At 58.5% G+C, this 54,690-nt stretch carries 65 protein-coding genes and 1 tRNA gene (1 of these 66 only partly in view); 47 read left to right on the forward strand and 19 right to left on the reverse strand.

What is annotated here, in order from left to right; all coding sequences use genetic code 11:
- Window positions 1–17 precede the first annotated feature (17 nt).
- On the forward strand, window positions 18–1,043 hold the full coding sequence (locus TNEU_RS09730) for a hypothetical protein (RefSeq protein ID WP_012351258.1): 1,026 nt from the start codon (window positions 18–20) through the stop codon (window positions 1,041–1,043).
- 387 nt (window positions 1,044–1,430) lie between these two features.
- Here TNEU_RS09730 and ilvD read toward each other — a convergent pair whose 3' ends face one another.
- On the reverse strand, window positions 1,431–3,116 hold the full coding sequence (gene ilvD, locus TNEU_RS09735) for a dihydroxy-acid dehydratase (protein ID WP_012351259.1): 1,686 nt from the start codon (window positions 3,114–3,116) through the stop codon (window positions 1,431–1,433).
- A 28-nt stretch (window positions 3,117–3,144) separates the two neighbouring features.
- On the reverse strand, window positions 3,145–4,188 hold the full coding sequence (locus TNEU_RS09740) for a radical SAM protein (protein ID WP_012351260.1): 1,044 nt from the start codon (window positions 4,186–4,188) through the stop codon (window positions 3,145–3,147).
- A 118-nt stretch (window positions 4,189–4,306) separates the two neighbouring features.
- Between TNEU_RS09740 and TNEU_RS09745 the strand changes: the two genes are divergently transcribed.
- Genes TNEU_RS09745 through TNEU_RS09755 form a run of 3 tightly spaced genes read left to right on the forward strand, consistent with a single transcriptional unit; the run spans window position 4,307 to window position 7,263 of the window.
- On the forward strand, window positions 4,307–6,151 hold the full coding sequence (locus tag TNEU_RS09745; protein WP_148682448.1) for an aldehyde ferredoxin oxidoreductase family protein: 1,845 nt from the start codon (window positions 4,307–4,309) through the stop codon (window positions 6,149–6,151).
- Between the two features lie 45 nt (window positions 6,152–6,196).
- Window positions 6,197–6,922 carry an NAD(+)/NADH kinase gene (locus tag TNEU_RS09750; protein WP_187146723.1) on the forward strand — a complete coding sequence of 242 codons (726 nt, stop codon included), beginning with the start codon at window positions 6,197–6,199 and terminating at the stop codon, window positions 6,920–6,922.
- Window positions 6,919–7,263 carry a PIN domain-containing protein gene (locus TNEU_RS09755; RefSeq protein WP_012351263.1) on the forward strand — a complete coding sequence of 115 codons (345 nt, stop codon included), beginning with the start codon at window positions 6,919–6,921 and terminating at the stop codon, window positions 7,261–7,263. Before TNEU_RS09750 ends, TNEU_RS09755 begins: the two co-directional genes overlap by 4 nt.
- On the opposite strand, the gene TNEU_RS09760 is transcribed toward TNEU_RS09755, so the two are convergent.
- Entirely contained in the window at window positions 7,242–7,931 is a 690-nt protein-coding gene (locus tag TNEU_RS09760) for a diacylglycerol/polyprenol kinase family protein (RefSeq protein WP_012351264.1), read from the reverse strand. The genes TNEU_RS09755 and TNEU_RS09760 overlap by 22 nt on opposite strands.
- An 18-nt stretch (window positions 7,932–7,949) precedes the next feature.
- The gene (locus tag TNEU_RS09765; protein WP_012351265.1) at window positions 7,950–8,408 is read right to left on the reverse strand and encodes a DUF371 domain-containing protein; all 459 of its coding nucleotides are present in this window, start codon (window positions 8,406–8,408) and stop codon (window positions 7,950–7,952) included.
- Window positions 8,409–8,555: 147 nt separating this feature from the next.
- Here TNEU_RS09765 and TNEU_RS09770 point away from each other — a divergent pair, with 147 nt between their 5' ends.
- Complete coding sequence (locus TNEU_RS09770; RefSeq protein WP_012351266.1) at window positions 8,556–9,674, forward strand: tyrosine--tRNA ligase; 1,119 nt, start codon at window positions 8,556–8,558, stop codon at window positions 9,672–9,674.
- On the opposite strand, the gene TNEU_RS09775 is transcribed toward TNEU_RS09770, so the two are convergent.
- Window positions 9,639–10,715, reverse strand: a complete 1,077-nt coding sequence (locus TNEU_RS09775; RefSeq protein ID WP_012351267.1) for a geranylgeranyl reductase family protein — start codon at window positions 10,713–10,715, stop codon at window positions 9,639–9,641. The genes TNEU_RS09770 and TNEU_RS09775 overlap by 36 nt on opposite strands.
- A gap of 72 nt (window positions 10,716–10,787) precedes the next feature.
- Between TNEU_RS09775 and TNEU_RS09780 the strand changes: the two genes are divergently transcribed.
- Window positions 10,788–12,209, forward strand: coding sequence for an HD domain-containing protein (locus tag TNEU_RS09780; RefSeq protein WP_012351268.1), 1,422 nt, complete (start codon window positions 10,788–10,790; stop codon window positions 12,207–12,209).
- Here TNEU_RS09780 and TNEU_RS09785 read toward each other — a convergent pair.
- On the reverse strand, window positions 12,201–12,530 hold the full coding sequence (locus TNEU_RS09785) for a hypothetical protein (RefSeq protein ID WP_012351269.1): 330 nt from the start codon (window positions 12,528–12,530) through the stop codon (window positions 12,201–12,203). The two genes, TNEU_RS09780 and TNEU_RS09785, sit on opposite strands and share 9 nt — an antisense overlap.
- Window positions 12,531–12,590: 60 nt before the next feature.
- Here TNEU_RS09785 and TNEU_RS09790 point away from each other — a divergent pair, with 60 nt between their 5' ends.
- Window positions 12,591–13,427, forward strand: coding sequence for an RsmD family RNA methyltransferase (locus TNEU_RS09790; protein ID WP_012351270.1), 837 nt, complete (start codon window positions 12,591–12,593; stop codon window positions 13,425–13,427).
- Here TNEU_RS09790 and TNEU_RS09795 read toward each other — a convergent pair.
- Window positions 13,424–14,464 carry a M24 family metallopeptidase gene (locus TNEU_RS09795; RefSeq protein ID WP_012351271.1) on the reverse strand — a complete coding sequence of 347 codons (1,041 nt, stop codon included), beginning with the start codon at window positions 14,462–14,464 and terminating at the stop codon, window positions 13,424–13,426. The two genes, TNEU_RS09790 and TNEU_RS09795, sit on opposite strands and share 4 nt — an antisense overlap.
- Before the next feature lie 20 nt (window positions 14,465–14,484).
- Entirely contained in the window at window positions 14,485–14,859 is a 375-nt protein-coding gene (locus tag TNEU_RS09800; protein ID WP_012351272.1) for an ASCH domain-containing protein, read from the reverse strand.
- Window positions 14,860–14,901: 42 nt separating this feature from the next.
- On the opposite strand from TNEU_RS09800, the gene TNEU_RS09805 reads away from it, so the two are divergent.
- Window positions 14,902–15,393, forward strand: a complete 492-nt coding sequence (locus TNEU_RS09805) for a hypothetical protein (RefSeq protein WP_012351273.1) — start codon at window positions 14,902–14,904, stop codon at window positions 15,391–15,393.
- A complete protein-coding gene (locus tag TNEU_RS09810) occupies window positions 15,387–15,737 on the forward strand; it encodes a helix-turn-helix transcriptional regulator (protein ID WP_012351274.1) in 351 nt (116 codons plus the stop codon). Before TNEU_RS09805 ends, TNEU_RS09810 begins: the two co-directional genes overlap by 7 nt.
- On the opposite strand, the gene TNEU_RS09815 is transcribed toward TNEU_RS09810, so the two are convergent.
- Window positions 15,712–16,131 (reverse strand): hypothetical protein, encoded by a 420-nt coding sequence (locus TNEU_RS09815; RefSeq protein ID WP_148682450.1) that lies wholly within the window; start codon window positions 16,129–16,131, stop codon window positions 15,712–15,714. The two genes, TNEU_RS09810 and TNEU_RS09815, sit on opposite strands and share 26 nt — an antisense overlap.
- Before the next feature lie 40 nt (window positions 16,132–16,171).
- Between TNEU_RS09815 and TNEU_RS10350 the strand changes: the two genes are divergently transcribed.
- The gene (locus TNEU_RS10350) at window positions 16,172–16,345 is read left to right on the forward strand and encodes a hypothetical protein (RefSeq protein ID WP_187146724.1); all 174 of its coding nucleotides are present in this window, start codon (window positions 16,172–16,174) and stop codon (window positions 16,343–16,345) included.
- Window positions 16,342–16,839, forward strand: coding sequence for a hypothetical protein (locus TNEU_RS09820; RefSeq protein ID WP_012351276.1), 498 nt, complete (start codon window positions 16,342–16,344; stop codon window positions 16,837–16,839). Before TNEU_RS10350 ends, TNEU_RS09820 begins: the two co-directional genes overlap by 4 nt.
- Here the strand turns inward: TNEU_RS09820 and TNEU_RS09825 are convergent.
- Window positions 16,818–17,390, reverse strand: a complete 573-nt coding sequence (locus tag TNEU_RS09825; RefSeq protein ID WP_012351277.1) for a hypothetical protein — start codon at window positions 17,388–17,390, stop codon at window positions 16,818–16,820. The two genes, TNEU_RS09820 and TNEU_RS09825, sit on opposite strands and share 22 nt — an antisense overlap.
- Before the next feature lie 31 nt (window positions 17,391–17,421).
- Between TNEU_RS09825 and TNEU_RS09830 the strand changes: the two genes are divergently transcribed.
- A complete protein-coding gene (locus TNEU_RS09830) occupies window positions 17,422–18,300 on the forward strand; it encodes an ATP-grasp domain-containing protein (protein ID WP_012351278.1) in 879 nt (292 codons plus the stop codon).
- A 28-nt stretch (window positions 18,301–18,328) separates the two neighbouring features.
- Entirely contained in the window at window positions 18,329–18,523 is a 195-nt protein-coding gene (locus TNEU_RS09835; RefSeq protein WP_012351279.1) for a hypothetical protein, read from the forward strand.
- Here TNEU_RS09835 and TNEU_RS10355 read toward each other — a convergent pair.
- A complete protein-coding gene (locus TNEU_RS10355) occupies window positions 18,513–18,674 on the reverse strand; it encodes a hypothetical protein (protein ID WP_012351280.1) in 162 nt (53 codons plus the stop codon). The two genes, TNEU_RS09835 and TNEU_RS10355, sit on opposite strands and share 11 nt — an antisense overlap.
- 44 nt (window positions 18,675–18,718) lie before the next feature.
- On the reverse strand, window positions 18,719–19,390 hold the full coding sequence (locus TNEU_RS09840; RefSeq protein ID WP_148682451.1) for an Atg14 domain-containing protein: 672 nt from the start codon (window positions 19,388–19,390) through the stop codon (window positions 18,719–18,721).
- A gap of 58 nt (window positions 19,391–19,448) precedes the next feature.
- On the opposite strand from TNEU_RS09840, the gene TNEU_RS09845 reads away from it, so the two are divergent.
- From TNEU_RS09845 to TNEU_RS09860, 4 genes are read left to right on the forward strand one after another with little or no spacing between them, the layout of a single operon-like run.
- Complete coding sequence (locus TNEU_RS09845; RefSeq protein WP_012351282.1) at window positions 19,449–20,021, forward strand: uracil-DNA glycosylase; 573 nt, start codon at window positions 19,449–19,451, stop codon at window positions 20,019–20,021.
- A gap of 21 nt (window positions 20,022–20,042) precedes the next feature.
- Window positions 20,043–20,930 (forward strand): hypothetical protein, encoded by an 888-nt coding sequence (locus tag TNEU_RS09850; RefSeq protein WP_012351283.1) that lies wholly within the window; start codon window positions 20,043–20,045, stop codon window positions 20,928–20,930.
- Window positions 20,927–22,537, forward strand: coding sequence for a DUF2070 family protein (locus TNEU_RS09855; RefSeq protein ID WP_012351284.1), 1,611 nt, complete (start codon window positions 20,927–20,929; stop codon window positions 22,535–22,537). Before TNEU_RS09850 ends, TNEU_RS09855 begins: the two co-directional genes overlap by 4 nt.
- 29 nt (window positions 22,538–22,566) lie before the next feature.
- Window positions 22,567–23,031 carry a DUF2153 family protein gene (locus tag TNEU_RS09860; protein WP_012351285.1) on the forward strand — a complete coding sequence of 155 codons (465 nt, stop codon included), beginning with the start codon at window positions 22,567–22,569 and terminating at the stop codon, window positions 23,029–23,031.
- Here the strand turns inward: TNEU_RS09860 and TNEU_RS09865 are convergent.
- Window positions 23,028–23,849, reverse strand: a complete 822-nt coding sequence (locus TNEU_RS09865; RefSeq protein ID WP_012351286.1) for a class I SAM-dependent methyltransferase — start codon at window positions 23,847–23,849, stop codon at window positions 23,028–23,030. The two genes, TNEU_RS09860 and TNEU_RS09865, sit on opposite strands and share 4 nt — an antisense overlap.
- Before the next feature lie 129 nt (window positions 23,850–23,978).
- Here TNEU_RS09865 and radA point away from each other — a divergent pair, with 129 nt between their 5' ends.
- Entirely contained in the window at window positions 23,979–24,971 is a 993-nt protein-coding gene (gene radA / locus TNEU_RS09870; RefSeq protein WP_012351287.1) for a DNA repair and recombination protein RadA, read from the forward strand.
- On the opposite strand, the gene TNEU_RS09875 is transcribed toward radA, so the two are convergent.
- Window positions 24,946–25,548 (reverse strand): hypothetical protein, encoded by a 603-nt coding sequence (locus TNEU_RS09875; RefSeq protein ID WP_012351288.1) that lies wholly within the window; start codon window positions 25,546–25,548, stop codon window positions 24,946–24,948. The genes radA and TNEU_RS09875 overlap by 26 nt on opposite strands.
- 48 nt (window positions 25,549–25,596) lie before the next feature.
- Here TNEU_RS09875 and TNEU_RS09880 point away from each other — a divergent pair, with 48 nt between their 5' ends.
- Window positions 25,597–27,192, forward strand: a complete 1,596-nt coding sequence (locus tag TNEU_RS09880; RefSeq protein ID WP_012351289.1) for a B12-binding domain-containing radical SAM protein — start codon at window positions 25,597–25,599, stop codon at window positions 27,190–27,192.
- Here the strand turns inward: TNEU_RS09880 and TNEU_RS09885 are convergent.
- Entirely contained in the window at window positions 27,189–27,623 is a 435-nt protein-coding gene (locus TNEU_RS09885; protein ID WP_012351290.1) for a hypothetical protein, read from the reverse strand. The genes TNEU_RS09880 and TNEU_RS09885 overlap by 4 nt on opposite strands.
- 46 nt (window positions 27,624–27,669) lie before the next feature.
- On the opposite strand from TNEU_RS09885, the gene TNEU_RS09890 reads away from it, so the two are divergent.
- From TNEU_RS09890 to TNEU_RS09980, 19 genes are all read left to right on the forward strand, one after another.
- Window positions 27,670–27,984 (forward strand): C2H2-type zinc finger protein, encoded by a 315-nt coding sequence (locus tag TNEU_RS09890; RefSeq protein ID WP_012351291.1) that lies wholly within the window; start codon window positions 27,670–27,672, stop codon window positions 27,982–27,984.
- A complete protein-coding gene (locus TNEU_RS09895) occupies window positions 27,984–28,478 on the forward strand; it encodes a CDP-2,3-bis-(O-geranylgeranyl)-sn-glycerol synthase (RefSeq protein WP_012351292.1) in 495 nt (164 codons plus the stop codon). The genes TNEU_RS09890 and TNEU_RS09895 overlap by 1 nt, the downstream gene beginning before the upstream one ends.
- A 30-nt stretch (window positions 28,479–28,508) precedes the next feature.
- Window positions 28,509–28,799, forward strand: coding sequence for a V-type ATP synthase subunit F (locus TNEU_RS09900; RefSeq protein WP_012351293.1), 291 nt, complete (start codon window positions 28,509–28,511; stop codon window positions 28,797–28,799).
- A gap of 28 nt (window positions 28,800–28,827) precedes the next feature.
- On the forward strand, window positions 28,828–29,400 hold the full coding sequence (locus tag TNEU_RS09905; RefSeq protein WP_012351294.1) for a V-type ATP synthase subunit E: 573 nt from the start codon (window positions 28,828–28,830) through the stop codon (window positions 29,398–29,400).
- Window positions 29,390–31,174, forward strand: a complete 1,785-nt coding sequence (locus TNEU_RS09910) for a V-type ATP synthase subunit A (protein ID WP_012351295.1) — start codon at window positions 29,390–29,392, stop codon at window positions 31,172–31,174. The genes TNEU_RS09905 and TNEU_RS09910 overlap by 11 nt, the downstream gene beginning before the upstream one ends.
- A gap of 28 nt (window positions 31,175–31,202) precedes the next feature.
- Complete coding sequence (locus TNEU_RS09915) at window positions 31,203–31,430, forward strand: DNA-directed RNA polymerase subunit H (RefSeq protein WP_012351296.1); 228 nt, start codon at window positions 31,203–31,205, stop codon at window positions 31,428–31,430.
- A 97-nt stretch (window positions 31,431–31,527) separates the two neighbouring features.
- Entirely contained in the window at window positions 31,528–34,911 is a 3,384-nt protein-coding gene (locus TNEU_RS09920; RefSeq protein WP_012351297.1) for a DNA-directed RNA polymerase subunit B, read from the forward strand.
- 170 nt (window positions 34,912–35,081) lie between these two features.
- Window positions 35,082–37,736 carry a DNA-directed RNA polymerase subunit A' gene (rpoA1, locus tag TNEU_RS09925; protein WP_012351298.1) on the forward strand — a complete coding sequence of 885 codons (2,655 nt, stop codon included), beginning with the start codon at window positions 35,082–35,084 and terminating at the stop codon, window positions 37,734–37,736.
- A complete protein-coding gene (rpoA2, locus tag TNEU_RS09930; RefSeq protein ID WP_012351299.1) occupies window positions 37,733–38,872 on the forward strand; it encodes a DNA-directed RNA polymerase subunit A'' in 1,140 nt (379 codons plus the stop codon). Before rpoA1 ends, rpoA2 begins: the two co-directional genes overlap by 4 nt.
- Before the next feature lie 37 nt (window positions 38,873–38,909).
- Window positions 38,910–39,215 (forward strand): 50S ribosomal protein L30e, encoded by a 306-nt coding sequence (locus tag TNEU_RS09935; protein ID WP_012351300.1) that lies wholly within the window; start codon window positions 38,910–38,912, stop codon window positions 39,213–39,215.
- Entirely contained in the window at window positions 39,208–39,642 is a 435-nt protein-coding gene (locus TNEU_RS09940) for a NusA-like transcription termination signal-binding factor (RefSeq protein WP_012351301.1), read from the forward strand. Before TNEU_RS09935 ends, TNEU_RS09940 begins: the two co-directional genes overlap by 8 nt.
- 39 nt (window positions 39,643–39,681) lie before the next feature.
- On the forward strand, window positions 39,682–40,125 hold the full coding sequence (locus TNEU_RS09945; RefSeq protein WP_012351302.1) for a 30S ribosomal protein S12: 444 nt from the start codon (window positions 39,682–39,684) through the stop codon (window positions 40,123–40,125).
- The gene (locus tag TNEU_RS09950) at window positions 40,125–40,913 is read left to right on the forward strand and encodes a DNA-directed RNA polymerase subunit D (protein ID WP_012351303.1); all 789 of its coding nucleotides are present in this window, start codon (window positions 40,125–40,127) and stop codon (window positions 40,911–40,913) included. The genes TNEU_RS09945 and TNEU_RS09950 overlap by 1 nt, the downstream gene beginning before the upstream one ends.
- A gap of 25 nt (window positions 40,914–40,938) precedes the next feature.
- The gene (locus TNEU_RS09955; RefSeq protein WP_012351304.1) at window positions 40,939–41,307 is read left to right on the forward strand and encodes a 50S ribosomal protein L18e; all 369 of its coding nucleotides are present in this window, start codon (window positions 40,939–40,941) and stop codon (window positions 41,305–41,307) included.
- Entirely contained in the window at window positions 41,304–41,852 is a 549-nt protein-coding gene (locus TNEU_RS09960) for a 50S ribosomal protein L13 (protein WP_012351305.1), read from the forward strand. Before TNEU_RS09955 ends, TNEU_RS09960 begins: the two co-directional genes overlap by 4 nt.
- Window positions 41,853–41,858: 6 nt before the next feature.
- Complete coding sequence (locus tag TNEU_RS09965) at window positions 41,859–42,299, forward strand: 30S ribosomal protein S9 (protein ID WP_012351306.1); 441 nt, start codon at window positions 41,859–41,861, stop codon at window positions 42,297–42,299.
- Window positions 42,296–42,496 carry a DNA-directed RNA polymerase subunit N gene (locus tag TNEU_RS09970; protein ID WP_012351307.1) on the forward strand — a complete coding sequence of 67 codons (201 nt, stop codon included), beginning with the start codon at window positions 42,296–42,298 and terminating at the stop codon, window positions 42,494–42,496. The genes TNEU_RS09965 and TNEU_RS09970 overlap by 4 nt, the downstream gene beginning before the upstream one ends.
- Window positions 42,497–42,537: 41 nt before the next feature.
- Complete coding sequence (locus TNEU_RS09975) at window positions 42,538–42,798, forward strand: U6 snRNA-associated Sm-like protein LSm6 (protein ID WP_012351308.1); 261 nt, start codon at window positions 42,538–42,540, stop codon at window positions 42,796–42,798.
- On the forward strand, window positions 42,795–44,003 hold the full coding sequence (locus TNEU_RS09980) for a methionine adenosyltransferase (RefSeq protein WP_012351309.1): 1,209 nt from the start codon (window positions 42,795–42,797) through the stop codon (window positions 44,001–44,003). Before TNEU_RS09975 ends, TNEU_RS09980 begins: the two co-directional genes overlap by 4 nt.
- Window positions 44,004–44,219: 216 nt before the next feature.
- Here the strand turns inward: TNEU_RS09980 and TNEU_RS09985 are convergent, their stop codons facing one another.
- Together TNEU_RS09985 and TNEU_RS09990 are read right to left on the reverse strand one after the other, a co-directional pair.
- Window positions 44,220–45,974, reverse strand: coding sequence for a DUF460 domain-containing protein (locus TNEU_RS09985; protein WP_012351310.1), 1,755 nt, complete (start codon window positions 45,972–45,974; stop codon window positions 44,220–44,222).
- Window positions 45,975–45,977: 3 nt separating this feature from the next.
- Window positions 45,978–46,898: an RIO1 family regulatory kinase/ATPase domain-containing protein gene (locus TNEU_RS09990; protein ID WP_012351311.1), complete on the reverse strand. Its 921-nt coding sequence runs from the start codon at window positions 46,896–46,898 to the stop codon at window positions 45,978–45,980.
- Window positions 46,899–46,926: 28 nt separating this feature from the next.
- Between TNEU_RS09990 and TNEU_RS09995 the strand changes: the two genes are divergently transcribed.
- The 3 genes from TNEU_RS09995 (at window position 46,927) to TNEU_RS10005 (ending at window position 48,945) form a co-directional block, all read left to right on the forward strand.
- On the forward strand, window positions 46,927–47,427 hold the full coding sequence (locus tag TNEU_RS09995; RefSeq protein WP_012351312.1) for a UPF0179 family protein: 501 nt from the start codon (window positions 46,927–46,929) through the stop codon (window positions 47,425–47,427).
- 151 nt (window positions 47,428–47,578) lie between these two features.
- Complete coding sequence (locus TNEU_RS10000; protein WP_012351313.1) at window positions 47,579–48,259, forward strand: DUF357 domain-containing protein; 681 nt, start codon at window positions 47,579–47,581, stop codon at window positions 48,257–48,259.
- Window positions 48,250–48,945 (forward strand): endonuclease V, encoded by a 696-nt coding sequence (locus tag TNEU_RS10005; protein WP_012351314.1) that lies wholly within the window; start codon window positions 48,250–48,252, stop codon window positions 48,943–48,945. The genes TNEU_RS10000 and TNEU_RS10005 overlap by 10 nt, the downstream gene beginning before the upstream one ends.
- On the opposite strand, the gene TNEU_RS10010 is transcribed toward TNEU_RS10005, so the two are convergent.
- Window positions 48,924–49,025, reverse strand: a tRNA-Ser gene (locus tag TNEU_RS10010). The two genes, TNEU_RS10005 and TNEU_RS10010, sit on opposite strands and share 22 nt — an antisense overlap.
- Window positions 49,026–49,099: 74 nt before the next feature.
- Between TNEU_RS10010 and TNEU_RS10015 the strand changes: the two genes are divergently transcribed.
- The 6 genes from TNEU_RS10015 to TNEU_RS10040 are packed head-to-tail and all read left to right on the forward strand — an operon-like array spanning window position 49,100 to window position 53,751.
- A complete protein-coding gene (locus TNEU_RS10015) occupies window positions 49,100–49,297 on the forward strand; it encodes a zinc finger domain-containing protein (protein ID WP_012351315.1) in 198 nt (65 codons plus the stop codon).
- Window positions 49,298–49,337: 40 nt separating this feature from the next.
- On the forward strand, window positions 49,338–49,616 hold the full coding sequence (locus TNEU_RS10020) for an elongation factor 1-beta (RefSeq protein ID WP_012351316.1): 279 nt from the start codon (window positions 49,338–49,340) through the stop codon (window positions 49,614–49,616).
- Between the two features lie 32 nt (window positions 49,617–49,648).
- Window positions 49,649–51,844 carry a CDC48 family AAA ATPase gene (locus TNEU_RS10025; protein ID WP_012351317.1) on the forward strand — a complete coding sequence of 732 codons (2,196 nt, stop codon included), beginning with the start codon at window positions 49,649–49,651 and terminating at the stop codon, window positions 51,842–51,844.
- Window positions 51,841–52,062: a hypothetical protein gene (locus TNEU_RS10030; protein ID WP_012351318.1), complete on the forward strand. Its 222-nt coding sequence runs from the start codon at window positions 51,841–51,843 to the stop codon at window positions 52,060–52,062. Before TNEU_RS10025 ends, TNEU_RS10030 begins: the two co-directional genes overlap by 4 nt.
- Before the next feature lie 26 nt (window positions 52,063–52,088).
- Window positions 52,089–53,138: a flap endonuclease-1 gene (fen, locus tag TNEU_RS10035; RefSeq protein WP_012351319.1), complete on the forward strand. Its 1,050-nt coding sequence runs from the start codon at window positions 52,089–52,091 to the stop codon at window positions 53,136–53,138.
- Window positions 53,128–53,751 carry a protein-L-isoaspartate(D-aspartate) O-methyltransferase gene (locus TNEU_RS10040; protein WP_012351320.1) on the forward strand — a complete coding sequence of 208 codons (624 nt, stop codon included), beginning with the start codon at window positions 53,128–53,130 and terminating at the stop codon, window positions 53,749–53,751. Before fen ends, TNEU_RS10040 begins: the two co-directional genes overlap by 11 nt.
- Here TNEU_RS10040 and aspS read toward each other — a convergent pair.
- Window positions 53,748–54,690: the 3' portion of an aspartate--tRNA(Asn) ligase gene (gene aspS / locus TNEU_RS10045; protein WP_012351321.1), read on the reverse strand. The gene runs 347 nt beyond the window's last position; only the last 943 of its 1,290 coding nucleotides appear in the window; the start codon falls outside the window, past its right edge; the stop codon is at window positions 53,748–53,750. The two genes, TNEU_RS10040 and aspS, sit on opposite strands and share 4 nt — an antisense overlap.

Here is a 54,690-nt window from a genome sequence, read left to right on the forward strand (position 1 = left end):
AATGGACTAATATTATTATGAGAGTTGCAGGTGCGGTGGTGCCGCTAGTTATTCTAGCGGCGTTGGCGGCCGCCGCGCCGTTCTATATCAAGGTCATCGATGTAAGCAATAGGGATCCCTCTTACATCCCCTACGACGACATCTATACTGTAAACGGCTGTAGGTTCTACATAATAGTAGATAAGGAGGGGAAAATGGGGGTGTACGAATTAGGACGCACTCCCGTGGTTTTCGACAACTCTACTGGCTATGGGGATGCTTACCAAAAGTACATCAAAGGAACTAAACAGATTGAGCAGTATCTGAGAGACAGGGAGAGCTTCCTAAAGAAGCTGGAGGAGTTGGGCGCTGTGGAGCCTAAAAAGATCTCAGTAGACATCGAAGAGATTAACAAAACGGGACGAGACGCTGAGAGGTCCAGTAGGGCGAACAGCTCTATCTGGCAACCCGCCGTCGAGTACGAGATGAGGAGAGGCCCAGTTTACGCCTACATTGTTGCAGACGATCCATATGACGGCGTCACAATCACCGTGAGTGCCCCCTATGCCCATGTCGACGAGGTCTGGCGTTTCTTGGGCGAGCTCCCGCGTGCCGAGTTTCCGGTGGATGTACTGGTGATACTATACGGCGAAAAAAGGGTCACGGAGGAGCAGGTGGAGGTGTATAGGAGGGCCGTTATTGAGCTTGAAAAAGAGCTTGGCACCGTCAGGGAGTTTAGGGATTTCTACGGCCGCGTGGTAGCCGTAGAGGGGCTCATACACATGCCCTACGACGGATATAGTCTCGGCTTCATAATCCCGATCCCAGACGAGCACAGCTTTAACATATCTACGGCGAGGCGCATCGTGACGAGACTCGTCCAGCTCGCCGGGATGTGCCACAACAACACGGTTGTGAAGTTTGTGCCTAGAAACATGACCGGAATGACACTCCTTATACCCCCCACGCCGCCTGTGGCCTACGCGGCGGCGGTGGCCGCCGGTGTGGTCGTAACCGCCTCCGCGCTGTTTATACTAAGGCGCATGAGGGGCAGAACCCGCTAATTTTTCCCTCCTACTCTACCACCTGTCTCTACGGCGGGTTCTTCGGGGGCTCGCCTAACGACCTGGAGAAGGCCGCGCTTCGCCGCTTCCACTTGCAGGGTGTCCAGCGGCTTTATCCAGTGGTGGCGTGCCCCCACTGCGGCAGCCGCAGGTCGGCGGCAGGATGTGGCGTCTCGGCCGCAACGCGGGCGGCACCTGTAGGCGGTTTTTCGGCCCATGCTTTTTTCGAAGTTTTCAAACCTGCCGCGGGCTGGGCCTGAACGATGTCGGACCGGCGGGGCTGTAGACGGAATGCGCCGTAGTTACGCCACTCCCGTGGCAGGCCCCCGGGTGGGGCCGCAGTGTGTGCCGTATGGAGCGCACCTGCGGATGCGTTGGTTTCTGGAGTTATCGTGGTGGTGTGGTGACCGCGCCTTTGTCCGCCTGTTGGACCAGTGCGGCGTATTTGGCGAGGAGTCCTCCGGAGTATTTGGGGGGCGGCGGCGTCCAGTTTTTCCTTCTCCTCTCCAGCTCCTCCTGGGGGATCTGTAGGGTTATGCGGCCTGTCTCGCCGTCTATGGCTATTTTGTCTCCGTTTTCTACTAGGGCTATGGGGCCTCCCACGGCCGCCTCGGGGGCGACGTGTCCCACCATTATGCCGCGGGTGGCTCCTGAGAAGCGGCCGTCTGTCACCAGGGCTACCGCCTCGCCGAGGCCAGCGCCGACGATGGCGGCGGTGACTTTAAGCATCTCTGGCATGCCTGGGGCGCCCTTCGGCCCCTCGTATCTTATCACCACGACGTCTCCGGGCTTTATCTCGCCGGCGGCCACCGCCTTGAAGGCCTCGGCCTCTCCGTTGTATACCTTGGCCGTCCCCTCGAACTTCAGCTTGTCGGCGGCGCCTATCTTCATCACGGCGCCGTCTGGGGCTAGGTTGCCTCTGAGGATTCTGATGCCGGAGTAGGGCTTGTAGGGCTTCTCCACGCTGTAGAGGATGCCGTCTTCGGGCACGGCGGGGGGTTGCCACCTCTCCAGGAGCTTGCCTATGGTCTCGCCCTCGACTGTGAGGGCCTCCGGCCTGAGGAAGCCGGCTTTGTAGAGCTTCTTGAGTATCCTCGGCACGCCGCCTATTCTGTCGAGGTCCTGCATGGCGTAGGGCCCCGCCGGCCGTAGGGCGGCTATGACGGGTACCCTCCTGCTTATCTCGTCGAAGTCGTCTAGGGTGAACTTCACCCCCGCCTCATGGGCTATGGCCAGGAGGTGGAGTATCGCGTTGGTGGAGCCCGCCGTGGCAAACAGCGTCACCGCGGCGTTGTAGATGGCGTCGTATGTGACCACCCTGCGGGGGGTTACGCCGAGTTCGGCGGCTTTTAAAACGGCGCGTCCGGAAGCCACGGCGTAGGCCCTGCGTCTGGCCGAGGTGGCGGGGGGCGACGCAGAGCCGAGGAGGGCTAGGCCGAGGGCCTCCGAAAGCATCGCCATGGTGTTGGCCGTGAAGAGGCCTTGACACGTGCCGTAGGTGGGGAAGGAGAGCTCCTCTATCCTCTTGAGCTCCTCCAGCGTGATCTTCCCCGCCAGGTAGGACCCCACTGCCTCGAAGGTGTCCTCTATGGTGAGCTCCCGCTCGCCGAGCCACCCAGCCTCCGCCGTGCCGCCGTAGAGGTAGACGGCGGGGAGGTCCAGCCTAACCATGGCCATCATTATGCCCGGCTGCGTCTTGTCGCATCCGCCTATGCCCACCCAAGCGTCTACTCCGTGGGCGTTGAACTGCGCCTCTATGGTGTCCGCGATTAGGTCCCTGCTAATTAGGGAGTACCTCATCCCCGGGGTTCCCATGTTTATGCCGTCGTTTACGACGATGGTAGGCGCCGTCAGCCCAACGCCGCCGGCCTCCTTAACTCCCTCCTTCACGTACCTGGCCAGATCGAGGGTGTGGTAGTTGCAGGGCCCCAGCTCCGACCACGCGGCGAGGACCCCCACCAGGGGCTTGGCGAAGTCCTCCTCCGTGAAGCCGACGGCCCTTAGGTAGGACCTGTGCGAGGCGTTGTCTACGCCGTCGTACCAGGCGGAGGAACGCACCTTGATCTTTACCATGTATATAGGACCGCCCGGCTTTATATAGTCAACGGCCCTCTGGCGTAGCTATGTAGATGTTGTGCCGGTTCTCCAAGACCCGCACCTTTATCCTCCGCCCCACGAGCTCGTCTGATGCGCCTCTTCCCAACGCCACTGTGAAGACCCTGTCCCACACGGCGGAGCCCCTCCTCGCCACGGGCACGCCGAGCATCTCCCCCCTGAATATCCCCCTGGCGACTAGCTCCACGGCCACCGACTCGCCGACTTTATACGGCGTTGGCAGAGGAGGGGCCTTGTGTATGTTGTACTCCCCGGGGCGCGGCGTCAGCGGAACCCCCAGCTCCCTCTCAAGGCCTTTTAGCCTCCTCCAGAACTCGCCCCACGTCATCGGCCTGGCCTTGACCCGCCGCCCCCTCTTGTGCGGGATGTACTTCTGTATCAAAACGGGGGTGTGGACGCCTTTGCCCACGCCCTTCTCCACGGCCCACCTCACAATCTTGGGCATCTCGCCGTCGTTTAGCCCCGGCACCCACACCGGGCTCACCACGACGTTGATCCCGGCGCCGAGGGCCGCCTCTACTAGGCGTAGCACCTTCTCCACGTCGTACCACTCAGCCCCCGCCAACCTCTTGGCTAGGGCGCGGTCCAGCGCGTCGATGCTGACGTTTATCCTGTCTAGCCCAGCCTTGGCCAGCTCCTCCAGCTTGCGCTCGTCCAACATGTAGAGCCGCGTCTGCATAGACACAAGCGCCACCCCCTTTATCGACTTGGCGCCCTCGATAAGCTCGGCCAGATGGGGGTAGTTTCCGGGGTCGCCCATCCCGTCCACGTGCACCTCTACGTCGTCTACCCCCTTATACCTGACCACCTCCTCCAGCGCGGCTAGAAGCGCCTCGACCTCCACCTCGTACTCAGCCCACCTCGCCCTAGAGGCGGGGCCTGCGTTGACGGAGCAGAAGACGCAGGAGAGGGCGCAGACGCTGGTGGGCCTCACCTCTAGCACGTTGGTCCCCCGGTCCACAACGCCGAAGGCCAGCGCCCCAACCTGCGGCACCTCTGCCCCAACTCTGTAGAGGGGGCGGCCGCCCACCGCCTCTCCAGATCCCCGCGTTTATATCCTTTACTACAACTTCTCAACATTGTCTCATGGAGGAGATGTAAAAATGTAGATGACGACAATATTTAAAAATCTGGTCGATGTGCTACATATGGTTGTGTTTAGAGTGGTGCGGGTGGATCTATCTACGCAGAAGATAACGGAGGAGGTGTATAAGGAGGACTTGGTGAGGAGGTTCCTGGGCGGGAGAGGCCTAGCCTCCTACCTCGCCCTGAAGGAGATCCCGAGGGGCATCGACCCCTACTCGCCCAGCAATAAACTGTACATATTCGCCGGGCCTCTAAGCGGTTTGGCCACGCTGGCGACCAGCAGAATTACGGTAGTCACGAAGTCCCCCCTGACGGGGTCCCTCACCCACACCAACGCCGGCGGGAACTTCGCCTACATGCTGAGGAAGGCCGGCTACGAGGGCATCATCGTGGAGGGCAAAGCGGAGGAGCCGGTCTACATCCTAATCAAGGAGGGGGAGGTGAGCATAAGGCCGGCTAAACACATCTGGGGGAAGTGGACCGGCGCGGCCACCAAGGCTCTTCTGGAGGACGCGGGGTTTGAAGGCGATGAGCGCAAGGCGGGCGTCGCCACCATAGGGCCCGCCGGGGAGAACCTATCCCGTATAGCTGGCATTAGGTTCAGCGACTACGAGCGCTTCGCCGGCAGAGGCGGGGCGGGAGCCGTGATGGGGTCTAAGAGGCTTAAGGGGATTGTCGTGTGGGGCACCCGCGACCTCTACTCGCTGGTGGTCGACAGGAGGAGGTGGATAGAGGAGTCTGGGAAGCTGGCGCAGAGGCTGGCCAACGCCGGCACCTCTAAGGCGTTGCACACATACGGCACGAACCTCCTGATGAACATCATAAACGCAGTGGGGGGCCTCCCCACGCGGAACTTCGAGACTGGCTACTTCGAGGAGGCCGAGAAGATCTCTGGGGAGCACATAAAGCAGAACTACGTCGCTGAGGTGCACGGCTGCGCCCAGTGCCCCATAGCGTGTACCCAGATGGTGGAGGTGAAGTCGGGCCCGTATAAGTTCATTGGTAAGGCCAAGTACGAGTACGAGAGCACCTGGTCACTCGGCGCCAACCTCGGCAACGGCAACCCCGAGGCCGTTCTGAAGCTTATCAAGCTGGCGAACGAGCTCGGTTTCGACACGATCTCCCTCGGCAACACGCTGGCGACGGCCATAGAGCTCGCGAAGAAGGGGAAGTTGAATATCCCGCTTGAGTGGGGAGACCCAGCTCCGCTTATAGACCTCGTCTACAAGATGGCGTATAGGGACGGAATAGGCGACGACTTGGCCGAGGGCGACTACAGACTCGCCATGAAATACGGCGAGCCTGAGGCCTTCGTGGGATCTAGGGGACAGGGCTTCCCGGCCTACGACCCGAGGGCTCTGAAGGGCTTCGCGTTGTCGTACGTCACCGCAAACCGCGGAGGCGACCACCTCGAGGCCTACAGCCCCACCTGGGAGGTGCTCGGCGTGCCGGAGAAGGTGGACCCGCTCTGCGAGTCGCCCGAGTGTATAAAGAAGCAGGTGAAGCTGGTGGTGTATGCGCAACACCTAATGGCTCTGTCCGACTCGGTGACCTTCTGCAAGTTCGACACGCTGGATAAGGACGGCCTATTCGAGAGAGACCTAGCGCACCTCTTCAACGTGGGCTTCGGCTGGGATGTAACGCCGGAGGAGCTACTCACAATCGGCGAGCGTATATTCAACGTGGAGAGGCTGTTCCACGTCAAGGAGGGCAGGTGGGTGAAGGACGAGCTTCCGCCTCGGCTTAGGAAGGAGATCCCCACGGGGCCTGCCAAGGGCCACAGCGCGGTGAAGATGTTCGAGGAGGGGATCAAGGAGTACTACGCCGCGAGGGGCTGGGTTGACGGCAAGCCGACGTACGAGACCTTGAGGAGGCTGGGCCTGGAGGAGTTCCAGCACCTCCTGTAAATCCCCCTTTTTTAACATATATTAACCTGCCCCACCTCTGTGGGGGTGTACGCCGTATTCTACAGACCCGACCTTAAGCCTCTTGCGGAGGATTTCATGAGACGCTACGGCGCTGTGGAGCTGGACTGCCGGGGGAGCTACAGCCACGTGTTCATCCTGGGCGGCGACGGGACGTTGCTTGAGGCTCTGAGGAGACACCCCTGTCTCTTAGACGCCGTGGTTGTCCACATGGGGCTGGGGAGGGTGAACTTCTACCGTAGCTCTGACGCCCCGCTTTCGATAGAGGAGGCGGTGGGGAGGGTCGAGAGGGGGGACTACGGTGTGCTGGAGTTCTCAACGCTCGTGTATGGCGACTGCACCGCGTTAAACGAGTTCTCTATATACAGGAGGGAGATGGGGAGGCTCCTCAGCTTTAGGCTAGAGAGCGACGGGGGGGAGCTGGAGGGTAGAGCAGACGGGGTGATAGTCTCCACGCCGCACGGCGCCTCGGGATACGTCGTCTCCACCTTCGGGCCTGTGGTGGACTTCCGGGCGGAGGTCGTGGTGATATCGTTCATAGCCCCCTTCACCCTCTACCTCAGGCCGCTTGTTCTCTCCGCCGGGAGGGTGCTGGTGGAGACCTCGGAAGACGCGGTCCTCGTCTGTGACGGCAGAGAGAGCAGGCCAGGCCGGAGGTTCGAAATCAGGAGGGGAGATCGGAGGCTTAGGCTTGCGGTGTTTGGCGAGTTCCGCTTCCTAAACAGGGTTCTAGAGCGGCTCAGGAGCATATGAGCTGCTACGTGCTGGACGCCTCCGCCTTCATACACGGCAGAGATATGAGGATCTTCTCGGGGGCGTTGTATACAACTAGGGAGGCGGCTGAGGAGCTGAGGGACCCCAGGGCCCAGGCCGCCCTTGAAATACTGCGGGTGGAGGTCGCGGAGGTGGACGAGCGGAGGGTGAAGGAGCTGTTGAAGAGGTTCGCCGGGCTGTCGCGCGCCGACGCGTCCCTCCTCGCGCTGGCGCTCGAGAGAGGCTGCGTGTTGGTCACAGACGACGGCAGGCTGGCGGCGGCGGCTAGGGCCTTGGGGGTGAGGGTCGAGGGGGTCTTCTACAGGAGGGAGAGGAGGTAGGATCCCCCGGCGGCGGCGACGGGTATCGTTAGGTTGTCCTCGTGGCTGAGGGCGTCCGCGGCTACGACCATGGCCGTCACCGCCAACGCGTGGAGCAACGGCATGCCCACCGCAACCAGGGCGGCCGTGTTGGCGAGGTAGCCAAGGAGGGTGCCCCAGGTGGTGAGTTTGCCGAAGATCCTCCTCCCGCCGAAGATGGTGCCGGCCACGGCGCTTACGGCGTCGTAAACCGCCATGCTCACCACGGCGGCTGGAAGATGCCGAGGGCCGAAGGCGGCTGTGGCTATTAGGAAGCCGAGGGAGCCCATGAGTATGCCCAGGTAGCCGTGTCTCCTCTCGTAGTCCCGCTCGGCCATGGATATCAACAGCTCCAGCTGCCTCAAGGCGTTTTGGTACTGGGTCTTTAGCTCTGGCTTGTCCAGGGGGAGAAGAGCCTCAAGCCTCGCGAAGAGCTCCTCCAGAGTCTTGAAGAAGTTCTGACGTAGCTCCTCCCAGGCGTAGGGCTCCTTTATCTGTAGCGAATACAGTACGCCGCTTGCCAGCGCGAGAAGCGCGATGTAGGGCTCCGGAGGTATCTGGACAAAAAGCGGAACCGCCACGAGCGCGACGAAGACCACGTGGAAGAGCTTCCTCGCGAGAAGCGCCTTAAGCTCCTGTATCTTGGACATACGGCCGCCCCCACGGCGCTATTTAAAAGCTTCGCCGGGACAAACCCCAACGGTTATCTTCACCGGAGCCCCCCCTCTGAGAGCCGCGACAAGCGCTCTGTCTAGCCCCGAGGCGGCTTTGTCAATCCCCACGGCAACTGTCGAGTCGTCCACGTAGAAGCTCCTCCTAGCCACGATACGCCACCTGGAGGTTGGTCTCCGACGCGGCGTCAGACCAACGACGGCGTCCCACGCGACCCCCGCGTCTATGATGATCACCACCGTCCCCACCGCCGCCAGAGCCTCAACGACGTCTAGCTCACCAGCCGCCTTCTCGGAGCAACACGCCACTATGCAGTCCCCGCGCCTTGTCACAAAGGGGTCTTTCGTAATCTCCAACGTCCTAGTGTTAGACGCCGTGATGTTGCCGTGGCCCCTAGCCGTGAAGACGTCACGAGGCGCCTCCCCCCTCAGAACTCTCTCAAGACACACATCCACAGCCCACACCCCACACGTCTTTTTAACGGAAAACCGGCGCCGGTAGCCTCCGCCCGCACCACAGATCTAATGGGGGGAGGCGTTGGCGGTGTGATCTCTTGCGTATGTACGGTGCTGACGTTAAAATACTTCTGTTTCTCGGGTCCTATGGATGTTGAGGAGAGGCTGTCTCTCGTCCTTAGGTACCCCACGGAGGAGGTGATAACGGTAGAGGAGCTTAGGGAGCTTTTCCAAGCTGGGTATAGGCTGAATCACTACATAGGGTTTGAGATAAGCGGCTTTATCCACATAGGGACAGGCATCGTCAGCATGTCTAAGGTTGTGGATCTGCAGAGGGCGGGCGTGAGGACACAGATCTTTCTCGCGGATATACACTCCTGGCTCAACAACAAGCTGGGTGGGGATCTGGAGGTGATTAGGAGGGTTGCGGTGACGTACTACGTGGAGACTTTTAAGAGGATCATTGAGTCGCTGGGGGGCGACCCAGACGCGACCAGGTTCATACTTGGGTCCGACCTGTACCACCACAACGACGAGTACTGGCTTCTACTCATGGACATAACCCGCCACCTCACCCTGTCTCAGGTGAGGCACAGCTTGACTATCCTGGGCCGTAAGATGGGCGAGTCGATACCCCTCGCCTACCTCGTCTACCCGCCTCTCCAGGTAGCCGACGTGTTCGCCCTGGAGGCCCATATACCACACGGCGGGATCGACCAGAGGAGGGCCCACGTCTTGGCTAGAGATGTGGCGGACAAGGTCAGGTTCTACCCTCTGAAGGTAGACGGCAAGAGGGTGAAGCCGGTCGCGCTTCACCACAAGCTACTCCCGGCGTTGAACATCACGTCGAAGCCCACCAGCAGGGAGGAGCTCAGCGAGCTTAAGATGTCCAAGAGCGTGCCGCAGAGCGCCATCTTCGTCCACGACAGCCCCGAGGAGATACGCCAGAAGATAGCGAGGGCATACTGCCCGCCGCGGGACACGGAGTACAACCCTGTGTTGGAGCTCCTCCGCATCTCTGCATTCCGCGAGGAGAGGAGAGCCCCCCTAGTGATAAAGAGGCCGGAGAAATACGGCGGCGATCTGGAGGTGTGGAGATACGAGGAGCTTGAGTCTCTCTACCGCGAGGGCAAGATCCACCCAGCCGACTTAAAAGCCGCCGCGGCTGAGGCGCTCGTCGCCGCGCTGGAGCCGGTCTACAAGTACTTCCAGGGCCCCGGCGCGAAGCTGCTAGATGAGATGAAGAGCATAGCGATTACTCGCTAGATATCTGAGGAGCTCCACCCCAGCTTTTAAGGATCTGCGGTCTAGCAACGCGGCTACGGCCAGCGTTTTTACATGGTCGTCGTAGTCGACCGCCACGTACTCTCCGCCGTCTAGCAGGCGGAGGAGGCGGTCCACCAGCCGCCAACCGTACAGCGCTCTAAACGCGGCGAAGGCGGCCCTAAGCCTGAGCCTTAGGGCGGCCGTTGACTCCTCGTAGCCTTCGGGCCTCCCCTCCGCCAGGGCCTCAGCCGCGAGACGGCCGCTTTTTACTGCCAGCGCTATCCCCCCGCCGCTGAGAGGTTTGACGAGCCCGGCCGCGTCTCCCACCAACACGGCTCTCCCCTCCACTAGACGCCTCAGCGGAGGCCCCGCCAGGACGCCCCCTCCGAAGGGCTTCCCCGCGGGTCGGCCACCCACCAGCTTGACCAGCTTGTTCAGCTTCTCCACGGTGCAACACAAGTCGGCCAACCCCACCCTGTAGAGACCTCTGTCGAGTTCCACTATCCAGGCGAAGTAGGCCCTGGAGAGCCTCTGGTTGTACACCACAGTGATGCCGTGGAGCCCGACGTCGCTTCTCACGTCTATCTGGAGCCCCGGCAACCTAACCACGTGCCCGTAGGCTCTGGAGATCCTCCTCGCCGCGCCCTCCGCAACCACTATGTAGTCGTAGGGGCCGCGTCTAGAGCCGTCGGCGGTGTGTATATACCCCCCTCTGATGTCTACCACCTTTCTGCCTAAGTGTATCCGGGGTACCCCCTCGGCGAGCTTCTGCTCAAGCCCCGGCCTGTCGAGGAGCAACACTGGGTCTCTCAGCTTGAAGCGGATGGAGTGCCCCTGGAGGTCGGTGATCAACAGCTCCCTGTATTGGTTAAGGACAACGCCGTTTGGCAGCTGGGCTCTCCGCGCCGCCCCGCCGCCCACTAGGCTTGTGCAGTGTCGGGGGAGCCCCACCTCGTGGTGTTCTTCGTAGACGTCGGCGTCTCCGAATCTGGAGGCGAAGGAGAGCCCCGCCGGACCCGCGCCGACTACTGCCACGCGCACTTGGCGATGTGGCTCCGGCTATTTTTGCGTTTCTCGGGGGAAGTCCTTTTTATATGGGTCTCCGCTGGTGGCGTGCAGTATAGAAAAGCCATTAGGGACCCCATCCACGGCTTCATAAAGCTGACGGAGGAGGAGGTTAAGCTGATCGATGGAGAGCCGCTTATCCAGAGGCTTAGGTATGTAAAACAGCTGGGCTTCGTCTACCTGGTCTACCCGACTGCCACCCACACCAGATTCGACCACAGCCTCGGCGTGATGCACATCGCCACCTTAATCGGCGAGAGGATACTTCAGCAGCTGGGGTCGTTAGACGAGGAGGCGCTGAGGCATCTGCGGGTCGCCGCCCTGCTCCACGACATCGGCCACCTCCCCTTCTCCCACTCCTTCGAGGTTTTGACGAGGGAGCTGTTGCACATGGCGGCGAAGAGGGGGTGCGTCGACGTGGATCTAGCTCTGTTCGACGTGGGGAAGCCGCATGAGGTGACGACGAGACTTCTCCTGGAGAAGCTGGGGCCGAGGCTGTCGGAGCTTGGGTACAGCCCGGAGCTCGTCAAGGAGCTCCTCTTCGAGGGGGGCGGGAGGTATGCGCCTCTCGGCGTTATACTATCCGGCGTGTTAGACGCAGACAGGCTGGACTACATAATGCGCGACATGTATTTCACGGGGGCCGCGGTGGGCACCAGCTTCACCCACATAGACCTGGAGAGGGTCATCGAAAACCTGGAGGTGGTCGGCGGGAGGCTCCAGTTCAACGAGAAGGCCAGGGTGAACCTGGAGGGGTACCTCATAACTAGGTACAACCTATACCGGCACGTCTATCTACACCACAAGACCGTGCTGTTTACAGAGATCGCGCGGAACATCCTCGCGGACAACATAGCGAGGTGTTCAGACGGCGGGGGAGACGGCGCTGTGTGCCAGTACCTGTGCGATCTGGCTAAGTTCGTCGCAGGTCAGGCAGAGGGCGAGGTGGTGTGGAAGGCCACGGACGACTACTTCGTCTCGGTCTTCTCCAGAGACCCCAGGTTCAGGGATCTTCTCTCTAGGAGGCCGCCGCAGTACGTCGCTTTGTGGAAGAGGGAGAAGGACTTCATAGAGGTCTTCAGGGACCCGGCCAGGATCAACGAGGTGGTGGATAGGCTGGGGCCTCTCCACTGGGCTCTCGTGGATAGGCTGAGGAAGAAGCTAGTGGAGAGGCTTAACGTGGAGCTGGGGGGCGGATGTGGCCTGTCGTATGAAGACGTCATAATCTCCTACGTTAGCTTTGATCCCTACGCCGAAGATTTGTACATATCCACCGCCATGGGCCCCATAGCGATTTCGAAGATCTCTCCGCTTGTGGAGGCGGTAAACGAGGCTTGGAGGAGGGCGCCTCACGTGTTCCTCTACGTGAGGAAGGAGGCGCTGGAGAGGTGCGGCGGCGAGGCGCTGGAGAGCCTCAAATCGTTTCTGGAGCCTCTGATGGAGTTGGCGGTGAGGAGGATCTCAGCTTAGGGAAACGCCGAGGGTTTTTTTGACGTATTCGGCGACCTCCTCGCCTGTCTGCTCAAGCATCCACCTCCCAACGCGGGTGAGCTCCACGACGCCGTCTCTGACGACTACCTCCCTCTTGAGGAGCTCCGGCCACACGCGCCAGTTGTACTTAACCCCGATCTTCCTAACCGCGGACTCGGCCAACTGATCCACCTCCTCAACCCTCGCCGGCCCTTGGGAGAGGCGCCTAAGTATCACAAGCCGTAGGTACTCCCCCACGGGGGAGAAGCGGACGTAGTGCGTATACATGGCTATGAAGTTGACGTCCCAATTTATCTCCATAAGTTATGAAAAGCCGGGGGGTGGGGGAGTGCGTTGAAAATATTAACCTGTGGAAGTGGCGTGGGGCCCGTCATAACGCCCGTGGTGTCGAGATGGCAGATTGAGGACCTCGGCAGACGTGAAAAGGCCGTGTCGTTTGACCTAGAGATCTCTAGGTCCGAGGTGGAGTACCTCGGCGGTAGAGCCCGTTTCGTCTACGGCGGTGTGGAGTACGAGATCTCGTTGGACGATCTGCCGGAGGTCGACGGCGAGAGCTGCGAGGTCTTTGCCCTAGTGGGCGGGAGGTGGGTCGAGCTGTCTATCGCGGCGTCGAGGTTCTACAAGCTCTGCGTGTTTAAGAGAGGTTGGGCCCCGACGTTGATGATAGACGGCATCACCATGCACAGCGTCTTGGAAAACCCGCTCTCCGTAACCGCCAAGAAGATAGAGCGGGCGTGGGGCCGCGTCTTCGAGTGTTGCACTGGGCTTGGCTACACGGCGATTGAGGCGCTGAGGAGGGGGGCCCGCCATGTGGTGACCGTGGAGATCGACTTAAACGTGCTGGCGTTGGCCGCGTACAACCCCTACAGCAGAGGTCTGTGGTCTCCTCAGGTGGATCTGGCGGTGGGGGATTGCTTGAGCTTCGCCGAGGCCGCTAGAGACGGGGCCTTCGACTATGTACTGCACGACCCGCCGCGGCTGAGCCACGCGACGCAACGGCTCTACTCGGAGTCTCTCTACCGCGAGTTCTACAGACTACTGAGGAGGGGCGGCGGGCTTTTCCACTACGTGAGCCAAAGCGGCGTGAAGTACAGAGGGCTTAACCCGTACAAGGGGGTCGTGGAGAGGCTGAGGCGCGCCGGCTTTGTGGTAGATAGGGTGAAGGAGGGCTATGGCGTTTACGCGAGGAAGCGCTAGAGGATGTGGGGTAGCCTGTTTAGGACCGCGGCTCCGCCGTTGATGTATACCATGTCCTCTATCCTCACGCCCCCCACCCCCTCTATGTAGACGCCCGGCTCTATCGTCACCACGTGCCCCCTCTTGAGCACATCTCGCGAGGCCGCGTATAGCCTAGGCGGCTCGTGCACCTCCACCCCGACGCCGTGTCCCGTCGAGTGTATGAAGTATTGGCCGAAGCCGTACTCGGCGATGACGTCCCGCGCCGCCTTGTCCACCTCGGCGGCAGCCGCCCCCTCCCTCGCAACTTTTTCAGCGGCTTTGACGGCCTCATATACGGCGTACACGGCATCTCTCAACGCGCCTCCCTGCCCCACCGCCAAGGTCCTGGTGATGTCTGAGCAGTAGACCCCCCTCTTCGCGCCGATGTCTACCACAACGTAGTCGCCGTAGGCTATCTTCCTGTCGCCGAATCTGTAGTGCGGATACGCGCCGTTTGGCCCCGACGCGACGATTGGGTCGAAGGCGACTCCGTCTGCCCCCTCCTCTAGGAACCATTTATATATGAGGGCGGCCACGTCCCGCTCCCTCATGCCTATGAGCCTCAGCTCGGCTAGTTTGACGTATGCGCCTTCGGCGATTTTAAGCGCCTCCCTCATCATCTCCACCTCCCACTCCTCCTTGGCCGCCCTAAGCTCCGCGATCTCGGCGCTTACGTCCACCCCAAGCTCTTTGTTATCCGACGCGGCGGCGCCCCCCTGCGAGACCTGTCTTAGGACGTCTGATAGGCTAGAGGCGACGACGAGCTCCTCGCCCGGTCTCCGGGGCGGTATCTCGGCAGAGGCCACCGCCACAACCTTGTCAACCTCGGCGAAGGCGCTTGCACGTGCGTAGTCCAGCCGAGATACGTAGAGGGTAGAGTGGCCTGTCTCAAGATCTAGGACTAGGCCTAGGGCGTCGGGCATCCCCACCGCGTATGCCAGATTTGGCGACCTGGTTAAGATGAGGTATCTGTACCGGCCTGCGAAGGCTTTTACGAGCTTGCCCACGTTGTTCATACCGCCTCCGCCTCGTCTGTTTAAAAACTCTTGCGCATACGCTCCAGAGGCACCGGCCTCTCGTACCTCCTCACCACGGCGAAATAGATCACGGAGACCGTGTCGTCTTCTCCAACGTCGCCGTATATCTCCTTCAGCTCGGCGATGAGCTCCTCCCTAGACTCCATCCCCTCGGCGGCGGCCACGTCCTCCCCCAGCTTCCCCAACCTGGTGTAGTAGACCTTTGTTATAAAGGCCTCGGCGTAGATCTCCCCGCAACAGACTATGTATACCAAGTTGAAGCGCGGTCTCACTATCCCGTGTCGAACAGTTACCCGTTTTCTGCCTGAGAGAACCCCCTCTAGGTACTTCTGCTTGAAGCGCAGGTAGGGGCCTAGGTCGACCTCCCGCACCACGCCGAGGTGTAAACCTTTAAATTTTTGTATTACGGAGGCGCCGTGTGTGAAGTCACCGCCGAGGGCGACGCTCTGGTGTTCTCAGCCCCCGAGCTTGAGCTTGCGATGGCTTATCTCGCCGTTAGAACCCTCGCGGAACGCGTCGAGTTCTCCGGCGGCTCCCTCCGCGTCTCGCCAGCTCTCCCCGAGGTCGAGTCCTCGCTTAAGTCGTTGTGCAACGCCGACGTGTCAACCGTCTTGCTCGACCTCAAGGAGTCGTTGCTCCACCTGGGCTGGCTCGTGGAGGGGACAAGAGATATCTCTAGGATAAGGAGGAGTTGGCGTGTGGGGACGGCCGGCTTTCTCACCGTGGAGTACGACAAGGGCGCCCGCACCCTTTCTGTGGCCACGACGCAGATATGCATGGCCGAGGTTCTGCAGAGGATGGGCTTCAAGGTGGCCGCCTCCCGCTACCTGGTGGAGGCGGCGAGACAAGTCTCGAGCCTTGCGGAGGCGCTCGATCTGGGGGAGGCGCTCTCACAGGCGTCATGTTAACTGCCGTGCTTCTCGTAGCTCAGATAGCGGCTTTACTTATAGCGATATACGCAGGCAGGTCAAAGCTGAGGAGGCTTATAAACGGCGCTCAAAACGCCGCGCCTCCTGCGGAGCCGCTGGCCGACGATCTGCCGGATATAGACAGGGCTATCCTGAGGCTGTTGGAGGAGCGCCAGGGGGTGGTCTACCAGAGCGAGATAGTCAAAGAGTTGGGCCTCCCCAAGAGCACCGTACATAAGGCGCTGCGGAGGCTCAGCGAGGCTGGATACGTGGAGATACAGAAGAGGGGCCGGCTCAACCTCGTGGTGCTGAAGAGGGCTACCTCAGAGGCCTCAGCAACTTGACCTCCCCGTAGCCCCTTAGCAGGTCTATCACCAGCGGTATGGGGTCGTCCTCGAGGCTTTTGTAGCCGGCTAGCTTCACGACGTCCTCCGTCACCCTGATGAAGCCCTGACCTGCTCTCACGGTGACCTCCTTTGGCCCAAAGATCACCTTAAAGGGCTTCTTCGCCTCTCCCAACCTCCTGGCCAACCCGGCCGCCAGCTCCAGCTGCTCCTCCGTGGGCTTCCCCCGGGGCTTCCTCTTCTTCAACTCGCTTAGGTCCTCCTGGGCGAAATCCCCCTTGACTATCCCCTTCACCTTATCTACCAGAACCACGTCGCCCTCGTACCCCAGGACCTCCAGGTTCTCTCCGTTTCGCACCCGGGAGACCACCTCCTGGAGGGGGAGCCTCTCCACGTCCGGCGGATAACTCTTAAATAAATATCTTAGCGGGGACGTGGACAGCGTATATCTAGCCCATCTGGCCAAGTGTCCGTCCTGCTGGAGAGATATGGAGGTGGCCAGCCAGTTCCTTAGGATTGACCAGCTGACTGGGAGGAGGACCTTGGAGAGGCTTCTCGTCTGTAAGACGTGTAACATTAAAATTCGGCAGTACGTACAGTTGCCATGAGCAGGGCGGTTTTGTATAGACGTTCTGAGGAGCAGAAGCAACGGTTTTCGCTATACGGCATGTTGACGGCGCTCTTTCACCTAGTTACGCTTCTGGCGGGTGGCGTGGCATACGCCTCCAGCAATCTGCCTGTGTACCTAAGCATGAACGCCGCTGTGGCAAGCGGCCACGGCACAGCCGTGTTTTTCCAGAGCATGCTGGCGTTGCTGTCCTTCATAGTTCTCGCCGTCTCTGCGCTGTTGATATTCCTATCTAGGGCTACCACGGCCAGGGGCGAGTTCACCTCCTCCTCCAAGCTTATATACTCCGCCATTGTAGCCGACGCGCTGGCGTTGGCCTTCGCCGCCGCCTCCCTAGCCCCGCCTGCCTCCGGCATCATCAACTCGCTCTACTACGTCTTCATAGTCATGGCCGCCGCCTGTATCGCCATGGCGCTGTTTGCCGTGGTTCTCCTCCGCGGCGTCGTCAGCTACTATACGCCGAGGCGGAAGTAGCGCGCTGGGTCAGCCGTTTTTTCGATGAGCGATAGGCTCACCACGGCGTTTAGCAGGTTGTTGAGGGGGGCCTCAAGACCTGTGCAGTTGAACACTGCGCAGAACTCCAGGAGGGGTCTGTGGATGTCCACCTTCACCACGTAGGGGACTCTCACGAGCTTCGGCACCACGTCCTCCCTCAACACAGCGGCGACCCACAGGGGGAACGCCCGCTCCTTCTTCTCCCTCCTGAGAAGGTTGACCAACCCCATGAGGTTTTTTAGAAACGCGACGCCGATCTCCGCCCGGCCGTAGCGCTCCAGCTCCGAGGTGAGACGCTTGCCCAGGTCGATGTATACGTCCAGCTTCGGCTCAAGCGTCTTCAAGAACCTCAGCCCCTCCACCGCCAGGTCGCATCTGGCCTTGTCGGGGCAACCCCAGCACCTATCGCCCAGCTTCTCCCTGGCGCATAAGACACAAGTGTCGGTGATTTTACACATGTCTAGGCCTGGGGCCGCAAATCCGCAGGATCTACACATGGCCACCCCCCTCGCCGTATGGAGGTTTCCCACCAGTTAAATACCGGATATATTAACTATACGCATGGACGTCGCCATCGTGGCTGAGTCGCAAACCCCCGACGAGCCGACAAGGGATATATATTTCGAGGTAAAGAGGAGGGGTCTCTCGGTGCGGTACATACCTATACAGAGGCTCTCCGTCAAAATCGCCGGGGGGGCGGCTACTGTGGAAAGCAGGAGAGGCCGCGTCGACGCGTCGGTGGTCGTAGTCAGGGGGCTGGGCTACGTCATAGATTCCAACACCCTCATGAGGAGGGTTGCGGCTTTGAAGATACTGGAGAGGGAGGGGGCCGTCGCCATAAACCCCGTGGATGCTCTGTTGAGCTCCAGGAACAAGCTGGAGACCATATATGTTTTGAGCAAAGCCGGCATACCGGTGCCCCCCACCGTCGCCACGGAGGACCTCTACTACGGCTACGTCTCCGTCAAAGACCTGGGCAAGGTGGTGGTGAAGCCGATACAGGGTAGCCGGGGCTACGGCGCTATGATGTTTGAAGACCCCGAGCAGGCCTTCCAGGTCATGCGGACGCTCCTCATCGCCAAGAACCCGCTATATATCCAGAAGTATGTGGAGAAGCCGAATAGGGATATCAGAGTAATCGTGGTAGACGGGCGGCCTATAGGATGTATGTACAGGATATCCAACAGCTGGAAGACCAACATAGCCCAGGGGGCCGTGGGGGCGCCCTGCAAGACCACGCCGGAGCTTGAGGAAATCGCCGTGAAGGCCACGGAGGCGCTGGGGCTGGTGTACTCCGGCGTTGACATAGGCGAGGGGGCGGAGGGCTACGTGGTTTTTGAGGTAAACGCGAGCCCCGACTGGAGGGGGTTTAAGCAGGCCACCGGGATAAACCCCGCCGTCCACCTGGCGGATTACATACAGAGGGCCGTCAGGAAATAAATATATCTACCTGGGGCCCTCCCCACCTGTGACAAGGTGGATCCTGAAGTGCACAGTCTGCGGGGAGGAGAGGGAGCTGGAGGCTGGGTTCAACTTAACGCTCCTCGGGGGCAAGGTCTATCTATACTGCAGAAGGTGTAGAGCCAACAGAGAACATCTCGTGTTGGGCTGTGCGGAGCCCGACGACCTCTGCCCCACCGTGGGGGCAGACGTCATTGACTAAACCTCAGCGCGAGCTCTCCTAGGAGCCTCGCGAGGTGGGGCGCGCTGAGCCTAAGCTTGTCTACCGCAGTTCTAACGTCCTCGTTGGGAGAGACGCCGTATCTCTGTAGCATATAGGCGTGAGGCCCCAACACAGTATACACCGACGCCATGTACACGGCGTATATCCATTTTAAAAAATGCTCCGTAGCGCCGTTTAACAGATGAGGCGTAGCTGGATTATGCTGCTCGTGATTAGGTGGCTCAGCGCGTTTATGCTACCGAGTGTGTTTAAGACCTTGCCCAACTCCTCGGCCTCCGACTCGTCCAACTTGTCGAGAAGGCGCTTGGCCTCAAGCCGCTCCCTCTTCTTTTCAAGCTCCGCCTTCAGCTGAGCCAGGGATTGGCCCACCGACGCTATGCTCTTCTCCATGTCTATACAAGCGGCCCTAAGCCTCTTCTCCCTCTCCTGTAGCCGCTTTATCTGCTCGTTGTATATATCCATCCCGATGACGCCCTTCACCAGAGCCTCCTCTAGCTTGTGGTAGGACTTGTCCAACTCGGCGCGGGACCTCCTCAGGTCTTCGATCATCTTGTTCACCTCCCGCATCTTTATCTCGAAGAACTTGGGGAGGGCCGCCACGTCTAGATCTACATATTCTCTGGCTATCTTCACCCTGATGTTGGATGTGTCTAACACATAGCTGGTGCCCCCAGCGTCTTTCACCTCTATGGACACCAGCTTCTTCCTCTTGATGTCGAACTCTCCCTTCTCCGCCACGCCGACCAACAACACGCCGCCTATATACACCGGCTTGCCTCTCACGGTGGGCAACTTGGCTTCCTTTTTCTCCTGGCGCGCCACTGAGGAGAAAATCCTCCAAACCACGTCTCTAGCCGCCGGCGTATTAAAACCCCAAGACTTAAGATAGGTTGTAATTCGCCTCGTGGAGGCGCTACACGACGCCATTAGGAGGTGCACTAAGTGTCCCCTCCACCTCCACAGGAGAAACGCTGTGCCGGGCGAGGGGAGGGCGAGACTCGGCGTTATGGTCGTCGGCGAAGCGCCGGGCGCCGCCGAGGATGCCGAGGGGAGGCCCTTCGTGGGGGCGGCGGGGAGTCTACTTACGAAGACGCTGGCGAAGCTCGGCGTGTCTAGAGATGACCTCTACATCACCAACGTGGTCAAGTGTAGACCTCCCAACAACCGGACCCCCACTAGGGAGGAGGTGGAGGCTTGCCTCCCCTACCTCCTTAAGCAGATCGAGCTGGTTAAGCCCAGGAGGGTCCTAGCGCTTGGTCTCGTAAGCGCCAAGGCTCTGCTGGGGCTCATTGGCAGGGAGGTGGAGAAGGTTGGGGAGGTCAGGGGGAGGTGTTTCCCGGGCCGCATCTCTGGGGTGGAGCTGGAGGTTTGTGTGACGTATCACCCAGCCGCCGTGTTGAGGAACCCCAACCTCAGGGGGAGGTTTGAGGGGGATCTCGCGCTGTTTCTCGGCGGCGGTCTAGAGCGCTATCTCTAATTTATATAGGGGTTCCAACTTGTGGATTTTTCCTGCTTTAGGCGTGGATGCACGACGGCCGACCACCTGAGCGAGTTTGACTACTGCACAAGCCGCTTCGGGGCGGAGAGGGTCAAGAAGGCGCTTGTGGATCTGGCGCCGGAGCACATGGCCGTCCTACAGAGGTTTAGGCTAAACTGGCTAAGCACCAAGAACCCCGTCTACATGTTTCTATCGGGGAGCGTCGTCGTCGACTGCATATGGGAGGACTCCCTCTGTAGACACCTGGAGGCTATACGGTCTGCTGGAGCCGCAGATAGGGCTGGGAGCCTCTACTACCTGCCGTACACCCTCCTGTCGGAGGAGGTCGTTGAAAATCTGCCGCTACCGGAGGTGTCTGAGGAGGAGTACGAGATAAAGAAGTTCTTTGTGGTTAGCCTCAGGGGGGTCTCCGGCGAGGGCGAAGCCGTTGAGAACCTCGCTAGGTTTCTGGAGGCGGCTCCCGTGTTTCTAGGCAGGAGGGTGGCCCGGGTCGTGAGGGGGGTTCCCCACATCCCGCAGCTCGCCAATAGATACACCGAGAAGATCGACATCCTCCTGAAGTCCACAGACGGCGCGTTGACGGGGTTTGGGTACATGGACGTGTCTAAGACCCACCACCTCGGCTTCTCCAAGGCCAAGAGCCTCCTCCTGTATGGGCTGGACTACGTGGTGGTGCTTCACCCCTACGTCGACAGGGCTTTCCACAGGGAGGTTGCCAACAGAGTTAAGAACCGGTGGGATATCTCGGAGGTGGGATACGCCGTGTTTAACCCCCTGGAGGAGGAGCTGTACTTCTACAAGCTGCCTAGGCCGAACCGCTACCTCAGGATGAGCGCCTCGGCGCAGAGGCAGTCGAGCATAATACGTAGCTACATAGAGTCTCTATGAGGGCCTTCGAAAGGGGCTACTACCTCCTCTTTGGGAGATCGGGCTTGAGAGTTGCCCTCTACGCCACCTTGTTGCTGGCGGCGTTGGCGGTTGTGGAGGGGCTTGTCCACCACCTGGCCCCCCTCCTCTACGCCTTGTATGCCGCGGGTCTCTTCTCCATCCTCCTGGCGGTGGATCGGGCCGTGGTTAACCCCAGGAGGTCTTACTACGTCGCCGCCGTGTCGACCGCAGCCACAGCCGCGCTAGATGTGGCCTTTGGGAAGCCGCCTCTCGCCTTCGCCCTCGTGGGGGCCATAGTCAGCGCCTTGGTGATCCAGTCGCTACGGTGCGAGCTACCGGCCTTCGTCCTGCCGCTTGCCTTCGCGGCTACTGTGTACTACGCGATGGGGCGCCCCGTGCTTGCCGTCTTGGCCTTATCCTATGCCTTAGTCATATACGGCTTGAAGCCGGTTATTCGGAGGTGGGCGGGGGGGATAGACGCCGTCTGTATGTTTTCAAGCTTCATATATTCGGTTTTCGCCGGAGACGACGGGATCGAGGACGTCTTTAGGGAGCTGGGGAGGGTGGAGAGGGTGCCTCTCCACGTCTATCTCGTGGGCGGCCGCCACGTGGTGGTTGTGTCGGACTTCCACCCAGGCCCCTTTAGGCATATCGGCGGCGGATCGCTGGTCGACGTCCTTAACAGGGAGGTGGAGGGCACCGGCTTCCGGTTTACGTTTCTACACGGCGTTGGTAGCCACGAGCGGGACCCCGTCACTGGGGAGGGCGTGAGGAAGATAGCCGCGGCTGTGAAATCGGCCGTTTTGGAGATGACGGACGGACGGCCTCCCCAGGGGGTGCGGCCCGCGGAGGTGGTCTCGGGCGACGTGAAGATCGTCGGCTTTAGCCTGGGGACCGCCCCCCACCTCGCCGTGGTGAGCAGGTTGAGGTCGGCCTCGGACGACATCCCTCTGTGGGTCGCCAAGAGGGTTAACCCCGGGAGCTATCTGCTCGTGGACGCTCAGAACAAGTTCGACGGCGTTGTCCAGTGGCTTGAGGAAGACGTGAAGGCGCTTTCCGAGGGCCTTAGGGTGTTGCAGGGATCTCCACAGTGTCGTAGCTTCTCGGTCGGGGTTGGGAAGGTGGGGGGAGAGGCTCTGGATCCTCTCGGCCACGAGATCGGCCCCGGCGGCGTTTCGGCGATTGTGAACGAATGCGATGGGGAGAGGGCTCTGCTGGTGGTGTTCGACGGGAACAACCTAGACTGGGGGCTCTACGGGAAGATCGTGGATAGATATCGGAGGCGGGGGTACGCCGTGGTTGAGGTGGCCACCACCGACACACATAGGGCCACTGGGGTTGGGTTCGGCAGGGGGTATAGGATCGTCGGCGAGCACATCGACCACGGGAAGATCTTGGAGGCCGTGGACCTAGCTGTGGCGGAGGCCGAGCGCCTCCTCGGCCCACACGCCGTCTCCTACAGAAGGGTGGAGGTGGAGGCTGAGGTGATGGGGGAGGAGGGGTTTAGGAAAATACAGCGCGCCGTGAGGATCTACAAGAGGGTTGGGGGGCTGGTGCTGGGCGCGGTCTTTCTAGCGCCTACGGCGTTGGTCACGCTGTTTGCATAAGGTTTATAAATGGCTACTGGGGTGTGGCCATGACACACAAATCACCTACGTCTGAGGCCGTTCTCGAATACCTGGAGTCCATGATGGAGAGGCTAGAGCAGTGGGTCAAGGAGCAGGAGAGGCAGGTGAAGGAGCTTGAGAGCCATGGCGACGCCATGAAGACCGCGGATAGGCTTGAGCTCCTCTACTCGGCCCAGGCGATGTTGGGCTACATCGCTAGGGTGTTGAAGGACTTCGAGTCTTGGCTCAGCAACCCCGTTGTCACCTCTGTCATGCCTGAGGACATGTTGAGGAGGCTTGAGGCTATGTTGAGAGAGGTCGCCATAAAGTTCGTACAGGTGGATATAGCCCACACTAGCGAGTACAGGGAGCTACTCTCCAAGTTCGCACGCGAGGGCAAGGTGCCGAGCGTCCTCCTTTTGTACATACAGCAGAGGCCGCAGCCTCCGCAGAGGAGGAGGGGGGAGGAGGGGGAGACCCCCAGGTTCTTCTAGCGTTTATACACGTCTACTCTGACCTTGTACACGCCTGGGGCGTAGTCTCTAACCACCCTCCTCCCAACTATCTGGCAGTCTGGGCAGACCCCCCGTACGATCTCTTCGGCCTCTCTGTATGGGTCCTCGGCCTTGCCCGTGTGGTAGAAGTGGACTACACCTCCTTTCTCTAGGCAGTCCAAAGCCAGGGGGAGGTACCTGTAGGCCCCCAGGGGGAGGGTCAGAATCACCCTGTCGAACTTTTTCCTAAAGAGCGGCCCCACCTCCGCCACGTCCCCGTGGACCGCCACGGCGTTTCTGATCTTGTTGATGCGGAAGTTCTCCACCATGTATCTGAAGCCCCAGGGGTTGAGCTCCACCGCCACGATAAGCCTCGGCTTTGCGAATTTGGCTATCGCGATGGCGTAAGGCGCAACCCCCGCGAAGAGGTAGAGCACCCTCTCGCCCTCTCCCACCCTCCTAGCCACGTCTAGCCTATCTGTTTGATCTCTGGAGGAGAAGTAGACCTTGGTTGGGTCGACCTTTATGTAGTAGCCGTGTTCCCTGTGGAGAACCTCCGTGGGACCCTCTATCAGCACCTCGAAGTTGTAGAGCCTGTAGTCGCCGGTGCGGCCCCCCATCTTTCTCAACACGGCCTTTACATGCTTATTCATCCCAACGATGGCCTCGGCGACCTTGTGCTTATACTGCTCCAGCTCCGGCGGTATCTCTACGATTGCCACCGCGCCGCCTCTGGAGCCCACCACCTCGAAGGAGGTTGGAACCTTGTCAAGTAGCTCAGGCGGGACGACGCCCTGGAGACGCCGTTTGAGAGCCACGGTCTTTAATGGCCGTTTTAAATATGTCCGTCCCTGACCCTATCTTCACACCTCCGTGTGGTAAGTTTTCGCCACCCTAGATGTGCGTTGTTGTAGTTAAAAATATATACCCCGGGCCGGGATCTACCTGTGTCTTCTAGGAAGAAGAAAGACGCCGAGGTGGCTCAAGCGTCTGTGGAGGTCAACCCAGACCTCGACGTGGAGGAGCTGGAGGGGGTGGGGAGGGTTACTGGGGCTAAGCTGAAGGAGAGGGGGTTCTTCACGGTTAGAGATGTGGCTTTCGCCTCTGTTAAAGAGCTGGCTGAGGTTGTGGGGAACGAGGAGAGAGCGCTCCAGATCGTGGAGGCGGCTAGGAAGATGCTTGGCCTCCACTCCTTCGTCTCCGCGCTTGAGGTGTATGAGAGGAGGAAGACGATTAGGCGTATATCGACCGGCGTGAAGGCCCTCGACGAGCTGCTGGGCGGGGGCATCGAGACGCGCGCCGTGACCGAGGTGGCTGGGGAGTTCGGCTCTGGTAAGACACAGCTGTGCCACCAACTCGCCGTCATGGTGCAGTTGCCCGAGGAGAGGGGCGGCCTCGGCGCAAAGGCCATATACATCGACACCGAGAACACCTTCCGCCCAGAGCGTATAATGCAGATAGCGAAGGCCAGGGGGCTGGACCCCGACCAAGCCCTCAACAACATATTCTACGCCAGAGCCTACTCCTCGGACCACCAGATGATCCTGGTGGATCAAGCCAAGTCCATAATCAAGCAGAACAACGTGGCGCTCCTCGTGGTAGACTCCGTCATCGCCCACTTCAGATCCGAGTTCCCGGGAAGGGAGAACTTGGCCGAAAGGCAACAGAAGCTCAACAAACACGTGGCTGACCTCCTACGTCTGGCGGACGCCTACGACGTGGCCGTGGTGATTACGAACCAGGTGATGGCTCAGCCGGACGTCTTCTTTGGAAACCCGCTGAGGCCAGCCGGCGGCAACATCTTGGCACACGGCGCTACCTACCGCCTCTGGCTAAGGAAGTCGAAGGAAAACATCAGAATCGCCAAGATCTTCGACAGCCCATACCACCCAGAGGGCGAGGTGTCGTTTAGGATCACCGAGGAGGGCCTTGTGGACTAGCCGCGAGGATTAGCCAGTTGTAGATGGGGAGGAACCTGAAGTTAGCCGCCGCGAATTCCCAAAACTGCCGGTATAGCCCGTAGATGGGGTGTTGAGAGAGGCTCTCAAGTAGCCTCAGCGCGTCGGAGGTGCGCCCAGCCACGGCGAGGCTAAACGAGCCGTCCACAGCCAGGGTTCTCACCAGCGTGTATGCCACCGTGTCTCCCTCCACCACCTCCGGCCGCGCCCTCTCAACCACGAGGTCGGGCCGCCTCTCCGCCACCAGCGCGTCCAGGAGGCGCCTTAGAAGCGCCAGAGAAAGCTCGTAGGCCAGCTCGTCGGGCTCCACCTCGGGGGGGACCGCCCAGACCTCGCCCAGCTGGGGATCGGAGAGGGCCTTCGCGAGGGCGGCCTCCCGCATCACCCTGTAGACGTCTAGGGGGAGGGAGACCTTTAGGAGGAGGACGTCCTCCGTCTCCAGCTTTGTCTCCTCTGCGCCGACGACTACCACGTCTATGGGCGACGCCAGCGCCTCCACAGCCTCTTTGACGGCCCTCACCACGTCCTCCTCCGCCACGCCAACGACGACGATCTCCACGGCCCCGCCGCGGTAAATGCTTATAAATGGATTGCCCAAGAGAATAGTATGCCATCGCCCAGCTTCGACGTGGTCTTAACCACCGACCGTTCGATGATGTCCAACTACCACAGGAAGGAGTTCCTCGGCTTTGGGACTACGGGGCCCGTCTTTGTGGAGCTCCCCTTCGGCTTCTCAGAGAGGTTCCACTCCTTCCTCTTCGCGCCTAAGGTCAAGGTGGATAGGTGGGGGAGGCCGCTCGAGGCGCCCTACGGAATGCGGAAGATCGAAGCCAAGTTGCTCGACTCCGGGATCAACGCCGCAGTGATAGACCCAGACCACGTCCATAGGTACATACCCAGGGCCAAGGTCCTGATGTTGAGCCACCACGACTACTTCGGGCTGAATCCGCCAAGCAGCACGTGGGGCGTGATCGTGGGGAAGGAGCCGATGAACGCCATGTTCTTCAAGAGGTTTATGGAGAAGATCGCGCCTGCTGTGAAAGAGGCGAAGGCGAAAAACGGGCTTAGGGTTATCGTAGGGGGGCCCGCGGCGTGGCAGTGGCTCTACTTCCCGGAGCTGGTGGAGAGGTGGGGTATAGACACCGTATTTGACGGAGAGGGGGAAAAACTGATAGTAGGCCTTGTGAAAAACGCCATCGAGGGGAAGCCCTTGCCGAGATACATCTACGTGGGGGTACAGGAGGCGCCTGACATCTCGGAGATCTCCACCATAAAGTACCCCAGCGTAAACGGGCTTGTAGAAATAGGCAGGGGCTGCCCAAGGGGTTGCGCCTTCTGCTCAGTCACGCTGAGGGCGATGAGGTGGTACCCCCTGGATAAGATAGAGGAGGAGCTGAGGGTAAACGCCAGAGCTGGCGTCATCGACGGCTTGCTCCACGCCGACGAGGTTCCCCTGTACGGCTCCGCTGGCGTTGAGCCAAACCCCGAGAAGCTCATAGCTCTACACAGGTTGGCCAAGCGGTACTACAGGAAGGTGGGGTGGAGCCACACCACATTAGTGGCCGTGTATCACGGCGAGAAGAAGATGGGCAGGCTTTTTACAAAGCTTTCCGAGATCATAATAGACGAGCACCAGGACTGGTGGGGGGCACAGATAGGGCTTGAGACAGGCTCGGTCCGCCTGGCGCGGAAGATAATGCCGGGCAAGGCGGCGCCCTACAAGATAGACCAGTGGCACGAGATAGTGACAGAGGCCGCCGCGGTTATGCACGAGATTAGGCTTATCCCCGCCATAACGCTGATCGTTGGGCTTCCCGACGAACAGCCGGAAGACGTCGTGGAGACCATCGAGCTTGTGGAGAGGCTTAGGCCGTATAGGAGCCTCATCGTGCCTCTGTTCTACGTCCCCATGAGCCACGTGAAAAGCGAGAAGACGGGGTGGCTAGACAAGGTGAATCTGTACCCAGAGCACGTAGATCTGCTAAAGGTGGTGGCTAGGCACTCCATACACTGGGCTAAGGACATAGTGAACAGGTTCTACTTCAAAGGCCCCCACTACATACCGCTGAAGTTCCTGGTAAACTACTTCATAAACTACGTCGAGAAGAGGATGGAGAAGATAGAGGAGGATGTGGAGCGCTACAAGGAGGTTCTTAGACAGAGGAGGGCCGCCTCGAGAAAGGAGGTGATAACTTTTGCCTAGATTCTCCTCCTCAGCTCCTCCCTCAGATCTACCTCCACGCCTACTTTCGCCGCGCCGAGGATCTCCGCCAGGCGGCACGCGTCGCCGCACGGCCTACAGCAAGCGAGCGCAACCTCTTCGCCGCATTCCACTTCGCCGTCTCTACAGATGAGCTCGCTTAGGTAGGCCCAAGCCTTCTCCAGAAGGGGCCCCCTGGGCGTTTTTCTCTCAAAGGCGAGTGAGTTGGCTATCCCGTAGAGGTCCGTAATGTATAGCACAGACCTAGCGCTGAGCCTCGACGCCAGCGATGAGAGACACGGCAAAGTGCGGGGTTCCACGTTGCCGCCGCAGAGCGCCATGATCTCCCTAAATTTCTTCAGCGTCTCCTCGTCTGCCTCCACGTAAGCCAAGAGGCCTCTTCTCCAATCGACAAGCGCCGCGCCCCTCCTCATCTGGACAGAGTATGGAGTTTTATAAATGGGTTTCTTTCCAAGGGCCATGGCGGCGGAGATGTGTTTTGCATGTACCGAACAGGGATACGCCAAGCCGGCCACCAAGGTGGTGTGTTCAGTGTGTAAGAAGGAGGTCAGCTGGAGGGAGGCCGTAGCCCACTACATGGGGCATGGAAAGAAGAGCGGTAACGACGTAATATGCCCCATATGTAATACGAAGGTCAAGGGGCAGGAGTTCAGGAGCCACGTGAGGAGGCACTTCGCCGTGAGGAGAGGAGCCTCCTATTTATGCGGCATATGCGGCAAGAGCTTCCTCACGCTTAAGTCTCTGCTTGTCCACTTGATGAAGACCCACGAGTGATGGATATAGCCCAGTTTTTTCTACTCATCTGGCCGCCGTATGTGGCAAACGGAGCCGCGGTTTTTGCCGGGAGGCTTAGGTGGAGGCACCCCATCGACTTCGGGAGGAGCTTTGTAGACGGGAGGCGGATCTTCGGCGATGGGAAAACCTTCGAGGGCTTTCTCATCGGCGTGGCGGCAGGCACCCTGCTTGGATACGCCCCAAACCTGGCCTATCGGTACCTATCCCCTATAGACGCCCTTGTTCTATCGGCGGCGGCGCTCCTCGGCGACCTAGTCGGCGCCTTCGTGAAGAGGAGGCTCTGCATGCCCAGGGGCCACCCGGCGTTCCCCCTAGACCAGCTGGACTTCATACTGACCGCCATCGCCGTATATAGCCTGTACAGAGATGTGCCTCTGGCATACATAGCGGCCGCCGCAGTCGTTACGCCTCTTATACACAGAGCTACAAACTACGTCGCCTACCTCCTCGGGCTGAAGAGGGAGCCTTGGTAGAGATTTTTAAACAGCCTTTTCCTCCACAGTATGCACATAGTAATTGGAGATAGGTCGACGGTGGCTTTGTTTAAGCTTATGGGGTTTGAGGGGAGGACTATAGAGGACGCCGAGGAGGCGCTTAGGTTTGTCACAACGCATCTAGACATGTACGACGTGATCTTCATCACCTCTAAGATAGCCAAGGCCATCAAGAAAGACCTCGACGAGCTTAGGATGAGAAACCCGCGTAAGCTCCTCGTGGAGGTCCCCAGCGTAGATGAGGGGATGGAGCGGGAGGTCAACTACCTCCAGATAGTGAGGCAGATCCTCGGAGGATAATTTATAAAGCCTTTGATGAAAGAGCCATATGTCTCTATTTGAAGACTTGATTAATTCTAAGATTAGAGAGCTGGAAGATCTGAAGAGGAACCTCTTGGTAAACATAGAGACAAATATCAGGAGGGAGGCAGACGCCGCCTTGAGCAAGTTTTCCGCACAGTTGGCCAACGTAGAAAGCGAGGCTACCCTAGAGCGGGAGCGCATTATATACAACGCCGTTGTGGAGGCTAGGAGAAAGATTGCGGAGGTCTACGACCAGATGCTTAAGGATCTGGTAAACGCCGTGTATGAGGAGGTGGATAAGATGAGGGGGGCCGAGAGATATGTAAAATTTTTGACCTCCCTTCTAGAGACAGCCGAGAAGTATGTACAGACGAAAGACGTGGTGATTTACGCCTCGCCGAAGGACAAGGGCGTTGTCGAGGCTGTTGCGAGAAACCTAGGCCTTACTGGCATCGTCGCTGAGAAGGACATCCGAGGCGGCGTGGTGGTAACTACGAGAGACGGCTCGATTACGGTAGACTACTCCCTGGAGTCTCTAATTGCGAACAAAATAGAAGAGTTAAAACACCTCCTGTACCAGATGACCTATGAGCGGTAGAATTGAGTATATAGCGGGTCCCGTCGTCAAGGCGGATCTCCCCGGCGCGAAGCTCTACGAGCTGGTTTTCGTGGGCGAGATCAAACTCTTCGGCGAGGTGGTGAGAGTACAGGGCGACAAGGCCTTCATCCAGGTGTATGAAGACACCACAGGCCTGAGGCCCGGCGAGCCCGTTGTGCGGTCGGGCGAGCCGCTGAGCGCTTGGCTGGGGCCAACTATCATAGGCAAGATCTACGACGGGGTTCAACGTCCGCTGAAAAACATAGAGGAGATATCCAAAAGCCCGTTTATAGCCCGCGGCATTGGGTACGACCAAGCGCCTCCGCTTGACCTAAAGGCCGAGTTCGACTTCAAGCCCGCCGTCAAGCCGGGGGAGGAGGTGAGCCCAGGAGACGTGTTGGGCTCTGTGAAGGAGACCGAGTTGATGACGCACTATATTCTGTATCCGCCTCTGCCCGAGAACGCCCCAGGCGTTGTGGAGTGGGTGGCAGACGGCAAGTACAAAGTCGACGACGTAATCGCGAGGATTAAGACCAAGAGGGGCATCGTCGAGGTGAAGATGTGGCATAAGTGGCCCGTGAGAAGGCCTAGGCCGTTTAGGGAGAAGCTACCGCCTGTGGAGCCTTTAATCACGGGGGTGCGCACCATAGATACCATGTTCCCAATCGCCAAGGGCGGAGCCGCCGCTGTGCCGGGGCCCTTCGGGTCTGGGAAAACCGTCACGATACGTACGCTCTCTATGTTTGCCCAGAGCAGGTTCATCATCCCCGTCCTATGCGGAGAGCGCGGCAACGAGGCCGCGGACGCTCTACACGGCTTGCTTAAGCTGAAGGACCCGACCACCGGCAGATCGCTACTTGAAAGAACCACCATCATCGTGAATACGTCTAATATGCCCGTCGCCGCGAGGGAGGCCTCCGTCTACATGGGGACAACGCTGGGCGAGTACTTCCGCGACCAAGGCTACGACGTGTTGGTGCTGGCCGACTCCACGTCGCGTTGGGCTGAGGCGATGCGCGAGGTGGCTCTACGTATTGGCGAGATGCCGTCGGAGGAGGGCTACCCGGCCTATCTGCCGACAAGGCTCGCGGAGTTCTACGAGAGGGCGGGCCGCGTCGTCCTCATCGGAAGCAAGGAGCGCGTCGGCTCGCTTACCATCGCGGCCTCTGTGAGCCCGCCAGGCGGCGACTTCACGGAGCCCGTCACCTCCAACACGCTACGCTTCATAGGCGCCTTCTGGCCTCTGTCTCCGAGGTTGGCCTACTCCAGGCACTACCCGGCCATAGATTGGCTCGCCGCCTTCTCCCGCTACGTGGACACCGTTGAGGTGTGGTGGTCGAAGAACATCTCCACCGAGTGGAGGAGGATCAGAGATACCCTCCAGTCGCTCCTCGTGAAAGAGGCTGAGCTACAGGAGATAGTTAGGATCCTAGGCACGGAGGCCCTCAGCGAGTATGAGAAGCATGTGTTAAACGTGGCCTTCATGATTAGGGAGGGCTTCCTGAAGCAGGACGCGTTTAACCCGGTGGACACGCCGTCGAGCCCCATTAAACAATTCCTGCTGATGAAGGCCATATATGCCTACTACGAGGAGGGGATGAAGGCCATCGAAGCCGGCGTTCCCGCCGCCGTGCTTAGAGAGCTGGAGACTGTCAAACGTCTGCCTAGGCTGAGGATGGAGGTCACAAACGACGTAGCCAAGGAGGAGTTGACCAAGTTCATAGAGTCGCTTGTCTCCGAGATCAGATCGGTTCTGGCGGCTAGGAAACAGTAAGTTTTTATAGTCGCCCACGTTGCACGTCGTGGGCGGGGTTTCCCTCGGGGTAAAAAACGCCGTTGTTCTTTCCAAGGAGGAGGCCAGAGAGCTGCTTAGGAGGCTGAGGCTGCGGCCTTGGCAACTGCCTTGGATTAGGTCGAGCGACCCCCTTGTTCAGTCCATAGGCGCAAAGCCGGGCGACGTCATCAAGATAGTGAGGGAGTCGCCTACGGCTGGCGAGTCTGTTATCTACCGCCTTGTGGTTCCGGGGTGATGTTTGGAGTCGTTGCCGCTGGCAGAGGCCGGCTCAGCTGTAAGGGGAGGGCAACGCCGTAATTTAAACTTTTTATACTACTAGATCCGGGGTGGCGATGGTAGATCTCCTCCCCCTTCCCGTCATCGTAAGTCAGCAGGACGGGAAGTTCCCCACGAGAGACGACAGGTGGGTTCTCGTGGAGAGGTTTATAAAAGACAAGGGGCTTGCTAACCACCAGATAAAGTCCTTTAACGATTTCTTGGATAAGAAGTTGCCCAAGATAGTGGAGGACTTCAAGGTGGTTGAGACGGAGATAAAGGGTCTCAAGTTGGTTCTTGAGCGGATTGAGGTGGGGTGGCCCAAGATTAAGGAGAGCGACGGTTCCGAATCCATAATATATCCCATGGAGGCAAGGTTGCGCAACGCCACGTATTCGGCTCCGCTGTATCTCACCGCGACTCTATACGTCGACGACGAGCCGTATGTCACCGAGACTTTCTACATCGGCGAGTTGCCGATAATGGTTAAGTCGAAGAGGTGTAACCTCACCAGGTTGAGGCCTGGCGAGTATATAAAGAAGTTTGAAGATCCGCAGGACTTCGGCGGCTACTTCATCATCAACGGGAGCGAGCGGGTGATAATATCCCAGGAGGATCTGGTGGCGGATAGGCCTATCTACGACAGGGGGGATAAGCCCTCTGTAAAATACATCGCCAAGACGATATCCACAGGCATAGGGTATAGAAGCACGCTGACTGTTGAGCTTAACCGAGACGGCGTTATCTACGTCACCCTTTCCGCGATGCCGGTCAAGATACCGTTCCCGATCTACATGAAGGCCCTGGGGCTTGAGACGGACGAAGACGTCGTCAAGGCCGTGTCCGACGACCCGGAGATCCAGAAGGAGCTTCTGCCGTCTCTCATCGCCGCCAACCAAATAGCGATTACGAGGGAAGACGCCCTAGACTTCATCGGCGGCAAGGTGGCGGTGGGTCAGCCAAAGCCCATTAGGGTAGAGAAGGCGTATCAGCTCCTCGACAAGTACTTCCTCCCGCATCTGGGCACTACGACCCCCGACGAGAAGAGGCAGCAGGAGATTAGGCTTAAGAAGGCGTTGATGTTGGGGCAGATCGTAAAGGGCTTGGTCGAGTTGCAACTGGGCCGTAGGAAGCCCGACGATAAAGACCATGTTGCCAACAAGAGGGTTAGGCTAGTCGGCGATTTGATGACCCAGCTGTTCCGCACCGTCTTAAAACAGTTTCTACAGGAGCTCAAGAGCCAGCTTGAGAAGTACTACGCCAGGGGGAGGATACCCCACATACAGACGATAGTGAGGCCCGACATCATCACCGAGCGCGTGAGGCAGGCCTTGGCCACCGGCAACTGGGTAGGCGGGAAGACGGGCGTGTCCCAGATCCTAGACCGCACCAACTACATGTCTACCCTGAGCTACCTCAGGCGGGTGGTGTCGTCGCTGTCTAGGACCCAGCCTCACTTCGAGGCGCGCGACCTACACCCCACTCAGTGGGGCAGACTGTGCGCCGTGGAGACCCCGGAAGGCCAGAACGTGGGCTTGGTCAAGAACCTGGCGCTACTCGCCGAGATCACCACCGGGGTAGACGAGGGGGAGGTGGAGCAGTTGCTGTACAACCTGGGCGTGGTGCCTCTGTTGAAGGCCAGGGAGGAGGGCATCCGCGGCGCCGAAGTCTACATAAACGGCAGATTGATCGGCGTGCATCCAAACCCGGAGGAGCTCGCGAAAACCGTCAGGGGCATGAGGAGGCAGGGGAAGATCAGCGACGAGATAAACATAGCATACCTAGACGGCTCCGTGTATGTGAACTGCGACGGCGGCCGCATCAGGAGGCCTTTACTCGTCGTCGAGGGCGGGAGGCTCAAGCTGACGAAGGAGATCGTGGAAAAGGTGAGACGTGGCGACTTGACTTGGGACGACTTGGTCAAGATGGGGGTTATCGAGTACCTAGACGCCGACGAGGAGGAGAACGCCCACATCGCCGTTGACCCAGACGTCGACCTCAGCAACTACACACATGTGGAGATCGTGCCGTCGTCTATACTCGGCGCCGTGGGCTCCATTATCCCCTACCTCGAGCACAACCAGTCGCCGCGTAACCAGTACGAAGCAGCTATGGCGAAGCAGTCGCTCGGCCTACCCCAGTCCAACTTCTTGTACAAGCTGGACTCGCGGGGCCACATGTTGTACTACCCCGAGAGGCCTATAGTGACCACGCGCGGTTTGGAGCTCGTGGGCTACTCCAGAAGGCCGGCGGGCCAAAACGCGGTTGTGGCGCTACTCACCTACACGGGCTACAACATAGAGGACGCCGTGATCTTGAACAAGGCCTCTGTGGAGCGCGGCATGTTCCGCTCGGTCTTCTACAGAACGTACGAGACCGAGGAGCAGAAGTACCCAGGCGGGGAGGAGGACAAGATAGAGATCCCCGACAGCTCCGTCAAGGGCTACAGGGGCCCGGAGGCCTACAGCCACCTGGACGAGGATGGAATAGCCCCGCCCGAGGTCTACGTCAGTAGCAACGAGGTCCTGGTGGGGAAGACCTCTCCGCCGAGGTTCTACACAACGCTGGAGGCCGAGCGTATCTTGAAGGAGAGGAGGGACGCCTCTGTGGCTGTGAGAAGGGGGGAGAAGGGCATCGTGGACAGGGTCATCATTACGGAGTCTCCAGAGGGCAACAAGCTCGTCAAGGTGAGGTTGAGGGAGCTGAGGGTGCCGGAGCTTGGGGATAAGTTCGCCTCCCGCCACGGGCAGAAGGGGGTCGTGGGCATGTTGCTTAGGCATGAGGACATGCCGTTTACCGAAGACGGCATCGTGCCCGACATAATAGTCAACCCACACGCGTTGCCGTCGCGTATGACCGTGGCGCAACTACTCGAGAGCATGGCCGGCAAAGTAGGCGCCTCCCTCGGCGCTTTGGTAGACGCCACAGCCTTCGAGGGGGTGAAGGAGGAGGATCTGAGGAAGCTGTTGCTTAAGCTCGGCTACAAGTGGGACGGCAAGGAGGTCATGTACAGCGGCATCACCGGCGAGAGGCTGGTGGCCGACATATTCATAGGCGTTGTCTACTACCAGAAGCTACACCACATGGTTGCCGACAAGATCCACGCGAGGGCAAGGGGCCCCGTCCAGATCTTGACTAGGCAGCCGACCGAAGGCCGCTCCCGCGAGGGCGGTCTGAGGCTTGGCGAAATGGAGAGAGACGTGTTGATAGCCCACGGCGCCTCGGCCCTGCTGTATGAGAGGCTTGTGGAGTCCAGCGACAAATACACCATGTATGTCTGCGAGCTCTGTGGACTACCGGCGTATCTAGACGCCAAGTCAAACAAGCCTAAGTGCCCCATACACGGCGACACAGGCCAATTCGCCAAGGTGGTTGTGCCCTATGCCTACAAGCTACTTCTACAGGAGCTCATAGCACTTGGGATATATCCAAAGCTGGAGCTCACCGAGGTGTTGGAGTAGGGACAGTTTTCCTCCTATCTCAGAAGAAAACGCCGTCCAACCCCACGCCGCGCCGGGGGATGCCGGCTGGGCGAAGAGAAGCCCCTAGGCGTGAGTCGGCGGTGGAGAACAATAATCGTAGGGACAAACGGTCAGCTAGAATCTTTTTATATTGACTAGTATCTAACGCCGTGTCGTTAAGGGGGGAACTTGACACTATCCCGCGAAAGGCGATTAAGTCCATCAAGTTCGGGATCCTAAGCCCGGAGATGATACGTAAGTACTCGGTGATGGAGGTGACGACTTCCGAGGTCTACGACGAGGGCGGCTTGCCTGTTCGCGGCGGGATTGCCGACCGCAGGCTCGGCGTTGCCGAACCCGGCGCCAGGTGCGAGACCTGCGGCCAGACCCACGACGTGTGCCCAGGTCATTTCGGGCATGTTGAGCTCGTGAAACCCGTTATCCATGTGGAATACGCCAGGATCATATACGACGTCTTGAGAACCACCTGTCCCAACTGCGGCCGGATAATGTTGAAAGACGAGGAGATACAGCGTTACAGGGAGAGGTTGACGAAGCTGAAGAGCAAGTGGAGGCTTTTGGCCATGAATCTACATGAGAAGATCAGGAAGAAGGCCTCGGAGAGGATGACGTGTCCCCACTGCGGCTACAAGAGGAATAAGGTGCGGTTTGAGAGACCGTACTACTTCTACGAGGAGACTGAGGAGGGGGCTCTCGTGAAGCTGGATCCCGAGGTCCTAAGGGATAGGCTTGCCAAGGTGCCCAACGAGGACCTGGAGCTCCTTGGGCTTAACCCCTCGGTTGCTCGTCCCGAGTGGGCGATTTTGAAGGTCCTTCCCGTGCCGCCTCCGCATGTGCGGCCCTCGATACAGCTGGAGACAGGCATCCGCTCCGAGGACGACCTAACCCATAAACTCGTCGACATCATTAGGATGAACGAGAAGCTTAAGATAGCTATTGAAACCGGCGCGCCGACAAACGTGGTGGACAACCTGTGGGACCTCCTGCAGTACCACGTGGCGACCTACTTCGACAACGAGCTACCCGGGATCCCAGTGGCTAAACACAGGGGCGGGAGGCCGTTAAAGGGGATTGCACAGCGCTTGAAGGGTAAGGAGGGGAGGTTCCGCGGCTCTCTCTCCGGCAAACGTGTGAACTTCTCGGCGCGTACAGTCATAAGCCCAGACCCCCACATTAGTATAAACGAGGTGGGGGTTCCCTACGACATAGCCAAGATTCTGACAGTACCCGAGAGGGTGACCGAGTGGAACGTAGACGTGCTTAGGGAGTACGTGATGAGGGGGCCCGAGACTTGGCCAGGAGCCAACTACGTGATTACCCCGGAGGGCAGGAGGATCGACCTGCGGTACGTCAAGGACAAGAGGGCGCTGGCCGAGAGGCTTGCCCCCGGCTGGATTGTGGAGAGACACCTAGTAGATGGGGATATTGTTCTCTTCAACAGGCAACCGAGCCTCCACAGGGTCTCCATAATGGGCCACATCGTGAAGGTGCTCCCGGGGAGGACTTTTAGGCTACACCTCGCCGTATGTCCGCCCTACAACGCCGATTTCGACGGCGACGAGATGAACTTGCACGTGCCTCAGACGGAGGAGGCCAGGGCTGAGGCGAGGACTCTGATGTTGGTGGAGAAGCACATAATTACCCCGCGCTACGGCGGCGCCATAATCGGCGCTAGGCAAGACTACATAATAGGGGCGTACCTCCTCTCTCAGAAGTCGACGTTTCTTACGAAGAAGGAGCTGGCTTATCTCCTCGGCGCTGGGAAATCCACGGAGGATCCGCCGGAGCCGGCTTTCCTACACCCCGTGGAGCTCTGGACTGGGAAGCAGGTCATTTCCCACTTCCTGCCGAAGGATCTAAATTGGGTTCAGCCGACAGCCTTTAAGTCTAAATGCCAAGACGCCTATAGGTGCGCCGGCGATGAATGGATCATAATAATTAACGGCGTTATGGTGAAGGGAGTGCTGGACAAGAAGTCCATCGGTGCAGAGCAGGTGGACTCCCTCTGGCACAGGATAGCCCGCGACTACCCGCCGGAGGTCGCTAGAAGGTGGCTCGACTCCTCCCTTAGGCTCTTCCTTAGGTACCTAGACCTACGGGGCTTCACCTTCGGGATAGATTCCGTGTATCTACCTCCCGAGGCCTATGGCGAGATTGACGCGCTGGTTGAAGAGAGCATGAAGAAGGCCGACGCGTTGATAGAGGAGTTCAGAAGCGGGCGGCTGGAGGCCATGCCTGGATTCACAGTGGAGGAGACCTTTGAGAACAAGATCACCGAAATTCTCTCGAAGGTCCGCGAAGACGCCGCTGTTGTAGTTGAAAAATACATTAGCAAGAACACAGAGGGCTACCTCATGGCTAAGACGGGGGCGAGAGGTAGCATCGTCAACATAGTCCAGATGGTGGCTACCCTGGGCCAACAGACCATCAGAGGAGAGAGGATCAGACGCGGCTATAGGACTAGGACGCTGCCCCACTTTCCGCCGGGCGACATAGGTCCACACGCGGGGGGTTTTGTAGGGCGGTGTTTTAGATGTGGGTTGACTCCTGTGGAGTATTTCTTCCACGCGGCTGCCGGCAGAGACGGTTTGATAGACACGGCAGTTCGTACGGCGCAGTCCGGCTATATGCAGAGGAGGCTCATCAACGCTCTGCAAGACGTGTACGTAGCCTACGACGGCACCGTTAGATTCAGCGGAGCTAACTTGCTCCAGATGCTCTACGGCGAAGACGGCGTCGACGTAAGCCGTTCGGATCACGGGAAAGTCGCAGATATAAAGTCCCTAAAGCTCTGGATAAGATGATCTCTAAACAGGAGCTCCTAGCTAAGATCTCAGCTGTGTTGCCGCAGCCGCTGTATAGGGAGCTGGAAAACGCGGTAAAGGACCTAGACGAGGAGAGAGCTCTGCGCCTTATACACCGCGTCCTTAGGCTATACATCACGTCGCTTGTCGACCCGGGGGAGGCCATCGGCATAGTGACGGCGCAGTCGATAGGAGAGCCCGGCACCCAGATGATCCTACGCTCTTTCCACTACGCGGGTCTGAGGGAATTCTCCATGGCAAGAGGTCTGCCGAGGCTTATAGAGATCGTAGACGCCAGGAGGACGCCCTCTACGCCGCTGATGTTTGTGTATCTAAAGCCGCCCTATAACAAGAACAGGGAAGCCGCCGAGACCGTGGCCAAGAGGATACAGCAGGTTACGCTGGAGATGTTGGCGAAGGAGGTGGACGTGGATTATGTGGCCGGCACAATCACAATAACCCTAGACCAGGAGCAGCTGAAGTACCGCGGGCTGAGCTTGAAGGACGTGGAGAGGGTAGTCACAAAGACGAAGGGGAAGGACATGGCGGTGTCGATGCGCGGCTCCACGATTACGGTATCGCTCACGACCCCCGACATTTTGAAGATGAGGAAGATACGGGATAAGGTGCTCCAGATCAGAATATCGGGCATTAAGGGCATAAGAAAGGTCGTCCTACAGCACGATTCAAAAAACGACGAGTGGTATATAGTTACTGAGGGGTCCAACCTAGAGGCTGTGCTTCAGCTAGAGGAGGTAGACCAGTCGAGAACCTACAGCAACGATCTGCACGAGGTTGAGGAGGTCCTCGGCATTGAGGCAGCTAGGGCGCTTGTGGCGCAAGAGATAAAGCGCGTGCTTGAGGAGCAAGGCCTTGACGTAGACATTAGACATATGTATCTTGTGGCCGACACCATGACGTGGTCGGGTAGGCTGAAGCCTATTGGACGCCACGGGGTGGTTGGAGCTAAGGAGTCGCCTCTGGCCAGGGCGGCGTTTGAGGTAACTGTGAAAACCTTGGTGGAGGCCTCGGTGAGGGGGGAGGAGGAGCAGTTCAAGGGCGTTGTTGAAAACATCGTAGCGGGGAGGTACGTGCCGGTGGGCACAGGCATAGTCCGCCTACTGATGCAGTTCTAGGGAAAATCTTTATAAACGAACAATTCAGGGTGGCAACGTGGTGGATATAAGCAGAGAGCTCCAAGTTGCGCTAAACACCGGCAAGGTCATAATAGGCTTCGAGGAAACGAAGAAGGCGGTGCTTGCCGGCACTCCCAAGCTGGTGATACTTGCGGCGAATGCGCCTAAGTGGGCGCGGGGCGATATTGAGTACTACGCCAAGCTGGCTGGCGTGCCTGTGTTTATCTTCCCGGGGTCCAGCATCGAGTTGGGGGCGGCGGCTAAGAGGCCGCATAAAATCATGGCCCTCGCCGTGTTGGACCCAGGGCAGAGCGAGATCTTGAAGGTGGTGGAGCATGTCTGATATAAGGCTTACCGAGGAGGAGATCAGATACGCGACGCTTTTTGAGAGCATCACCGGCGTCACGCCTATGGACGTGGTCATCGACGGCGACTACTCGAGGATTATCTTCGTGGTGCAGAAGAACCAAGCGGCTCTGGCAGTGGGGAGAGGCGGCGCGAATGTAAAAATGCTGAAGCAGATCGTTGGGAAAGACGTGGAGATAGTGGAGACGGGCGATACGCCGGAGGAGCTTATCAAGAACAGCCTGTACCCGGCGAAGGTGATAATGGTTAAGGTGACTAAGGCCCCCTCCGGCGCCAAGGTGGCTATTACGACCGTGGCTCCTGAGGACAAGGGGATCGCCATTGGGAAAAACGGGCGTAATATCGCGCGCGCTAAGATCCTCGCCAAGAGGTATTTCGATATTGAGAAGATAATCCTGGCCTAAGGGCGATTAAAATTTATTAATTGAAGTTTGTGGGGGGCTGTGCCAGGCAAGAAATCGCCGTATGGCCTATTTGCCGGCGGCAAGCTGAAGAGGAAGAGGCAGAAGTTCCGGTGGAACGACGTCACATACAAGCGTAAAATGTTGGGGTTGGTGGAGAAGTACGACCCCCTCGAGGGGGCGCCGATGGCCCGTGGAATAGTGCTTGAGAAGGTGGGCGTCGAGGCGAGGAAGCCGAACGCCGCCGTTCGTAAGTGCGTTAGAGTTCAGCTTGTTAAAAACGGGAAGGTGGTAACGGCGTTTGTCCCTCTAGACGGTAGCTTAAACTACATCAACGAACACGACGAAGTCGTCATCGAACGCATAGGCGGACCCGAGGGGAGATCCCTCGGCGATATCCCCGGCGTGAGGTTTAAGGTGGTAAAGGTAAACGGGGTTTCTCTCTGGGCTATCTGGAGGGGGAAGAAGCAGAAGCCCACTAGGTAATGCCCGCTGTAAAAGTTGTAGAGCGTACTCCCCTCTTTTTAAAGGCCGTTGTCGAGGGGGCGTACCCCTCGCTCGTGAACTCGCTGAGGAGGGTGATAATTTCCGAGTTGCCGGTCATGGCGATAGACACGGTGATTGTGGTGAATAACACTTCGGTGATGTACGACGAGATGCTCGCCCATAGGCTTGGCTTGATCCCGCTTACTACGCCGCTTCAATCGCTACCGCCGATAGAGGACTGCGAGTCGGGCCTCGCGGACCCCTCCGAGTGCACTGTGAGATTTACGCTTCAAGTAAACGCAGATGGCGAGGTCACCGTCTATTCCGGGGATCTCGTGTCCGAGAGGCCGGACGTAGTGCCTGTGCATAAGGATATCCCGATCGTCAAACTGGTAAAAGGCCAGAGTATAGTACTTGAGGCGTATGCGAAGTTGGGCCGTGCTAGAGGCCACGCGAAGTGGCAGGCCGCGCTCGCGAGCTATTACTACTACCCCAGGGTGGAGGTGAGAGATGAGTCTTGCAGAGAGAGGTGTAGAGAGGTCTGCCGCGATTTAACGAATCCGCTGGAGTGCACCTTCAACAAGGCGATGACCTGCAGAGATCTCTGCGGCGATAAGCTCCATGTGGATTGGGAGCGGAACAAGTACGTGTTCTGGGTGGAGTCCTTTGGAAATTACGACGTCGATACGGCGTTGAGAGAGGCCTTTAGAATACTCAAGAGGAAGTACTCTCTGTTTCTGGATGCGTTGGCAAGGAAGTCCTCAAGCGCGGCGGAGGCAAAACTTTAAATACTAGGGCTGTCGCGTAGGCGGTATGCCTCCTAATCCCACAGGCCCTACGAACAGGCAACTGAGGATGCTAGCTAGATTTCTTAGAAAGGCCGCCGCCGCCAACTCGGCGCGGATCTGGAGAGTTGTGGCAGAGCTGATAGAGAGGCCGAGGAGGAGTAGAGTTGTGGTAAACGTGGGGAAGTTGAACAGAGTTGCGGAGGATGGAGATGTGGTGGTGGTGCCGGGGAAGCTACTGGGCGGAGGGGAGCTTAGGAAAAAGGTCACCGTAGCGGCGGTGAAGGTTTCGCCTAAGGCCGCCCAGAAGGTTGTAGAGGCGGGAGGGGAGCTTCTGACAATTCCGGAGCTTGTGAGGAGGGTTCCGAAGGGCACAAGGGTCAAGGTGGTGGTATGAAGACGGCTATCCTAGACCTTGAGCGGCTTCCGGAAAGGGGTGAGGTCGTTATAAACGCCGAGGGGCATATCGCCGGGAGGCTTGCTACATATATCGCAAAGGCTCTGTTGGAGAAGCCCGGGCTGAGGATCGTAGTTGTAAACGCCGAGAAGCTTGTGGTGACGGGGGACGAGAAGATGGTTGTGGAGTGGTTTAAGCGGAAAATCAGCGAATGGGGGACACACTACAACCCGGAGAAGGCTGGGCCTAAGATACCCAGGAGACCCGACAGAGTTTTCAAGAGGATGGTGCGGGGGATGCTTCCCAAGAGGGCCGAGAGCGGCCGAAGAGCCTTGAAGCGGCTGAGAGTCTACGTATCGGTGCCCATGGAGCTACTGAGCAGGAAGCGGCTTGTAGTATATGAGGTCCCGCCGGCGAAGCTTAGGATGAGGCCTTTGGCCAAATACGTCACGTTGGAGGAAGTTTGGCGTCAGGTGGACCCAGCTGCCTGGGAGCAGTGGAAGAAGGCGCAGGAGCTTTGGCAAAAAAGATTAAAACCGAGCTAGTAGGCCATGGATGTGAAAACGCCGTGGGCTAAGGTTCTGCAGGAGACGCCTAGGGTTGTAATAGCGGTAGGCAAGAAGAAGACGGCTGTTGCAAGGGCGGTGATTAAGCCGGGCGTTGGGCGAGTTAGGATCAACGGATATCCCCTGGAGCTTTGGCCTATAGAGATGGCTAGGCTTAAGATGTCTGAGCCGCTCATCCTCGCGGGGGATCTCGCCAGGAAAGTGGACATTGATGTCAACGTCGCCGGCGGAGGATACATGGGCCAAGCCACCGCCGTCAGGATCGCAATTGCCAGAGGTCTCGTCGCGTTTTTCCAGAGCCAGGAGCTGAAGGAGGTGTATGAGAAGTACGACCCGTACATGTTGAAGGGCGACCCGAGGAGGGCTGAGCCTAAGAAGCCGGGTATAAAACACGCGAGGAGTAAGAGGCAGAAGGCCTATAGATGATCATCCCGGTTAGGTGTTTCACCTGCGGCAGACCTCTCGGCCACCTCTACCCCATTTTCAAGCGTAGGGTTTTAGCGGGGGAACGCCCCGGCGAAGTCTTAGACAGCTTAGGCGTCTACCGGTACTGCTGTAGAAGAACTCTTCTTTCGCACGTCGAGTGGATTGACGACGTTCTTGCCTACGAGAGACGTAGCTAGTTGAGCTAAATTTTTATATACGGCCACGTGCTGGCGATTCTATGTCGAAAGCACCACAGCAGTTGAAGTTGCCATCTCCGATCAAGGTGTTGACAAAGATGTTGAATAAGGAGGTCGTGGCTAGGCTTAAAGGTGGCGTAGCGGTGAGGGGCACCTTGACGGCCTACGACGGCTGTATGAACCTGGTGCTCGACAACGCGGCTGAGCTCGACAAAGCCGGCGAGCCGGTGGCGAGATATGGAAGGATCGTCATCAGAGGGTCGCAAGTTATATATGTATCCGCTATTGAGGTAGCTCCATGATAGTGGTAGAGAAGGTCGACAAAACGCCTGTGGCTAAGCGGCTTGTGGAAATAGTAGAGAGGAAGGGCCAGGGCCATCCCGACTACATAGCAGACGGCATATCCGAGTGGGTAAGCAGATATCTGTCCAGGTACTATCTAGAGCGTTTTGGCGTAATACTACACCACAACGTGGACAAGACCCTGGTTGTGGGTGGACAAGCCTCGCCTAGGTTCGGCGGCGGCGAGGTTCTACAGCCGATATATATCCTTGTGTCTGGCAGAGCGACATCTGAGGTCAGGTTGAAGGACGGCGTTGTGAAAATACCGCTGGGGCCCATCATCATCCAAGCCGCCAGAGACTGGATTAAGCAACACTTCCGGTATCTTGACCCAGATGCGCACACGGTAATTGACTACAAGATCGGACAGGGCTCGGCCGACCTGGTAGGCATATACGACCTTGGGGTTAAGAGCGTTCCTCTTGCCAACGACACCTCGGTCGGCGTCGGCTACGCGCCGCTGACTCCGCTGGAACAGCTGGTGTACAAGACCGAGAGGTTGCTTAACTCGCGCGACTTCAAGGCTAAGTACCCCGAGGTGGGGGAGGACGTCAAGGTGATGGGCGTGAGGGTGGGGAACGAGGTGAAGCTCACAGTAGCCGCGGCTATGATAAGCAGGCTTGTTAAAGACAAGAGCCACTACCTCTCCGTAAAAGACGACGTAAAGAAGGCAGTTGAGGACTTGGCCTCTAAGGTGGCGCCTGACTACAAGATAGATGTGACCATAAACGCCGCCGATAAGCCAGAGCACGGGATATTCTACCTAACCGTAACCGGCACCTCTGCGGAGCACGGCGACGACGGCATGACAGGCAGGGGCAACAGAGCAAATGGGCTGATCACCCCCATGAGGTCCATGTCGCTGGAGGCCGCAGCTGGTAAAAACCCGGTGAGCCATGTCGGCAAGATATACAACGTTGTGGCGCAGAGGATCGCAGATAGGATATATGCCGAGGCTAAGGACATTGTGGAGGTGTATGTGGAGATAGTGTCCCAGATAGGGAAGCCGATTAACGAGCCTAAGATCCTAAATATAGAGATCATAAAGGAGGGAGCGCTAACCGGGGAGGTAAAAAACGAGGCCGAGGCCATCGCACGGGAGGAGCTCGAGAAAATAACTAGAGTTACGGAGTATATACTGAGAGGCGAGGTATCTTTATACTAGCCCTACGCCGGTTTTCCCCGGGGGTTGGGACACGTCCACGGTTTTGGCCCAGGCGCGATTGATCACAGCGACGACAATCCCCCAGGCTAGTTGTTACTTGGCGGTTTTACAACCGAAAGCCCCGCCCTTCAGGGCGGGGAGGAGGTCGGAGATCCAGCCTATCGAGGCGCGTGCACCCAGGTGCGGAGAAGTGCGGTGCCGTTAGCCACGGGATAACTACGCCAGTCCGCGTCTGTACTGCTCGATTATTTTCCTCAGATCTACCTGGCCTTTGTCGAGCCTCTCCCTTATCTCGCTTGTAACCCGCCTTACGGCCTCGACGTCTATTACGTAATATTCGCCGAGTTTCAGCTTTGCCACCTGCGGTAGCGGAACCCCCATGGTCCTCCTCGCCACCGCCTCCTCGATGGAGTGGATGTTTCCGCAGATCGTTCCCGCCGGCTCGCCGCCTCTGCATTGGACAACCTCCGAGGTGTGGAGGAGCTTGTATCGGCTTCCGTAGTTCTGGAGTATCTCCAGGAACTGGGTCTTTAGCCTCTCCAGCTCTGCCTCTCTCGCGGAAAGCTCTTTGACCAAGGTCTCGATTCTGTTCTGCATCTCCCGGTACTTGGCGTCTCTCCACTTCTCGTCTTCAACCCAGCGGCGGAGCTGGCTGTACTGCCGTCTAAGCTCCTCCAACTCCTTCTGGAGCTGTTGGTTTTCGTACTCCATCGCCTTTAGCTTGGTCAAAAGACCGGCGTCTTTTTCGGGGCATGGTTTTTCCACCGCTACGTACACCACCCGCGTCTCTTCGCTTTCACGCTTTTTCAACGCCTCCGACACGGCTTGGGCTATTGAGTAGCCGCGTATGATCAGGGCTTTTGCGTACTCCAGCTGTTCAAACTTCAGTATTGCCCCGAACTCCCTCTCCAACTTCTCGAACTTGTTTCTGTACTCAAGATACGCCTTGTAGGCTGCGGCTAACGCGTCTCTTTCGTGGGTTGTCTTAGTACGCCACTTGACCTTGTCTAAGATGTGGGATTTCTCCTCAGAGGTCATGTCGCGGTGCGGCGCGTAGAGAGCCGCGCCGGACATCGCGGCTAGTTTTTTTACAAACTCGGGGGGCTCGGCGACGTCGGTGGCCACAAGCGCCGGCACCCCCCACTGGTTTACATATCTCAGCAAATCGCCTCTCGAGAGCCCGCGGCGGGCCACGGTGTCTAACACCTCCCCGTCAAGGGTTAATATGGCGAGGCCTGTATATATCCCGGGGTCCACCCCCAGGATGAGGAAGCGGCCCCGCGTCGCCACCTCGCCTCTCTTGGCGGGGGCGGAGTAGACGGCCACAGCCACGTCTATGCTTCTCATAGGCTTGACGTAGCGGCGCACGACCTCGCGGTTTGCATATACGACGAACTTGGCGGAGGTCACCTCCCCAGACTCCTCTCTTATGAAGAGGTCGTAGTCGAGCTTCGCCTCCTTGAGCCTACCCTCTATTTTCGCCGCTATGGACTTAATCCTGTGGCTTACGTTTCGCATATACCTATTCCTGCTCATGCCGCCCTGCGCCGTGGAGATCCTTCTGTATACCATGACTATCGTCTCCTCCTCGAAAAGCTTCACAGGGGTGCCCACGCCCATGCTTGCGAGTTTCGCAAGATACTCCGCGGTCTCCACCGGCTCTAGCCTGGTTCTAAATACGCCTAGGTGCTCTCTCACGAGCTCCTCCGTCTTCCTATACCCCTCAGGCCCTCTTGTGACCTCCACCACCTTCACCACATACGGCAACCTGCCGAGCAGTTTGACCAACTTTCTGCCGTGTTGAAACAGCTCGCTTATGCTGTCTACGGCCAAGATATCCACTCTGTACTTCTTAAATAGGGGGGCGAGGGTCCGCGGATCCGCGGCGCCTCTCTCGACCACGGCGCTGTTCTCCAAAACGGCGTAGGCCAGCTGGCCTCCCGGCGCGATGTCTATGCCGACTACGGCCACATGTCAGTAGTAGATGTATTTATTTATCTCTGCCGTAAACAGCTCGCCGGCGGTTCCGCTTGTGCGAGCTAACTCCAGAAGCTCCTCTACGGGGATCTCCACGCCTTTTTCACCGAAGTAGCTCGCTACGTTTCCCAGGTCGCGCATTAGGTAGTCAAGGGCGGTTGGGTGGCCGCTTGGCAACCACTGCGGCCAGTCGATCACGTAGCTTCTACCGCCCACCAGTATGTTGTAGGGGGATAGGTCCCCGTGTACTATCCCGAGTTTTAGCGCCGTCCGTAGCGTCTCAACCACATCCTCTGCGATCTTTTTGTAGTCTCCCCCCTCTAGTCGGAACAGCTCCACGCCGTCTATGTACGTCATCACAACCACGTGCCTCGTGCGAGCCAGCGGCTCCGGCACCATGCCGCCTGCCTCGAAGATCTTCCCCAACGCGAAGAACTCGGCCAGCGCAGACAGCCTCGTCTCGTAGACCCACCTGAGGTGTTTAAACCTCTTGACCTTCGACTCGAAGGCTTTCTCGTATCTAAACGAGGAGACTCCGCCTCTGTAGAACTTCACCGCCACCTTGAGCCCGCCGGGCGTCTCGCCCGAGTAGACCTCAGACTCCTTCCCTACGCCTATGGGCGTCGGCGAGAGCCTCAACAGCTTTCGCCTCATCCGGAGCGTGTGTATCGCAAGCACGTCGTAGCCCGACGCGGTTATTTTCCAGCCTAGATACGGCGATAGGTTGCGCCTTATGAGCCCCAGGTAGTGGAGCCGCCTAAGGCTGTCTAAGACCTCCTCCCGCTTGCCTCTAGCCCACCTCTCCACCAGCTCCTGTGGCACAAACTCGTGCCTATGTTGACCTACCTCGAGTATCCTCAGCAACCTGAGGTCTCGCTTGGAGAGCTTTCCATAGGCTTCAACAACCTGCTTAATCACAATTATATAGCTGGGCTTACTTAAAAACGTGAGGAGAGTAGTCACGCTTGTTTCCAAGGAGCAGGCGGAGGTGGGACACAGATTCAGAGTTGTGGAGGTTCCAGATGAGTGTAGGACGTGTAGGCTGTACCCGGTGTGTATGGGCAGGCTTACGCCTGGCAGAGCCTACAAGATCGTCGAGGTTAGGCCGTACATGGGGCAACGGTGCAAGATCACCGACGGCGAAATGGTGCCGGTGGTCGTCGAGGAGGCGCCGATGATAGGCCTCGTCCCGTTGAACAAGGCGTTGGAGGGGGTTGTGGTGACGTTTGAAGGCGAGTGCGCCGGATGCGAGGGCTGCCCTCAGCAGGTGCAGGTGGGGGAGAAGATAAAGATCGTGAGGGTGTTGGGCAGGGCCAAGTGTAGGGGCGGCGACTTCGCTATTGTCGAGTTTTACGCCTTAGGACCGCCTTCACCCTCAAAATCAGGTGGCGCAACGGCTTCTCGAGACCCTTCTCGCGCGCCTCCTTCACGACCTCTTTCAAAATAGCCTTCGCCTCCGCGGTTTTGCCCTGGGAGGCCAGCTTTTCTGCTTCCCTCAGGCGGGTTATCAGCTTGGCGGCCGTTGTCTGCACCTCCTCGGCCATGCCGCGGAGATGTCCCTCTCTTTAAATGTTTTAACCCGTCAACATCACCGCACCGTGGACAGGGTAGCTCTATATATCAGAAACCTCGAAGAGACCTTGAATAGCCTTGTATTAAAAGACGGCGCCTACAAGCATATAGTCGAGCTGGCGCGGGCCTATCTGAGGGATTCGAAGTACTATTACTCTGTCGGCGACCGCGAAACGGCGTTGGCCACCGTCTCCTACGCCGAAGGGCTACTAGATGCGTTGAAACACATGGGAGTAGCCGAGTTCGTCTGGAGGCAACCCAGCGAGATAAAAAACGCGAAGACCGTGATGGTGGCGGGCACCTTCGAGATCTTGCACCCTGGCCACCTGGCGTATCTTAGAGAAGCGTGGAGACGCGGCTACGTCACAGCTGTCGTGTCGGCGGATGAAAACGCCGAAAGGGTGAAGGGGCGGCGCATCGTTATCCCCCAGAGGCAGAGGGCCGAGGTCTTGTCTTCCCTGTATTTCGTCCACAAGGTTGTCCACGGTAGACCCGGCGATATTTTCGACATCTTTTACGAGGTTAAGCCAGACGTCGTGCTCCTAGGCCCTAACCAGTCCGTAAGCGAGGATGTGGTGAAGGCTCAGGCAAAGAGGAGGGGGGTCGAGGTCGAGGTGTACAGACTGCCGCGGTTGGAGAGCTGCGAGCTATGTAGCACCACCAAGATAATTGAGAGGATCCTCTCCACCTTCTCTGGATGCCGCTAAATACCGAGGTTGCGAGAAAGATCCAAGAGCTTCTGGCCAAGAGGGTCACGGCGGCGCCTCTGCCCTCCTACAACACCGTATGCGGTCTCGACGTTGCGTACAGCGGCGATGTGGCATATGGAGCGGCCGTGGTGGTAGATGTGCGGTCTTTAGCAGTAACCGAGGCAGCTTGTGCAGCCACGAAAAACTTGGTGCCCTATGTGCCAACCTTCCTCGCCTTTAGGGAGCTAACTCCTATGCTACGCGCCTATGTAAAGCTCAGGTATCAACCAGACGTTGTGCTCGTGGACGGCCATGGCGTGGCCCACCCCCGAAGATTCGGCATAGCCTCACACATAGGGGTAGTTCTCAAGAGGCCGACAGTCGGCGTTGCCAAGTCCAGGCTCTACGGGGTAGAGAGGGGGGACGCCGTATATGACCCAGAAACAGGCGAGGTCATCGCTAGGGTGCTACGGTGTGGTGGTAAGAGATACGTGTCGGTGGGGTCCCACGTGACGCTTGAGGACGCGGCTGCCCTCGTCCAGAGATTATGTATCGGCGGAGACGTCTACCCGCTGAGGCTTGCCCACGATCTCACACAGAGGCTTAAGAGAGTCCGCCCGTCTTCTTTCGACCAATGGGGTGAGGGTAGGATTGAGGACGACGTGTGTACAGTTAAGCGGCTTGGCGCCGGGGGTGGGATTTGAACCCACGCCCCCTTGACGGGGACGGGATAGCTCGGACGCGCCCTCGAGTCCCGCGCCTTGGGCCGCTCGGCCACCCCGGCTACCTCACCTACATCCGCGGATTTATAAACTTATAAGGCGTATAAGTTTATATATGGGGGGTTCCACTGCGGCTATGTCCATAAGAGGCGCGAAGTTCCACGGGCCCTCGCCGCCTTCCGACACTACGACAAACTGGGTCTTGGCCCCGCTTGAGAGGGGGGCCGTGTTTGCGTGCCCCAACTGCGGAAAAACCACTATCGTGCGGAGCGCGAGGTCTAGGAAACTCGGCGTCACTTACGCTTGTCCCGAGTGCGGTTTTGTAGGTCCCTAGCGGAGGCAAGCTTTATATAGCCTAGCAGTCTCTTGGGGCCATGTCGGCGGAGGTAGCCCTGGTATACAGGGTGTTGCCCGAAAGCGTCGAGGTGGATATAGAGAAGCTGAAGACCTCGGTCATAAACAAGCTCTCCCCCAAATACAAGGTGGACAGGGTCGAGGTTGAGGAGATCGGGTTCGGCATCAAGGCGCTGAGGTTCTTCATCAGGATGCCGGAGTCTGATGAGTACAGTTCCGACGAGGTCGAGGAGCTTCTTCGCTCTGTGGAGGGGGTCGGGGGCTACGAGCTCGAGTACTTCTCTAGGCTTAGCTTCTAGAAGGTTTTTATACATACTTCGAACCTTGTGACGTGTCCGAGTGGATAGAGCTTAGAGTTCTAGAGAGCAAGGCCCGGGACGCCAACCGTCCCGTCGTTAGGATTGACCCCGAGGTCATGGAGAAGTCCGGGATAGTAGTCGGCGACGTGGTGGAGATAGTCGGCCGCAGGAGGACCGCGGCTAAGGTGTGGAACGGGCTTCCCGAGGACCGCGGCCGTGGCGTCATCCGGATGAACAGCATCTTGAGGAAGAACGCAGACGTGTCCCTCAACGAGACGGTTAGAGTGAGGAAGGTTGAGCCAAAGCCCGCGGCCTTTGTCAAACTCGCCCCCGTTTCAATGACCATCGCCGTAGATGCCAACTTCCTACAGTACATAAAGCAGAGGCTTAGGGAGTACATCGTCGTCGAAGGCGATATGTTGCAGATCTATGTGCTGAGCCAGCCGCTGACGTTCCAGGTGGTTCAGACCAAGCCGTCAAACGCGGTGTTAGTCATCACGGAGGACACCCAGATCCAGATCTTTGAAAAGCCCGTCTCCGGCGTTAGGATACCCCACGTGACCTGGGAGGATATTGGTGATTTGGAGGATGCTAAGCAGAAGATTCGTGAGCTTGTGGAGCTTCCTCTTAGGCATCCTGAGTTGTTTAAGCATTTGGGTATTGAGCCTCCGAAGGGTATCCTCTTGATTGGCCCTCCGGGCACTGGCAAGACCCTCCTCGCCAAGGCTGTGGCTAACGAGGCTAACGCCTACTTCGTCGCCATAAACGGCCCCGAGATCATGTCTAAGTACTACGGCGAGTCAGAGGCGCGGCTTAGGGAGATCTTCGAAGAGGCGAAGAAGAACGCCCCCGCCATAATCTTCATAGACGAGATAGACGCCATAGCCCCCAAACGCGAGGAGGTCACGGGGGAGGTGGAGAAGCGGGTGGTGGCCCAGCTACTAACCCTAATGGACGGGCTACAAGAGAGAGGACAGGTAGTGGTAATAGGAGCAACCAACCGCCCAGACGCAGTAGACCCAGCGTTGAGAAGACCAGGAAGATTCGACAGAGAGATCTGGATAAACCCGCCGGACTTCAAGGGGAGGTATGAGATCCTCCTGATCCACACCAGGAACATGCCTCTTGCCCCAGACGTAGATCTTAGGAAGCTTGCTGAGACGACCCACGGCTTCTCCGGAGCGGATCTGGCGGCGCTTGCGAGAGAGGCCGCGATGTCTGCCCTCAGGAGGGCGATACAGAGCGGTCTGATAGACCTCAACCAGCCCACTATCCCGCCTGAGACGTTTGAGAAGATCAAGGTGACAATGGCCGATTTCGTCAACGCGCTTAGGGAGATAGTTCCGTCTGCGCTGAGGGAGATACACATAGAGGTTCCCAGAGTCCGCTGGGAGGACATAGGAGGGTTGGAGAACGTAAAACAGGAGTTGAGAGAGGCCGTGGAGTGGCCGTTGAAGTACCCAGATAAGTTCAAGAAGTTTGGCCTTAGGCCTCCCAAGGGCATACTGCTCTTCGGGCCGCCCGGCACCGGCAAGACGCTTCTGGCTAAGGCCGTGGCCACCGAGTCCGGCGCCAACTTCATAGCAGTTAGGGGGCCCGAGATCTTCTCCAAGTGGGTGGGGGAGTCGGAGAAGATGGTTAGGGAGATATTTAGGAAGGCTCGGATGGCCGCGCCAGCCGTGATATTCATCGACGAGATAGACGCGCTGGCCACAGCCAGGGGTTTCGGCGGCGATTCGCTGGTGAGCGAGCGCGTTGTGGCGCAGCTACTAGCCGAGATGGACGGCGTTAAAGCTCTGGAGAACGTGGTGGTTATCGCGGCTACAAATAGGCCCGATCTCGTCGACCCGGCGTTGCTGAGACCCGGCCGCTTTGACAGGATAATATACGTGCCCCCGCCCGACTTCAAGGCCAGGCTGGATATCTTGCTTATACATACGAGGACGACCCCGCTCTCTAAAGACGTAGACCTGGAGGAGCTTGCGCGTAGGACAGAGGGTTACTCCGGCGCCGATCTAGAGCTACTCGTGAGAGAGGCCACCTTCCTGGCGCTACGGGAGGATATAAACGCGAGGGAGGTCTCGATGCGCCACTTCGAGGAGGCGCTTAAGAAGGTTAGGCCCTCCATAGCGCTTGACATGTTGAAGTTCTACGAGACCTGGTTGGAGAAGGCGAGGCAACTTCACGTGGCGGCTAAGGCAAAGGCCACGCCGCCTCTATATCTATGATAATAACCACGGTTGGGAACGTGATAGAGATGTTGCTACGGAGGCAGGAGACAATAACGAGCGAAGACGTGAAGCTGTTGCTGAAGAGGGCAAACATTCAGATCTCAGACGCCGAGCTCATAAAGGCGCTTATGGTGCTAGAGATCTACAAGAAGATCCATGTGAGGCGCGTCAAACGGGAGGGGAGAGAGGTCTATCAGATCTCGAAGCGGAGGTAATATTAATACGTCCCCCAAAGTACCACATGGGTGTTACAGAGTTGGGCAAGCTTATAGGTAGAGAGGCGAGGCGCGAGATAAAGCTCGAAAACCTAGCCGGCAGATGTATCGCCCTAGACGCCTACAACGCCCTATACCAGTTCCTCGCCTCGATTAGACAACCCGACGGCACACCTCTGATGGACCGCCAGGGCAGAGTCACTAGCCACCTCTCAGGGCTCTTCTACCGTACCATTAACCTGATGGAGGCCGGCATAAAGCCGGTTTACGTATTTGACGGGAAGCCGCCTGAGTTCAAGCTGGCCGAGATAGAGGCGAGGAGGAGGGTTAAGGAGAAGGCCATGGAGGAGGTGGTGAAGGCGATAAGGGAGGGGAAGAGAGATGACGTGGCGAAGTACATGAAGAGGGTTATCTTTCTCACCAATGAGATGGTTGAGGACGCCAAGAGGCTACTGACCTACATGGGCGTCCCCTGGGTGCAAGCGCCGAGCGAGGGGGAGGCTCAGGCCGCCCACATGGCGAAGAGGGGGCACTGTTGGGCCGTCGGTAGCCAAGACTACGACTCGCTTCTATTCGGCTCGCCTAGGTTGGTGAGGAATCTCGCCGTGTCGCCTAAGAGGAGGAGCGGGGAGGAGGTGGTGGAGGTGTCCCCGGAGGTGGTGGAGCTAGACTCCGTGTTGAAAGCGCTTAAGCTGAAGGGCAGGGAACAGCTTATAGACGTTGCCATACTGCTGGGAACCGACTACAACCCCGACGGGGTCCCGGGGGTCGGGCCTCAGAAGGCGCTCAAGTTGGTTTTGGAGTTCGGCTCTCTTGAGAAGATGCTAGACACGGTTCTCAGGGGGGTCTCCTTCCCTGTGGATCCCCTCGAGATAAAGAGGTTTTTCCTCAATCCGCCTGTCACAGAGGAGTACGCCCTGGAGTTGAAGAACGTAGACGAGCGAGGCCTTGTGAATTTCCTCGTCGGCGAACACGACTTCAGCGAGGAGAGAGTCGCCAAGGCTGTGGAGAGGCTTAAAAAGGCGCGGGCTAGGCAGAAAACCTCGTCTCTAGACAGCTTTTTCCATGGCGCATAGGCTCGTGGAGGAGCTGGTGCGCGAGGGCGTCATAAAGAGCGAAAGCGTCAGAAGAGCCATGTTGGCTGTGCCGCGGGAGGAGTTCGTCATGCCTGAGTACAGGATGATGGCCTACGAGGATAGGCCGCTTCCGCTGTTTGCAGACGCCACCATATCGGCTCCGCATATGGTCGCCATGATGTGCGAACTTGTGGAGCCCAAGCCAGGAATGAAGATCCTTGAGGTGGGCGCCGGCTCCGGCTACCAAGCCGCCGTATGTGCGGAGGCTATGGAAAGGCGGGGTAGGGTCTATACGGTGGAGATTGTGAAGGAGCTTGCCATCTACGCGGCGCAGAACATAGAGCGGTTGGGGTACTGGGGCGTGGTAGAGGTCTACCACGGAGATGGTAGAAGCGGCCTCGAGCGCCATGCCCCCTTCGACGCCATTATCGTTACGGCTGCGGCTAGGCAGATACCGCCTGCGCTCGTTAGACAGCTCAAGGAGGGGGGGACCTTGGTTATCCCGTTGGTGGAACACATGGGCCAGATTTTATACAAGGTGACTAAGAGGGGTGAGAGGGTGGAGAAGCGCGCCGTTACCTACGTCTTGTTTGTGCCGCTACGCGAGAGCTAGGGCTCCACCCTGTAGCGGTCGCGTGGGTATAGAACCGCATGTCTCACGTTGTCTAGGTTCAAGACGGCGGTTATCAGCCTATTGAAGCCGAGGCCGAAGCCGGCGTGTGGCGGCATGCCGTAGTCGAAAACGGCCAGGTGACTTTCGAAGAGCTTGGGGTCAAGCCCCCTTTTGCGCATCTCCTCCTCCAACTCGTCGCGTCTGTGGATCCTCGTGGCGCCAGAGGCCACCTCTATGCCGTTTATGATAAGGTCGTAAGACTCGCTCTTATCTCCCTCCCTCCGCTTTGTGTAGAAGGGCCTCAGCGACGCTGGATAGTTCACTATGAAGTAGGCGGGGCCGTAGTGCTTCATCAACGCCCTCTGCATCTCCACGTTTAAGTCGTCTCCCCACCTTACTGCGTATCCCATCCCGCTGAGTCTATCCACGGCCTCGTCGTAGTCGACCCTAGGCACCTCCGATATCTCTGAGGCAATTGGGGTTATACCGACCTCCTTAAGCTTCGCCTCGTGTTTTGAGACGGCCGTGAACACGCGGCGTGTTATCTTTTCAAGGACGTCCATCACGTCCTGGTAGCTCATGAAGGCGGCTTCCGCGTCCACGGAGATGAACTCGTTCAAGTGGTAGTCCGTGTTGTGCTTCTCGGCCCTATACGCGGGGCCTATCTCAAACACCCTCTCCAGAGACGCCGTTAGCTGCTCCTTATAGAGCTGGGGGCTCTGCGAGAGGTACGCCACTCTCTCGAAGTACAGCACTGGGAAGAGCTCGGCGCCGCCCTCCGTGCTAGTTACTATGATCTTCGGCGTGAAGACCTCGACGAATCTCTCGCCGTATAAAACCTGGCGTATCTCCTTCAGCACCTCAGACGACAGGGTAAACACGGCGAGGTTCCGCGGCCTTTTTAGATCCACAGAGCGCCACCTCAGCCTAGTGGCTAGG

The organism is Pyrobaculum neutrophilum V24Sta (assembly GCF_000019805.1).
Classification (GTDB): Archaea; Thermoproteota; Thermoprotei; order Thermoproteales; family Thermoproteaceae; genus Pyrobaculum; species Pyrobaculum neutrophilum.

Coding starts and splice junctions, on each gene's coding strand:
- TNEU_RS10020 (WP_012351316.1), top strand. CDS start 49,338: ATGTCGGCGGAGGTAGCCCTGGTATACAGGGTGTTGCCCGAAAGCGTC.
- TNEU_RS09810 (WP_012351274.1), top strand. CDS start 15,387: ATGTTAACTGCCGTGCTTCTCGTAGCTCAGATAGCGGCTTTACTTATA.
- ilvD (WP_012351259.1), bottom strand. CDS start 3,116: ATGGTAAAGATCAAGGTGCGTTCCTCCGCCTGGTACGACGGCGTAGAC.
- TNEU_RS09910 (WP_012351295.1), top strand. CDS start 29,390: ATGAGCGGTAGAATTGAGTATATAGCGGGTCCCGTCGTCAAGGCGGAT.
- TNEU_RS09960 (WP_012351305.1), top strand. CDS start 41,304: ATGAAGACGGCTATCCTAGACCTTGAGCGGCTTCCGGAAAGGGGTGAG.
- TNEU_RS10040 (WP_012351320.1), top strand. CDS start 53,128: ATGGCGCATAGGCTCGTGGAGGAGCTGGTGCGCGAGGGCGTCATAAAG.
- TNEU_RS09730 (WP_012351258.1), top strand. CDS start 18: ATGAGAGTTGCAGGTGCGGTGGTGCCGCTAGTTATTCTAGCGGCGTTG.
- TNEU_RS09975 (WP_012351308.1), top strand. CDS start 42,538: ATGTCGAAAGCACCACAGCAGTTGAAGTTGCCATCTCCGATCAAGGTG.
- TNEU_RS10030 (WP_012351318.1), top strand. CDS start 51,841: ATGATAATAACCACGGTTGGGAACGTGATAGAGATGTTGCTACGGAGG.
- TNEU_RS10355 (WP_012351280.1), bottom strand. CDS start 18,674: ATGGCGTCGGTGTATACTGTGTTGGGGCCTCACGCCTATATGCTACAG.
- TNEU_RS09755 (WP_012351263.1), top strand. CDS start 6,919: ATGAGCTGCTACGTGCTGGACGCCTCCGCCTTCATACACGGCAGAGAT.
- TNEU_RS09940 (WP_012351301.1), top strand. CDS start 39,208: ATGTCTGATATAAGGCTTACCGAGGAGGAGATCAGATACGCGACGCTT.
- TNEU_RS09880 (WP_012351289.1), top strand. CDS start 25,597: ATGCCATCGCCCAGCTTCGACGTGGTCTTAACCACCGACCGTTCGATG.
- TNEU_RS10015 (WP_012351315.1), top strand. CDS start 49,100: ATGTCCATAAGAGGCGCGAAGTTCCACGGGCCCTCGCCGCCTTCCGAC.
- TNEU_RS09895 (WP_012351292.1), top strand. CDS start 27,984: ATGGATATAGCCCAGTTTTTTCTACTCATCTGGCCGCCGTATGTGGCA.
- TNEU_RS09970 (WP_012351307.1), top strand. CDS start 42,296: ATGATCATCCCGGTTAGGTGTTTCACCTGCGGCAGACCTCTCGGCCAC.
- TNEU_RS09830 (WP_012351278.1), top strand. CDS start 17,422: ATGGACGTCGCCATCGTGGCTGAGTCGCAAACCCCCGACGAGCCGACA.
- TNEU_RS09855 (WP_012351284.1), top strand. CDS start 20,927: ATGAGGGCCTTCGAAAGGGGCTACTACCTCCTCTTTGGGAGATCGGGC.
- TNEU_RS09770 (WP_012351266.1), top strand. CDS start 8,556: ATGGATGTTGAGGAGAGGCTGTCTCTCGTCCTTAGGTACCCCACGGAG.
- TNEU_RS09785 (WP_012351269.1), bottom strand. CDS start 12,530: ATGGAGATAAATTGGGACGTCAACTTCATAGCCATGTATACGCACTAC.
- TNEU_RS09885 (WP_012351290.1), bottom strand. CDS start 27,623: ATGAGGAGGGGCGCGGCGCTTGTCGATTGGAGAAGAGGCCTCTTGGCT.
- fen (WP_012351319.1), top strand. CDS start 52,089: ATGGGTGTTACAGAGTTGGGCAAGCTTATAGGTAGAGAGGCGAGGCGC.
- TNEU_RS10005 (WP_012351314.1), top strand. CDS start 48,250: ATGCCGCTAAATACCGAGGTTGCGAGAAAGATCCAAGAGCTTCTGGCC.
- TNEU_RS09920 (WP_012351297.1), top strand. CDS start 31,528: ATGGTAGATCTCCTCCCCCTTCCCGTCATCGTAAGTCAGCAGGACGGG.
- TNEU_RS09795 (WP_012351271.1), bottom strand. CDS start 14,464: ATGAACAACGTGGGCAAGCTCGTAAAAGCCTTCGCAGGCCGGTACAGA.
- rpoA2 (WP_012351299.1), top strand. CDS start 37,733: ATGATCTCTAAACAGGAGCTCCTAGCTAAGATCTCAGCTGTGTTGCCG.
- TNEU_RS09860 (WP_012351285.1), top strand. CDS start 22,567: ATGACACACAAATCACCTACGTCTGAGGCCGTTCTCGAATACCTGGAG.
- TNEU_RS09965 (WP_012351306.1), top strand. CDS start 41,859: ATGGATGTGAAAACGCCGTGGGCTAAGGTTCTGCAGGAGACGCCTAGG.
- TNEU_RS09950 (WP_012351303.1), top strand. CDS start 40,125: ATGCCCGCTGTAAAAGTTGTAGAGCGTACTCCCCTCTTTTTAAAGGCC.
- TNEU_RS09905 (WP_012351294.1), top strand. CDS start 28,828: ATGTCTCTATTTGAAGACTTGATTAATTCTAAGATTAGAGAGCTGGAA.
- TNEU_RS09890 (WP_012351291.1), top strand. CDS start 27,670: ATGGCGGCGGAGATGTGTTTTGCATGTACCGAACAGGGATACGCCAAG.
- TNEU_RS09900 (WP_012351293.1), top strand. CDS start 28,509: ATGCACATAGTAATTGGAGATAGGTCGACGGTGGCTTTGTTTAAGCTT.
- TNEU_RS09980 (WP_012351309.1), top strand. CDS start 42,795: ATGATAGTGGTAGAGAAGGTCGACAAAACGCCTGTGGCTAAGCGGCTT.
- TNEU_RS09745 (WP_148682448.1), top strand. CDS start 4,307: ATGGTTGTGTTTAGAGTGGTGCGGGTGGATCTATCTACGCAGAAGATA.
- TNEU_RS09955 (WP_012351304.1), top strand. CDS start 40,939: ATGCCTCCTAATCCCACAGGCCCTACGAACAGGCAACTGAGGATGCTA.
- TNEU_RS09760 (WP_012351264.1), bottom strand. CDS start 7,931: ATGTCCAAGATACAGGAGCTTAAGGCGCTTCTCGCGAGGAAGCTCTTC.
- TNEU_RS09820 (WP_012351276.1), top strand. CDS start 16,342: ATGAGCAGGGCGGTTTTGTATAGACGTTCTGAGGAGCAGAAGCAACGG.